The sequence below is a fragment of the Pseudomonas sp. 22082 genome (assembly GCF_052046055.1).
GTDB classification, from domain to species: Bacteria; Pseudomonadota; Gammaproteobacteria; order Pseudomonadales; family Pseudomonadaceae; genus Aquipseudomonas; species Aquipseudomonas pharyngis.
This window is the reverse complement of sequence record NZ_JBQEQB010000030.1, coordinates 1-56,284: the sequence shown is the minus strand read 5'-3', so window position 1 is coordinate 56,284 and position 56,284 is coordinate 1. Positions and strand designations below refer to the sequence as shown.

The 56,284-nt window shown below is 60.2% G+C and carries 52 protein-coding genes and 1 pseudogene (1 of these 53 cut by a window edge); 27 read left to right on the top strand and 26 right to left on the bottom strand.

Annotated features, from left to right (window positions below; all coding sequences use genetic code 11):
* From ACTJK9_RS26825 to ACTJK9_RS26810, 4 genes are all read right to left on the bottom strand, one after another.
* Window positions 1-58 carry the beginning of a cupin domain-containing protein gene (locus ACTJK9_RS26825; protein ID WP_440817370.1) on the bottom strand. 317 nt of this gene lie to the left of the window's left edge, so only the first 58 of its 375 coding nucleotides appear in the window; it begins with the start codon at window positions 56-58; the stop codon falls past the left edge of the window.
* Between the two features lie 34 nt (window positions 59-92).
* The gene (locus ACTJK9_RS26820; RefSeq protein WP_440817367.1) at window positions 93-1,265 is read right to left on the bottom strand and encodes an ATP-grasp domain-containing protein; all 1,173 of its coding nucleotides are present in this window, start codon (window positions 1,263-1,265) and stop codon (window positions 93-95) included.
* Between the two features lie 132 nt (window positions 1,266-1,397).
* A complete protein-coding gene (locus ACTJK9_RS26815) occupies window positions 1,398-2,570 on the bottom strand; it encodes an MFS transporter (RefSeq protein WP_221398723.1) in 1,173 nt (390 codons plus the stop codon).
* Window positions 2,567-3,865 carry a SidA/IucD/PvdA family monooxygenase gene (locus tag ACTJK9_RS26810; RefSeq protein ID WP_085611356.1) on the bottom strand — a complete coding sequence of 433 codons (1,299 nt, stop codon included), beginning with the start codon at window positions 3,863-3,865 and terminating at the stop codon, window positions 2,567-2,569. The genes ACTJK9_RS26815 and ACTJK9_RS26810 overlap by 4 nt, the downstream gene beginning before the upstream one ends.
* A gap of 316 nt (window positions 3,866-4,181) precedes the next feature.
* Between ACTJK9_RS26810 and ACTJK9_RS26805 the strand changes: the two genes are divergently transcribed.
* Window positions 4,182-5,096, top strand: coding sequence for a LysR family transcriptional regulator (locus ACTJK9_RS26805; RefSeq protein ID WP_178076457.1), 915 nt, complete (start codon window positions 4,182-4,184; stop codon window positions 5,094-5,096).
* A 67-nt stretch (window positions 5,097-5,163) separates the two neighbouring features.
* On the opposite strand, the gene ACTJK9_RS26800 is transcribed toward ACTJK9_RS26805, so the two are convergent.
* The 5 genes from ACTJK9_RS26800 to ACTJK9_RS26780 all read right to left on the bottom strand — a co-directional run bounded on the left by ACTJK9_RS26800 (window position 5,164) and on the right by ACTJK9_RS26780 (window position 7,820).
* Window positions 5,164-5,460 carry a DUF1244 domain-containing protein gene (locus ACTJK9_RS26800; RefSeq protein WP_085611358.1) on the bottom strand — a complete coding sequence of 99 codons (297 nt, stop codon included), beginning with the start codon at window positions 5,458-5,460 and terminating at the stop codon, window positions 5,164-5,166.
* Window positions 5,461-5,528: 68 nt separating this feature from the next.
* Entirely contained in the window at window positions 5,529-5,900 is a 372-nt protein-coding gene (gene folX, locus ACTJK9_RS26795) for a dihydroneopterin triphosphate 2'-epimerase (RefSeq protein ID WP_440817362.1), read from the bottom strand.
* Window positions 5,901-6,461, bottom strand: coding sequence for a GTP cyclohydrolase I FolE (gene folE / locus ACTJK9_RS26790; RefSeq protein WP_085611359.1), 561 nt, complete (start codon window positions 6,459-6,461; stop codon window positions 5,901-5,903). It lies immediately after the preceding gene.
* A gap of 22 nt (window positions 6,462-6,483) precedes the next feature.
* The gene (gene folM, locus ACTJK9_RS26785; RefSeq protein ID WP_221398725.1) at window positions 6,484-7,194 is read right to left on the bottom strand and encodes a dihydromonapterin reductase; all 711 of its coding nucleotides are present in this window, start codon (window positions 7,192-7,194) and stop codon (window positions 6,484-6,486) included.
* 56 nt (window positions 7,195-7,250) lie between these two features.
* The gene (locus ACTJK9_RS26780; protein ID WP_440817358.1) at window positions 7,251-7,820 is read right to left on the bottom strand and encodes an antibiotic biosynthesis monooxygenase; all 570 of its coding nucleotides are present in this window, start codon (window positions 7,818-7,820) and stop codon (window positions 7,251-7,253) included.
* A 211-nt stretch (window positions 7,821-8,031) separates the two neighbouring features.
* On the opposite strand from ACTJK9_RS26780, the gene ACTJK9_RS26775 reads away from it, so the two are divergent.
* Window positions 8,032-8,991, top strand: coding sequence for a MerR family transcriptional regulator (locus ACTJK9_RS26775; RefSeq protein WP_440817355.1), 960 nt, complete (start codon window positions 8,032-8,034; stop codon window positions 8,989-8,991).
* Between the two features lie 3 nt (window positions 8,992-8,994).
* Here the strand turns inward: ACTJK9_RS26775 and ACTJK9_RS26770 are convergent, their stop codons facing one another.
* Together ACTJK9_RS26770 and ACTJK9_RS26765 are read right to left on the bottom strand one after the other, a co-directional pair.
* On the bottom strand, window positions 8,995-9,600 hold the full coding sequence (locus ACTJK9_RS26770) for a hypothetical protein (RefSeq protein WP_085608095.1): 606 nt from the start codon (window positions 9,598-9,600) through the stop codon (window positions 8,995-8,997).
* Window positions 9,601-9,654: 54 nt separating this feature from the next.
* Window positions 9,655-10,131: a PAS domain-containing protein gene (locus ACTJK9_RS26765; RefSeq protein WP_221398728.1), complete on the bottom strand. Its 477-nt coding sequence runs from the start codon at window positions 10,129-10,131 to the stop codon at window positions 9,655-9,657.
* A gap of 153 nt (window positions 10,132-10,284) precedes the next feature.
* Here ACTJK9_RS26765 and ACTJK9_RS26760 point away from each other — a divergent pair, with 153 nt between their 5' ends.
* Window positions 10,285-10,740, top strand: a complete 456-nt coding sequence (locus tag ACTJK9_RS26760; protein WP_221398729.1) for a flavodoxin — start codon at window positions 10,285-10,287, stop codon at window positions 10,738-10,740.
* On the opposite strand, the gene ACTJK9_RS26755 is transcribed toward ACTJK9_RS26760, so the two are convergent.
* Window positions 10,730-11,617, bottom strand: a complete 888-nt coding sequence (locus ACTJK9_RS26755) for a LysR family transcriptional regulator (RefSeq protein WP_440817350.1) — start codon at window positions 11,615-11,617, stop codon at window positions 10,730-10,732. The two genes, ACTJK9_RS26760 and ACTJK9_RS26755, sit on opposite strands and share 11 nt — an antisense overlap.
* Window positions 11,618-11,712: 95 nt before the next feature.
* Between ACTJK9_RS26755 and ACTJK9_RS26750 the strand changes: the two genes are divergently transcribed.
* The 5 genes from ACTJK9_RS26750 to ACTJK9_RS26730 all read left to right on the top strand — a co-directional run bounded on the left by ACTJK9_RS26750 (window position 11,713) and on the right by ACTJK9_RS26730 (window position 15,655).
* Window positions 11,713-12,099, top strand: a complete 387-nt coding sequence (locus ACTJK9_RS26750; protein ID WP_085611365.1) for a CidA/LrgA family protein — start codon at window positions 11,713-11,715, stop codon at window positions 12,097-12,099.
* On the top strand, window positions 12,089-12,775 hold the full coding sequence (locus tag ACTJK9_RS26745) for an LrgB family protein (RefSeq protein WP_007957226.1): 687 nt from the start codon (window positions 12,089-12,091) through the stop codon (window positions 12,773-12,775). The genes ACTJK9_RS26750 and ACTJK9_RS26745 overlap by 11 nt, the downstream gene beginning before the upstream one ends.
* A gap of 132 nt (window positions 12,776-12,907) precedes the next feature.
* Entirely contained in the window at window positions 12,908-13,690 is a 783-nt protein-coding gene (locus tag ACTJK9_RS26740) for a class II aldolase/adducin family protein (RefSeq protein WP_039769359.1), read from the top strand.
* Window positions 13,690-14,592, top strand: coding sequence for an alpha/beta fold hydrolase (locus tag ACTJK9_RS26735; protein WP_085611366.1), 903 nt, complete (start codon window positions 13,690-13,692; stop codon window positions 14,590-14,592). The genes ACTJK9_RS26740 and ACTJK9_RS26735 overlap by 1 nt, the downstream gene beginning before the upstream one ends.
* A 151-nt stretch (window positions 14,593-14,743) precedes the next feature.
* Window positions 14,744-15,655 carry an SDR family oxidoreductase gene (locus ACTJK9_RS26730; RefSeq protein WP_440817345.1) on the top strand — a complete coding sequence of 304 codons (912 nt, stop codon included), beginning with the start codon at window positions 14,744-14,746 and terminating at the stop codon, window positions 15,653-15,655.
* 44 nt (window positions 15,656-15,699) lie between these two features.
* Here ACTJK9_RS26730 and ACTJK9_RS26725 read toward each other — a convergent pair whose 3' ends face one another.
* Both ACTJK9_RS26725 and ACTJK9_RS26720 read right to left on the bottom strand, forming a co-directional pair.
* Window positions 15,700-15,960 carry a hypothetical protein gene (locus tag ACTJK9_RS26725; RefSeq protein WP_179692609.1) on the bottom strand — a complete coding sequence of 87 codons (261 nt, stop codon included), beginning with the start codon at window positions 15,958-15,960 and terminating at the stop codon, window positions 15,700-15,702.
* A complete protein-coding gene (locus ACTJK9_RS26720; protein WP_440817342.1) occupies window positions 15,957-18,017 on the bottom strand; it encodes an S-type pyocin domain-containing protein in 2,061 nt (686 codons plus the stop codon). Before ACTJK9_RS26720 ends, ACTJK9_RS26725 begins: the two co-directional genes overlap by 4 nt.
* A 719-nt stretch (window positions 18,018-18,736) precedes the next feature.
* Between ACTJK9_RS26720 and ACTJK9_RS26715 the strand changes: the two genes are divergently transcribed.
* The 4 genes from ACTJK9_RS26715 (at window position 18,737) to ACTJK9_RS26700 (ending at window position 28,188) form a co-directional block, all read left to right on the top strand.
* Entirely contained in the window at window positions 18,737-20,530 is a 1,794-nt protein-coding gene (locus ACTJK9_RS26715) for a DUF1302 domain-containing protein (RefSeq protein WP_440817340.1), read from the top strand.
* 23 nt (window positions 20,531-20,553) lie between these two features.
* The gene (locus tag ACTJK9_RS26710; protein ID WP_085611371.1) at window positions 20,554-21,921 is read left to right on the top strand and encodes a DUF1329 domain-containing protein; all 1,368 of its coding nucleotides are present in this window, start codon (window positions 20,554-20,556) and stop codon (window positions 21,919-21,921) included.
* A gap of 139 nt (window positions 21,922-22,060) precedes the next feature.
* On the top strand, window positions 22,061-24,613 hold the full coding sequence (locus tag ACTJK9_RS26705; protein ID WP_440817336.1) for a LuxR C-terminal-related transcriptional regulator: 2,553 nt from the start codon (window positions 22,061-22,063) through the stop codon (window positions 24,611-24,613).
* A gap of 143 nt (window positions 24,614-24,756) precedes the next feature.
* The gene (locus ACTJK9_RS26700) at window positions 24,757-28,188 is read left to right on the top strand and encodes a dermonecrotic toxin domain-containing protein (protein ID WP_440817334.1); all 3,432 of its coding nucleotides are present in this window, start codon (window positions 24,757-24,759) and stop codon (window positions 28,186-28,188) included.
* A 15-nt stretch (window positions 28,189-28,203) separates the two neighbouring features.
* Here ACTJK9_RS26700 and ACTJK9_RS26695 read toward each other — a convergent pair whose 3' ends face one another.
* A complete protein-coding gene (locus ACTJK9_RS26695) occupies window positions 28,204-28,998 on the bottom strand; it encodes an IclR family transcriptional regulator (protein ID WP_440817332.1) in 795 nt (264 codons plus the stop codon).
* A gap of 163 nt (window positions 28,999-29,161) precedes the next feature.
* Here ACTJK9_RS26695 and hmgA point away from each other — a divergent pair, with 163 nt between their 5' ends.
* The 4 genes from hmgA (at window position 29,162) to ACTJK9_RS26675 (ending at window position 33,895) form a co-directional block, all read left to right on the top strand.
* Entirely contained in the window at window positions 29,162-30,457 is a 1,296-nt protein-coding gene (gene hmgA, locus ACTJK9_RS26690) for a homogentisate 1,2-dioxygenase (RefSeq protein ID WP_221398737.1), read from the top strand.
* Between the two features lie 3 nt (window positions 30,458-30,460).
* Window positions 30,461-31,765 (top strand): fumarylacetoacetase, encoded by a 1,305-nt coding sequence (gene fahA / locus ACTJK9_RS26685; protein WP_440817329.1) that lies wholly within the window; start codon window positions 30,461-30,463, stop codon window positions 31,763-31,765.
* A 12-nt stretch (window positions 31,766-31,777) separates the two neighbouring features.
* Window positions 31,778-32,416 carry a maleylacetoacetate isomerase gene (gene maiA, locus ACTJK9_RS26680; protein ID WP_440817327.1) on the top strand — a complete coding sequence of 213 codons (639 nt, stop codon included), beginning with the start codon at window positions 31,778-31,780 and terminating at the stop codon, window positions 32,414-32,416.
* An 81-nt stretch (window positions 32,417-32,497) separates the two neighbouring features.
* Window positions 32,498-33,895: an MFS transporter gene (locus ACTJK9_RS26675; protein WP_085647712.1), complete on the top strand. Its 1,398-nt coding sequence runs from the start codon at window positions 32,498-32,500 to the stop codon at window positions 33,893-33,895.
* On the opposite strand, the gene ACTJK9_RS26670 is transcribed toward ACTJK9_RS26675, so the two are convergent.
* Entirely contained in the window at window positions 33,819-34,622 is an 804-nt protein-coding gene (locus ACTJK9_RS26670; RefSeq protein WP_064593470.1) for a SirB1 family protein, read from the bottom strand. The genes ACTJK9_RS26675 and ACTJK9_RS26670 overlap by 77 nt on opposite strands.
* Window positions 34,623-34,806: 184 nt before the next feature.
* On the opposite strand from ACTJK9_RS26670, the gene ACTJK9_RS26665 reads away from it, so the two are divergent.
* Complete coding sequence (locus ACTJK9_RS26665) at window positions 34,807-35,826, top strand: Glu/Leu/Phe/Val dehydrogenase family protein (RefSeq protein WP_085611379.1); 1,020 nt, start codon at window positions 34,807-34,809, stop codon at window positions 35,824-35,826.
* Window positions 35,827-35,993: 167 nt separating this feature from the next.
* Here ACTJK9_RS26665 and ACTJK9_RS26660 read toward each other — a convergent pair.
* Window positions 35,994-36,251: pseudogene (locus ACTJK9_RS26660) on the bottom strand (YebG family protein); the annotation flags it as partial.
* A gap of 293 nt (window positions 36,252-36,544) precedes the next feature.
* On the opposite strand from ACTJK9_RS26660, the gene ACTJK9_RS26655 reads away from it, so the two are divergent.
* The gene (locus tag ACTJK9_RS26655; RefSeq protein WP_007957255.1) at window positions 36,545-37,045 is read left to right on the top strand and encodes a phosphate-starvation-inducible protein PsiE; all 501 of its coding nucleotides are present in this window, start codon (window positions 36,545-36,547) and stop codon (window positions 37,043-37,045) included.
* Here ACTJK9_RS26655 and ACTJK9_RS26650 read toward each other — a convergent pair.
* From ACTJK9_RS26650 to ACTJK9_RS26640, 3 genes are all read right to left on the bottom strand, one after another.
* Window positions 37,042-37,359, bottom strand: coding sequence for a DUF3509 domain-containing protein (locus ACTJK9_RS26650; protein WP_085611380.1), 318 nt, complete (start codon window positions 37,357-37,359; stop codon window positions 37,042-37,044). The two genes, ACTJK9_RS26655 and ACTJK9_RS26650, sit on opposite strands and share 4 nt — an antisense overlap.
* Before the next feature lie 199 nt (window positions 37,360-37,558).
* Complete coding sequence (locus ACTJK9_RS26645; RefSeq protein ID WP_085611381.1) at window positions 37,559-38,860, bottom strand: HAAAP family serine/threonine permease; 1,302 nt, start codon at window positions 38,858-38,860, stop codon at window positions 37,559-37,561.
* Between the two features lie 63 nt (window positions 38,861-38,923).
* A complete protein-coding gene (locus ACTJK9_RS26640) occupies window positions 38,924-40,300 on the bottom strand; it encodes an L-serine ammonia-lyase (RefSeq protein ID WP_440817321.1) in 1,377 nt (458 codons plus the stop codon).
* A gap of 135 nt (window positions 40,301-40,435) precedes the next feature.
* On the opposite strand from ACTJK9_RS26640, the gene ACTJK9_RS26635 reads away from it, so the two are divergent.
* A complete protein-coding gene (locus ACTJK9_RS26635) occupies window positions 40,436-41,383 on the top strand; it encodes a LysR substrate-binding domain-containing protein (protein WP_011332523.1) in 948 nt (315 codons plus the stop codon).
* 200 nt (window positions 41,384-41,583) lie between these two features.
* A complete protein-coding gene (locus ACTJK9_RS26630) occupies window positions 41,584-41,991 on the top strand; it encodes an HPF/RaiA family ribosome-associated protein (RefSeq protein ID WP_011332524.1) in 408 nt (135 codons plus the stop codon).
* A 71-nt stretch (window positions 41,992-42,062) separates the two neighbouring features.
* On the opposite strand, the gene fecA is transcribed toward ACTJK9_RS26630, so the two are convergent.
* The 3 genes from fecA to ACTJK9_RS26615 form a co-directional block, all read right to left on the bottom strand.
* The gene (fecA, locus tag ACTJK9_RS26625; RefSeq protein WP_440817318.1) at window positions 42,063-44,396 is read right to left on the bottom strand and encodes a TonB-dependent Fe(3+) dicitrate receptor FecA; all 2,334 of its coding nucleotides are present in this window, start codon (window positions 44,394-44,396) and stop codon (window positions 42,063-42,065) included.
* A 151-nt stretch (window positions 44,397-44,547) separates the two neighbouring features.
* On the bottom strand, window positions 44,548-45,477 hold the full coding sequence (locus ACTJK9_RS26620; protein ID WP_085611384.1) for a DUF4880 domain-containing protein: 930 nt from the start codon (window positions 45,475-45,477) through the stop codon (window positions 44,548-44,550).
* Complete coding sequence (locus tag ACTJK9_RS26615) at window positions 45,474-45,962, bottom strand: sigma-70 family RNA polymerase sigma factor (protein WP_085611464.1); 489 nt, start codon at window positions 45,960-45,962, stop codon at window positions 45,474-45,476. The genes ACTJK9_RS26620 and ACTJK9_RS26615 overlap by 4 nt, the downstream gene beginning before the upstream one ends.
* A 175-nt stretch (window positions 45,963-46,137) precedes the next feature.
* On the opposite strand from ACTJK9_RS26615, the gene ACTJK9_RS26610 reads away from it, so the two are divergent.
* From ACTJK9_RS26610 to ACTJK9_RS26585, 6 genes are all read left to right on the top strand, one after another.
* A complete protein-coding gene (locus ACTJK9_RS26610; RefSeq protein WP_039769401.1) occupies window positions 46,138-46,443 on the top strand; it encodes a DUF3649 domain-containing protein in 306 nt (101 codons plus the stop codon).
* On the top strand, window positions 46,440-48,029 hold the full coding sequence (locus ACTJK9_RS26605; RefSeq protein ID WP_440817316.1) for a PepSY-associated TM helix domain-containing protein: 1,590 nt from the start codon (window positions 46,440-46,442) through the stop codon (window positions 48,027-48,029). Before ACTJK9_RS26610 ends, ACTJK9_RS26605 begins: the two co-directional genes overlap by 4 nt.
* The gene (locus ACTJK9_RS26600; RefSeq protein WP_221398744.1) at window positions 48,030-48,356 is read left to right on the top strand and encodes a DUF3325 domain-containing protein; all 327 of its coding nucleotides are present in this window, start codon (window positions 48,030-48,032) and stop codon (window positions 48,354-48,356) included.
* A gap of 1 nt (window position 48,357) precedes the next feature.
* Complete coding sequence (locus tag ACTJK9_RS26595) at window positions 48,358-48,924, top strand: RNA polymerase sigma factor (RefSeq protein ID WP_085611387.1); 567 nt, start codon at window positions 48,358-48,360, stop codon at window positions 48,922-48,924.
* Window positions 48,921-49,910, top strand: a complete 990-nt coding sequence (locus tag ACTJK9_RS26590) for a FecR family protein (RefSeq protein WP_440817312.1) — start codon at window positions 48,921-48,923, stop codon at window positions 49,908-49,910. The genes ACTJK9_RS26595 and ACTJK9_RS26590 overlap by 4 nt, the downstream gene beginning before the upstream one ends.
* A 104-nt stretch (window positions 49,911-50,014) precedes the next feature.
* Window positions 50,015-52,444 carry a TonB-dependent siderophore receptor gene (locus tag ACTJK9_RS26585; protein ID WP_440817308.1) on the top strand — a complete coding sequence of 810 codons (2,430 nt, stop codon included), beginning with the start codon at window positions 50,015-50,017 and terminating at the stop codon, window positions 52,442-52,444.
* On the opposite strand, the gene ACTJK9_RS26580 is transcribed toward ACTJK9_RS26585, so the two are convergent.
* Window positions 52,445-53,320, bottom strand: a complete 876-nt coding sequence (locus ACTJK9_RS26580; protein ID WP_064593498.1) for a helix-turn-helix domain-containing protein — start codon at window positions 53,318-53,320, stop codon at window positions 52,445-52,447.
* Between the two features lie 139 nt (window positions 53,321-53,459).
* Here ACTJK9_RS26580 and ACTJK9_RS26575 point away from each other — a divergent pair, with 139 nt between their 5' ends.
* Window positions 53,460-54,362, top strand: coding sequence for a DMT family transporter (locus tag ACTJK9_RS26575; protein WP_064593500.1), 903 nt, complete (start codon window positions 53,460-53,462; stop codon window positions 54,360-54,362).
* 28 nt (window positions 54,363-54,390) lie between these two features.
* Here the strand turns inward: ACTJK9_RS26575 and ACTJK9_RS26570 are convergent, their stop codons facing one another.
* Window positions 54,391-54,900, bottom strand: coding sequence for a DUF2165 family protein (locus tag ACTJK9_RS26570; protein ID WP_082934356.1), 510 nt, complete (start codon window positions 54,898-54,900; stop codon window positions 54,391-54,393).
* A 152-nt stretch (window positions 54,901-55,052) separates the two neighbouring features.
* A complete protein-coding gene (locus ACTJK9_RS26565) occupies window positions 55,053-56,027 on the bottom strand; it encodes a 2-hydroxyacid dehydrogenase (RefSeq protein WP_085611390.1) in 975 nt (324 codons plus the stop codon).
* Window positions 56,028-56,284: the final 257 nt, after the last annotated feature.

The following is a 56,284-nucleotide window of genomic DNA, read 5'->3' as shown; positions in this document are numbered from 1 at the left end:
ACTCGATCAATTCCATGGCCGGATTGGCTAGCGAGCGAATGTGGCGATTGTCAAACATGCTTTTATCTCGCGAAGGCGTTGGCAGAGCCGGCTCAGTTTTGTTCGATTTCAAACAGGTCGGCTGAGAGCCTGGCGGTTTGAAACATGAAGTCGGGCGTGTCCTGATGCTCGATCGGCCAGAACCATTCCACATGCCCTTCCCGGGTTTCGAAGTTCTGTGCGTCCCGGTCGGAAAAATCTCCCACGCCTTTATAAAGGCTGAGTTCGTGCACACCCTCGGGCAGTGCAACGGGATTGATACGGGTGATTCTTCCAGGTGCCGCTTTCAGGAAAGCGACGGCCGCCGTTCCGCGATGCTTGATCAGGGGCATGTCGTCCCAGATATCGCAATAGCTCTTGGCATGCAGGGCATAAAGGTCGACACCCAGCGAGCGATAAACCAGGTCGATGATGCGGTCGCCTGCGGGCCGGGCACCGACCTCGATAATGAAAGGCACACCGTTGACGATCTTGATCTCGACGTGTGATACGCCACGTTCGATACCCAGCGCCCGACATGCCTTTTCGGCGGTTACGCACAAGGCGTGGTAGTCCGTCCCGGCATAGGGAACGATGTGACCCATTTCAGCAAAAAAAGGACGGGGCGACAGTTGCTTGTGGGTGACGGCCGCCGCCTTGCACTCTCCAGGTCTGCAATAAACTTCGACGGAGACTTCAAGCTCGCTGTCGAGAAAGGCTTCCAGATGAATCCGCTCAGGATCGATGTAAAGAATGTCCTTGTACTTGTGCAACAACTTCGCAGCGTCATCAATCGCCACCTGCAACTCCTGCGAGTTGCTCACCAGACGCACGCCGCCACTGCCACCAAAGACACTGGGTTTGAAAATGACCTTTTCCTGATCTTTGAAGATGTAACTGGCGACACTCTCATTGACGGCCAGGGTCGGCGCGACGTTCAGCCCGGCCCCGCTCAGCTCAGTCTTCATCAGTAACTTGTCGCGGCAGCGCAGAATGACCTCGTCACTGTGGAACGGTATTGCGTATTGTCTTGCTATCGCAGCGCCAGCCTCCAGAACGAAATCATTGACCGGAATGACCGCTGCCGGTGTGAGGCCGGTCTTGCGTTCGTAGTCTTTGACCGCCTCAAGCGCGCGCACCGGATCCAGCAGGTACGGGCTGACGATGTAGTCATCGGCCAGGCTGGCTGCCGGCCTGCGCCGCTGGGCCAGGACCTCGCCTGGATAGGCCAGCACCACAACGGCCATACCCAGCGCACGCGCGGTACACAACACGGCCCGCTCCCTCATGGGTAAGTCGGCGCCGATCAACAAGGCGTAGCGATTGGATAAGGTCATATCGAATCCTCAAACTTTTACGTAGTTAGGGTGCGGCCTTTATCAGGCGCTGGCAGATGCAGTGTTCGCTTGCCCTTTGGCGAAACGAGTCGCTGAGGTCTGCAGCAGGAGCGCGATGGACAACGTGATCATCAGGAACGGCACAAACCAGGCCGTTTCGATCATTGCCAGTTGCAGGCTAAGAATCAGCAACAACACCGGCGTAGCCAGCGCATTCGCTCTGCTGACACAAAGGCCGACGGCGGCCTCGCTGTAGCGATAGGCGATCGCAGCGCGGATATGCACCCGGGCGCCGCCAAACGCCATGCCTAGAATCAGCAGACTCAGGGCCTTGAGCACAAGTGTGTCAGGCACCAGGAACCACACCAGAGCGGCGGTGATGGCAAGTGCAATCAGGCCGGACAGGAAGACCAAGAGGTTACGGCCGGTATTGCCCAGAATGATCAGCACACCGATTAACGCCATGCCCATGCCGAATACGGCGTCCAGCACACCTAACTCAAACAGCGCCCAGCCATGGCTCGACACGTACACCGGAAGCATGAAATTGAATGCTCCGAGGATGGGCCAGATCAACACCATTGGAATGAACAGGGTCAGTGGAAGCTTCGCCGGCGCTGCCAGGGCACTGCCTTCCCGGGCTTCAATCACGGCGGCGCCGTTTCGGGTGTAGCAGACCACTGCGACGAGCAAGAAGCTGACGCCCAGAAGAATGGAAAACCCCATGCCGGTCAGAATCGGCATCAGTCCGGCCGCCAGCAACGGTCCAATCATCAGCGCCGCCTGGCTGGTGGCGGTGGTCGCACCGCTGATGCGTCTGACTGTCGCTACATCCATACCGCGCTGAACCTGGGTAAACCACATATCCAGGCTGGCCTCCAGCAACATGAATATCAGCCACACAAACAGATTGGTGATCAACAGCCCGACCGTGATATCACGGCACACCCCGGCGACCAGGCTCAGACCTGCGAGACAGACCAGGAACCAACTGCTCATCTGGCGTCCGTTCATTCGGGTCGACAGGCGTTTGATCATCATCGGCGTAACAAACGCCGGAATGAAGGAGCAGAAAATCGCGAGTGCCAGCGGCAAGTAGCCGCCTTCATCCTGATTGAGAATGGTCCATGTCAGGGAAACCAGCAGTGCACCGGAAAACAACCGGTAAACCGTGGAACAGATTAAAAAAACGATCAGCTCTCTGCGTGTTTTCATGTCGTCAATGCTCCCTGCAAGACTTCGTTATTCAGAGTGTTGACGATCTCCCCACCCACTTCATGGGACCGCCGTGAAATAACCGAAAGCAATGTATCGCTCAGGCCATGCGTATGTTCCGACATGCCCTGGATAAAAATGTTGGGTTTGAAGTTGTCATTCATCTGCAACGCGTAATGACGGCTCAAACGCGGCATGTGTGCAGGCTCTGCCCAATAAGACTTGAGGGAGTCCAGCAGCGCCAGGTTGTTCCGACGGCTGTAGCCGGTTGCGCAGATGACGACGTCCACTTCAAGTTCCTGATGCTCGCCGTCTAGCGTCGAGACCAATGTGACGGACAACGCATTATTGCGCTCGACTACCTCGGTGAGTCGTTTGAACTTGAGCATTCCGAAGCGATCGACGTTCTCGCCAATCGTGGCTTCGTATTCTTCGCGATAAAGGCTTTGAATAATTGCCAGATCGGCCACCGAATAGTTGGTGTCGAAGTGTTTTCGAATCAGTGCCTGGCGATTGTCCGGATCCAGATAATAAATCCGGTCGATCATTTCGTTATCAAATACTTCATTTACATATTCACTGTCATCGGCTTGCTTGAACCCGATACCACTGCTGGCCACTCGAACATCTGCATGACGATAATGGCCTATCAGGTGCTGATAGATCTCCGCCGCGCTCTGTCCGGAGCCCACGACCAGAAAACGATAGCGTTTGTTCTCGTCGTATTCAGGCAGTTTTTCCAGCAACTGCGAAGAGTGGAAGACATGGGGACTGGCGCACGCCACAGGCATTGCCGGTTCACCGCCAATTGCGATGGCGAGGTTTTGTGTCCTGACGACCTGTGTGTTGCCCGTCAGCGTGTCATTGACGGTTACATCAAGAGCTACGACTTGATCACCTTCTTTAACCGGTAAAACAGATTGAACCCATGATGAGTAACGCGTTACATGATTGAAGTGACCGGCGACCCAGCGCAGGTAATCATCAAATTCCTTGCGACTGGGATTGAAGTCTCGCAGGTTGGCGAAAGAACCCAGTCGGCGATGTTCATGCAAGTAGTTCACAAATGTGAAATGACTTTTTGGATTGCGCAAGAAACAAAGATCTTTCATGAAAGAAATTTGCATTTTGGCACTGGGTAGCATCATCGGATGGTGCCAGCCATGTTTGTTCTTGGCTTCAAAGAACATGATTTTTTTGCCTTCAGTCTCTTCTTTGTAATCTTCATAAAGCGAGACTGCCAAGCCAATATGCGAAGGACCAAAACCAACGCCAACCAAATCATGCATGTCCATAAGTTGACCCCTCACCTGGGTCGATTCCGGTTAATCCGTTGGTAAACCTGATCCGCCTCTTGCTCGCACGCGCCGGCTTCCGATGATCATGTCGGCACCGCTGAATAACGGGCAGTTGATCTCGGATCTGAAGGGCGCAGTGGCAGAGGTTTATTTTGTCGGGCCATTGTAGTTATATGGCCACTACATTCAAAATATCATTTCTTCTGAGGGGGCTTTCATTTCTGATATGCCCTGAGCAAGCTTCAAACAGCCACGCTTGTTATGCTCGCTGGCGCTTTTCAATGAATTCAGGCGGTATCTGTCTGGGGGTAGAGTGAGATTCAGTTTCAGGCAAGTCGAAATATTCTGGGCGGTCATGACCACCGGCAGCGTGACCAAGGCGGCGGCGTTGCTCAAAACCTCACAGCCGACCGTCAGCCGTGAAATCGCACGGTTCGAGCATGTCCTGGGGCTCAAACTGTTTGAACGAACACAAGCGCGCTTGCAGCCGACTACTCAGGGACTGAGTTTGTTCGAGGAGGTAAAAACCTCCTATTACGGGCTCGAACGCATCCACAATGCGGCGCAGTCGATCAAGAATTTCCAGAGCAGTCTCACGATCGCATGCCTGCCTGCTTTTTCGCAGAGCCTGTTGCCTTATGTGTGTGGTCGGTTCATCAACGCGTTCCCGGAGGTGAACATCAACATCACCCCGCAGGAATCCCCGTTGCTTGAGGAATGGATGACAGCCCAGCGGTATGATCTGGGACTGACTGAAAACAGTGAAACGCCGCCAGGTACTCGGTGTGAAAACATCTTTACCGGCGATGAAGTGTGCGTGCTGCCACTCAGTCATCCGCTGTGCGACAAAAAGGTGATTACGCCTTTGGATATGGCCGGTATCAACATGGTCAGCCTATCGGGTCAGGACCCCTACCGGATCATCTTCGACAAGATACTTGCCGACGCCCAGGTCAAGACGCGCACGGTCATAGAAACCCACAGCGCAGCAGCCGTCTGCTTCTTCGTTCAGCAAAACGTAGGGGTCGGTATCATCAATCCGCTGACGGCCTTGAGTTTTGCCGATCAGGGTGTGTGCTTGCGGCGGTTTTCGATCTCGATACCGTTTTCCGTCAACCTCATCCGACCGCTGTACCGGCCACAGACGCCAGTTGCTAACGCCTTCATTGATGAGATGAAGTTGAGATCCGGTGAGTTGCACCAACAGCTTCACACTTTGCTGGGGTAGCAACGAAGTGGAAGCTGTCTGATTCCCTGTTCGTCAGGCATGCCTGTTTTTGATACCTGGCAAGCGCCTAACCGTTGGGTCTTCCCTTGGCGAACGCCGCTTGTTGTTCGGCGCTGGCTTCTTGCTGATATTGGGCTTTCCACTCGGCGTACGGCATGCCGTAAACCACTTCACGGGCATCGTCGAGGCTGATCTCGATCTGGCGTTGGTCGGCTTCCGCCTTGTACCACTTGGACAGGCAGTTGCGGCAGAACCCGGCGAGGTTCATCAGGTCGATGTTCTGCACGTCCTTGCGGCTGTCCAGGTGGGCGACCAGCCGGCGGAAGGCGGCGGCTTCGAGTTCGAGGCGTTGTTGCTCGGTCATGATGGGCTCTGTGCAGTCAAATCGTGGCGCGGATGATAAAAGTCTGACGCCCGGAGCGCCAGACACGTTCAGCGGCTGGCGGCGAGGGTGATCGACACCGACTCGGCAAAACGCAAGGCATGCGGTTTGTCGACTTCGACTTCCGCGTACAGCACCGATTCGTTGGCCATCACCAGATCCAGCAGCTCCTGGGTCAGGCGTTCGAGCAGCGCGAAGCGGTTGCCTTCCACGTGGGCGATGATCGTCTTGGTGATGGTGCGGTAGTTCAGCGCGTGGTCGATGTCGTTGTCACGCACCGCTTCCTGCGCGGCGTACAGGATGGTCAGGTTGATCAGCACATCCTGCTTGTTGAGGATTTCGTCCTCGTTGATCCCGATAAAGGTGCGCAGGCGCAGATCCTTGACCCGGATGCGCGCCATTCCCGGTTGAAGTTGTGGCATTTATTTGCTCCGTCCAATCAATTGCAGGAACTCCTGGCGGGTGTTGCTCGACTCGCGGAAGGCGCCGAGCATGACCGAGGTGTTCATGGTCGAATTCTGTTTCTCGACACCGCGCATCATCATGCACATGTGCCGGGCTTCGATGACCACCGCGACACCGGCGGCATCGGTGACTTGCTGGACCGCCTCGGCGATCTGGCGGGTGAGGTTTTCCTGGATCTGCAGGCGGCGGGCGAACATGTCCACCAGTCGCGCGATCTTCGACAGCCCCAGCACCTTGCCCGTCGGAATATAAGCCACATGGGCCTTGCCGATGAAGGGCAGCAGGTGATGTTCGCACAACGAATAGAGCTCGATGTCGGCGACGATGATCATCTCGTCGGTGTCGGAGGCAAACAACGCGCCATTGACGATCTCTTCAACGCTCTGTTCGTAGCCGTGACACAGATACTGCATGGCCTTGGCCGCCCGCGCCGGTGTGTCGAGCAGTCCTTCGCGGTCAGGGTTTTCACCGAGGCCGATCAGGATCTCGCGGTAATTCTCGGGCAGGGAACGGGTCATGGAGCATCCTCGCGGGGGCGTATTACTTGACGTGCCGCCCGCCGTTGACGGTCAGGGTCGTGCCGGTGACATACGGGTTGTCGAGCAGGTAACGCAGGCTCTGATAGATCACTTCGCTGCCGGGTTCGATTCCCAGCGCGGACTTGGCCAGCGCCTTGGCGCGGTACGCCGCGTCGTCGTCGGGATTGAACAATAGCAGGGCTGGCGCGATGCCGTTGACCTTGATTGACGGCGCGTAGCGCGCGGCGAAGGACAGCGTGAGACTGTCGAGCCCGGCCTTGCTGGCGCAATAGCCGATGTGTTTGCTGCTGCCCTTGCGCGTGACGTCATCGCTGATGTGGATGATGTCGGCAGGGCTCGAACGTTGCAGCAGTTCGGCGCAATGCAGGTTGATCAGGTAGGGCGCCAGCATGTGGATGTTGAACATGCGGGTGAAGGCTTCAGTTTCGCCGTCACCGGTTTCCGCCAGCCATTCCGAGGCGTTGTGGACGATGGCGCGCAGGCTGTCGGTGCGGGACTTCAGTTCGGTGATGAACGCGAGGATCGAGGCTTCGCTGGAAAAATCCGCATGCAACCCGATGGCACCAAGATCTCGAAGCACCTTCACCCCCGGCCGATCGCTGCGATAGGTGAAGATCACCCGATGGCCATCTTCCAGCAGACGCTGCGCACAATGCAGGCCGACCCGCTGGCCGGCGCCGGTGATAAGGATGGGAGCGGTGGGAGAAGTCATGTACGGCTCGCGTCGAAGTCAGAGCAAAAACTATAACAGCGACGCGAGCGACGGCTTCAGCGATTTTGTGTGGAGGGTGCGGCAGGCAGCGGGCGTGCAGACGACGGGTTGAGCCAGCCGGCCAGCAGTCGGGTTGACAGCGGAATGAAGAAGTAAACCATCAACGGGGTCAGGCACAGCGTGCTGATGAAGACTCTCGGCAACAGGCTCATTTCAGCGAGCAGCGGGCCCAGCACGAAGTTGAACAGCAGCGACACCGGGAAGAACGCCAGCCAGATCGCCACGGCCTGTTTCCAGCGCGGCGGGCGATGACCGGCAGCACCGAACCAGCCTTCGATCCCGCTGACCCGATGTTCCGTCGGGTGGGCAAACAGATCGCTGCCACGGGCCAGCCATGCGGTGCGCGAAGCCGAGTGTTCCCAGGCGTGCAGGGTCTGTTCGTCGACGAAGCGGAAAATGATCTGGAATTCATCGTCGCCGGGAGGCGGGGCCAGTACGCCGGAGCCGAGATAACCGGGGAAGTCGGTGGCCAGTTGTTCGCCTTCTCGCAACCAGGCGATCAGGTCCTGATAACGACCATTGGCGACACGACGCGCGACCATCAGCGTGACGGGGGAAGTAGACATTGTGTATCTCCGTATTGCAGGTGCGTCGCTCCGGGTAGGAGTTTCGCCTGACGCAGCGCCGGGGTAGAGGGCTGCGTTTTTTGACAAGCAAGGATTATTCCTCATTTTCGTGTCGAACCAGAGACTTTCGTCCCATTTGATTGCTTGAACCCTCATAGGGCATCAGGAGTAGAATGGATCCAACTTTGCCAACAAGGACGTGTCCGCACAAATGCCTGTGATCACAGACGTTCGCCCTGCTTTGCAGGCGCCTGTTGCGCTGGAGCGCGAGGAGTTGTTCCCGATCCGCGAAGTGGCGCGTCTGACCGGCGTGAACCCGGTCACGCTGCGCGCGTGGGAGCGCCGCTATGGTTTGATCCAGCCGACACGCACCGAAAGTGGGCATCGTCTGTATTCGATGACCGATATCGAGCGCGTTCGCAGCATCGTCGACTGGATCGATCGGGGCGTTTCGGTGAGCAAGGTCGGCAAGATCCTGGCCAAGACCGAGCCAATGAAAATGCTGGCTCACTTCATTCCCGATGATCTGGTGCAGGCGGACTACCTCCAGTGGCAGGAACAGGTCCGGCAGGCAGTCAGTTCGTTCGACGATCAGTTGCTTGATCGGGTCTACGGTCAGATTTTCTCCACCTATGCCTTGCCTGTGGTGTTTCAAGACATCCTGATGCCACTGTGGCTGCAAATGCTCCAGCGTCAGGATGCGTTCGGACAAACCAGCGAGTGGCTGTTCTTCGATGGTTTTCTGCGAGCGAAAGTGCTGCAGCGCATCGTCGCGCTGCGGGGCTCGCAACCGCGCAAGGTGATCGTCAGCGCGCTGGCCGGTCAGTGTCGCGAGCTTGAGTTGTTGGTGGCAGCGCTGTTTCTCAGCGGCAATGACGCGGGGGTTCGTGTGCTCACCACCGGTCAACCGTTCGATGAGCTGACACTGGTGTGCGAGAAGATCAAGCCCGAGGCGCTGGTGCTGTTTTCCAATCACGCCCCGGCACCCGAGCTGCCACGTCGACTGAATCGTCTGGCGCTGAGTCTTGATTGTCAGTTGATGCTGGCGGGGGATGCGGCCGATCTGGCACAGGACAGCCTGGCGGGATCATCGGTCGGCTGTCTGGGCAATGAAGGTTCGACCATGCGCCAGCGCATGAATCAGTTCCTCGCAGGGACGCTGGATACCTGAGAATCAGGTGTGCAGGGCAGGGTGGGTCAGACGATGCTGTTGCAGGATGAACTGGCGCAGGCGCTCGGTTTCGTCGGCATCGCTCTGGCTTAACTCGTAAGCATAAAAGCCGTTTTCGGTTTCCCGCTCGAACGTGCCGCGCAGGGAAATCCGCTCATAGCCCGATGGGCTGAACCACAACGCAAAGTGCTTCGGCGGTTTGGTTTTGTTGCGCACTTCCAGCAACACACCCTTGTGCGAAACCTCGTGAACCCACAACGTTCCCGGCTGGCCCTTGGCATTTTCCAGTGCCACCGGCTCTTCCAGGGTCAGGCGCCATGGGCGCACCATCGGCCCGTCTTCATAAATGCTCGGTACGCCCAGGCGCAGGTGCAGAGCGTGGAACTCGTCTTCCACCAGATGCAGCGGGAAAGTCATCTGCTGATTTTCGAAGTTGGCCTGGATGGTGACTTGCTCATGGGCCGCCAGACGCGTGAGCAAATCACGGATCTGTGAACCACCATTGACCAGCAGGCTCGACGTCGCATCCCGCACATTGAGTTGCGGGTTGTGTTGCATGGTCTGGATGAAATCCAGCTCATCCTGGGTCAGGAGGGCGTCACGCTGCATGGCTAACTCGAAATGAATAATTACAAAGTCTTTGGTGATTGTAGTTAATGACAATTAGTTCGCTGTTTTGTTTGCGCCGTTCGTCGCTTTCAAGGCAGCAATTTCTGCTTCCAGTGCCGCAACCTGGGCTTCCAGTTGCGCCACCCGCTGCTGCGCCTTGACCTGAACCGTAACGTCCTTTTGCACCCCTACGAAGTAGGTCTGCCCGTCGTCGGCATTTTTTACCGTCGAAAGAGACAGTTCGTTCCAGAAGGGCGTGCCGTCCTTGCGATAGTTGCGCAGGATTTCCCGGCATGAACCACCGTTTTTCAAAACATCGCGAATCAGTTCCAGACTGGCCTGGTCGCGATCCCCGGCCTGCAGAAAACGGCAGTCCTGATAGAGAATTTCTTCGCTGGTGTAGCCGGTCAGTTTTTCGAAAGCCGGATTCACGTAGATCAGGATGTTGTCCTGATCGCCTTCTTTTTCTGCTACCACGATCCCGTCGTTCGACGCGTTGATCACCATTTTCAGCAGGCTGGCATTGATCATCTTTGAGTCCTTTCAAGGTTGTCAGTGGCTGGCATTCTAAAAGATCGTCCAGCGCTGTCTACTGGCCACCAGCCCTTATCGAGAGCCAATCGCAACAGGGCGCCGCTGGCTGTTACTATCGCCGCTCTTTTTTTCAGTTTCAGGATCAGATTGATGAAAGTCGCCATCCTCTCCGGCTCGGTGTACGGCACGGCCGAAGAAGTCGCTCGCCACGCTCAGAGCCTGTTGAACGCCGCCGGTTTTGAAACCTTCTACAACTCGCGCGCCAGCCTCGCCGATCTCCAGGCGTTTGGCCCTGAAGCCTTGCTGGGCGTGACCTCGACCACCGGCATGGGCGAGCTGCCGGACAACCTGCAACCTTTGTATTCGGCCATTCGCGATCAACTGCCGGCAGCCTGGCGTGGTTTGCCCGGCGGGGTGATCGCACTGGGTGACGCCAGCTACGGCGACACCTTCTGCGGCGGCGGCGAGCAACTGCGCGAATTGTTCGGCGAGTTGGGCGTGCGCGAAGTGCAGGACATGCTGCGCATCGACGCCAGCGAAAGCGTTACCCCGGAAACCGACGCCGAGCCTTGGCTGGAACAGTTGATCGCCATCCTCAAGGGTTGATCCCGCGCTCACGCAACAGCGCCAGCCAGGCCTGTGCAGCCTTCGACAGATAGGCGCCCCGGCGCCAGATGAAGGCGATGTCCCAGCGCAAGTAGTCTGGCGCATTCAGGGTCAGGCGCACCACGCCTGGCCGCACCAGACCGCGCGCCACCACGCTGGGCAGCAGCACCACGCCTTGTCCGGCGGCGACCAGCGCCGCGAGAAAATCCGCCTGCCCACTGCGTCCGCCTTCCTTCGGGGTAAAACCCATCTGCTGGCACGCCTGAAGCAAACGATCATTGAGCACAAAACTGCGCTGATACAACAGGAACGGCGTATCGGCCAGTTCTTCCAGACCAATTTCACCTCTCGCCGCCAGTGGGTGATCCACCGGTAACAGCGCATCCAGCGGTTCATCGCAGAATGGCTGAAAGTCGAATTGCGGATCCTTCGGCAGCAGACTGCCACCCAACTCCAGCTCCCCGCTGAGCACCGCCTGTTCGATATTGCGACTGCCACCCTCAAGCAACTGAACGCTGATGTTCGGATAGCGCCGTCGGTATTCGGCAAACAGCCCGGCAAACAATGCATCGCTGCCTAGCAATGGCAGTCCGAGACGTAACTCGCCGCGTGCCAATTGGCTGAGGTCATCCAGTTCGCTGAGCAATTCATTGCGCAACCGCAGCATGCCTTCGGCCCGATGCAGCACCACGCTGCCGGCGGCGGTCAGGCGTATCTGCGAGCCCAACCGTTCGAGCAACGGGGTGCCGAGGCTCTGTTCGAGCTGGGCGATCTGCTTGCTCACGGCGGACTGACTGATGTGCAGGGTTTTTGCAGCTTGGGTGAAACCGCCCTGATGCATGACTTCGACGAAACTTCTGAGTTGTTTGAATTCCATGGCGTGATTCCAGATTGGAATGGCTTTGAGTCTAACAATTCGCTTCGGAGATGGCAGCCGGGTTCGTAAGATAGCCACCTGAAAGGAGCCCATCGATGAAAGCCTCGACCCTCAAATACCTCTCTCGCCTGCTGGCCGAACTGGCCGTGCTGCTCGCTCTTTACCTGCTCGGCTGCCAGATCGCAGCGTGGCTGGCCTGGCCGATTCCCGGCGGCGTGGTCGGCATGGCGCTGTTGCTGCTGGGTTTTGCGTTCGGCTGGGTCAAACCGGCGGCGCTGCAAATGGGCGCAGGCTTGTTGATGGCCGAGATGCTGCTGTTCTTCATTCCGGCGCTGATGAGCCTGCTGGATTACGGCGCGTTGCTGCGCGACGACGGCTGGCGGATCTTGTTGGTGATCGCAGCCAGTACGCTGATGGTGATGCTGGTGACCGCGTTCACCGTGGAGCTGGCCGTGCGCCTGAGGCGGTCCCATGAAGCTTGAGCTGATGCCGATGTTTTGGCTGGCGTTCACCTTGCTGGCCTATTTGTTCAGTCGCTGGCTGTATCGGCGGACCGGACGTTACGTGCTGTCGCCACTGATTCTGGTTCCCGCGTTGCTGCTCGCGCTTGCCGTGCCGTTGCACACCGCTTACGCCGAGTATTCGAGCAACACCCATTGGCTGATGCTGGTACTCGGGCCGGTCACCGTGGCGTTTGCGGTGCCGATCTGGCAACAGCGGCGATTGCTGGTGCGGCATTGGTCGGCGTTGCTGCTGGGCATGCTGGCCGGCAGTGCGGCATCGATTGCCACGTCGTTCGGCCTCGCGAAAGCGCTGGCGCTGGACAGTTCGGTGACGCTGTCGCTGGTGCCGCGCTCGATCACCACACCGTTCGCCATGCCGCTGGCGCAGGACCTCGGTGGCGTGCCTGAGCTGACAGCGGTGTTCGTGATGTTCACCGGGGTGTTCGGCGCGATGCTCGGCGGTGTGTTGCTCAAGTGGCTGCCGTTGCGCAGCGCCCTGGCGCGCGGTGCATTGTTCGGCGTGGGTGCTCATGGTGCGGGCGTCAGCCGCGCCCATGAAGTGGGCGGCGAAGAGGGCTCGGTCGCGGGGCTGGTGATGGTGCTCACCGGGTTGCTCAATCTGTTCGCCGCGCCTTTGTTGGCGTCGTTGCTTTGACATGGATCCAAGCAGATTGCGTCGCTGACTCGTTCAGTCATCAAGCTGGCTGCCAATGCAACTACGCGACCGTCCGAGGCTGACTAGACTGCTGACACACGCAAAAACAATAAGAACGCAGAGGTGCATACAGTGAGCGTAGCCCCCGTCCCTTCGTCCGTGAACGTCAAAGATCAGGTCAGTGCCGCGGAATGGCAGACCCGGGTCGATCTGGCCGCCTGTTATCGTCTGGTCGCCCTGCATGGCTGGGACGATCTGATCTTCACTCACATTTCCGCCAAGGTGCCCGGCACCGAAGATTTCCTGATCAACCCGTTCGGCCTGATGTTCCATGAGATCACCGCGTCCAGTCTGGTGAAGGTCGACCAGGCCGGCAACAAGCTCATGGACAGCCCCTACGAAATCAATCCCGCCGGCTACACCATCCACAGTGCCGTGCACGAAGTGCGGCACGACGTGGCCTGCGTGCTGCACACCCACACCGCTTCCGGTGTTGCGGTATCGGCGCAGAAGCAGGGCGTGTTGCCGATCAGCCAGCAATCGCTGTTCGTGCTGTCGAGCCTGGCCTTTCACGCCTACGAAGGTGTGGCGCTCAACCATGAAGAGAAAGCGCGGTTGCAGGCGGATCTGGGCGACAACAATTTCCTGATGCTGCACAACCACGGTCTGCTGACCTGTGGCGGCACCATCGCCGACACGTTCCTGATGATGTTCACCTTCCAGCGCGCCTGCGACATCCAGGTCATGGCGCAGACCGGCGGTGCCGAACTGATCGCCATCGAACCGCAGATTCTGGCAGGCGCCAAGGCAATGATTGCCGGCGTCACCAAAAGTGCCCAAGGCATGGGGGGCGCGCTGGCCTGGCCGGCGCTGCTGCGCAAACTCGATAAACAAGACCCGGGGTATAGACTCTAATGCCTCTCGCCGAGATCCCTCTGAGTGTCTGGCGCAAACGCGGCCAGACGTTTGTCTTCCGTGGTCAGCCGATCCGCTACTGGACAGCCGGGCAGGGCGAACCGCTGCTGTTGATCCATGGCTTTCCGACGGCCAGTTGGGACTGGCATTACCTGTGGCAGCCGCTGTCCCAGCGCTACCGGGTGATTGCCTGCGACATGCTCGGCTTCGGCGACTCGGCAAAGCCGCTGAATCACATTTACAGCCTGCTGGAGCAGGCCGATCTGCAACAGGCCTTGCTGGCGCATCTGTCGGTCGAACAACCGGTGCACATTCTGGCCCACGACTACGGCGACAGTGTTGCTCAGGAGTTGCTGGCCCGGCATTACGAAGATCTGATCGAGGTCGCCAGTTGCGTGTTTCTCAACGGTGGTCTGTTCCCGGAAACCCATCGACCGCTGCTGGCGCAAAAACTGCTGCTCAGCCCATTGGGCTGGATGATCGGCCGGGCCTTCACCCGTGATGCGCTGGTCAAGAGCTTCCAGCAGATTTTCGGCCCGGACACCCGGCCCAGCGAAAGCGAAATGGATGATTTCTGGAGCCTGATCGAATGCAATCGCGGGCAACGCGTCATGCACAAGCTGATTCACTACATTCCCGAGCGCCGGGTTCAGCGTGATCGCTGGGTCGCGGCGATGCAGCGCGGCGAGGTGCCGCTGCGGGTGATCGATGGCGAAGTCGATCCGATTTCCGGGGCGCACATGGTCGAGCGTTATCGCGAGCTGATCCCCGACGCCGACACCGTGCTGTTGCCAGGCATCGGCCATTACCCGCAAAGCGAAGCGCCAGTGCAGGTGCTCAAGCACTACCTCGAATTTCGCGATCACTTCGTGTTGCCGCCGCGCAAGGTGGCGTGCTCCTGACTTAGTGCCCGAGGCGCCTGACGCCTCGGCACGTTTCATCATCCCCCAGCCTTATCGCGCACCATTCAGCCTCAGCCGTGTTCGTTGTGACCGCACGCCCTGTGCCTGACACTCAGGGACACTGTCCCTCAGGTCTGCTGGAGTTGCCCCGATGAATGATTCTGTGCGTTTCGAAGATAAAGTCGTGATCGTCACCGGTGCCGGTGGTGGCCTGGGACGCGCTCACGCTTTGCTGTTCGCCAAACAGGGCGCCAAAGTGCTGGTCAACGACCTCGGCGGCTCGACCCAGGGTGAAGGCGCCAACGCTTCAGCCGCCGATCGTGTGGTGGCGGAAATCCGCGAGGCCGGCGGCATCGCCGAAGCCAACCATGACTCGGTCACCGACGGCGACAAACTGGTGCAGAACGCGCTCGATGTGTTCGGCCGAGTCGATGTGGTGGTCAACAACGCCGGGATCCTGCGCGACAAGACCTTCCACAAAATGGAAGACGCCGACTGGGATCTGGTCTACCGCGTCCACGTCGAAGGCGCCTACAAGGTGACTCGCGCCGCGTGGCCGCACATGCGTGAACAAAGCTATGGCCGGGTGATTTTCACCGCATCGACCTCGGGCATTTACGGCAACTTCGGCCAGTCCAACTACGGCATGGCCAAACTCGGTCTCTACGGCCTGACCCGCACCCTGGCTATCGAAGGTCGCAAGAACAACATCCTGGTCAACGCCATTGCCCCCACCGGCGGTACGCGCATGACCGAAGGCCTGATCCCGCCGCAAGTGTTCGAACAACTCAAACCGGAACTGGTCAGCCCGTTGGTTGTGTACCTGGCCAGCGAGCAGTGCCAGGAAACCTCGGGCCTGTTCGAAGTCGGTGGCGGCTGGATGGGCAAGGTGCGCTGGGAGCGCAGCCTGGGTGCCGGGTTCGATCCTCGTGTCGGGTTTTCCCCGGAAGACGTTGCGGCGCACTGGCAGCAGATCTGTGATTTCGAAGGCGCGGCGCATCCGAAGGACAACATCGAGGCGCTGAAGGAGATGATGGGGAATTTGCAGAAGTATTCGTTGTAACCCGAAGTGGCCACCAGGTGAGAGCCTGGTGGCCGATTTGCCGATCAGGTGTATCTGTTTTCGATCATGAATTTTGGAGGGGACCAGTTCGGGCCTTTGATCGCCAGACCACTCTCATCAATAGCCAGTACACCGGCGGCGAAGAGTCGAGAGTAAGCGTTTTCCAACGCACCGTACCCTTTGAGAATCTCCGGGTTGTAACGCCTGATCATCATGTCCAGAAGCGGATTTGGCCTGGTCAATGCGAACACAGTAACGATGTCATCCAGCGATTCGTTTTTGACAATCTGTTCAACCACGCTCATTTCCACATCTCCTTTAACAGCCGCTGGTAATCGCGCTCATCCTGTTCTGCGTCTGCGGCCAGTGCTTCCGGTGTGTAAAGCAGTGAAGCATCATCCGCCAGTTGAAAGTCTTCCAATGTTGCCGTGTGCACATTGTTCCACACCGGTGACTCCGGATCAGGTCGCTCGGTATCGCCGTAGCCCAAGGCTCTGAATCTTTCGAACTCTCTCAGCTCATGAGTGTAGAAGCGCTTGTCTGTATCCGTTGCTTCAAGTTCGCCACGAACAATTCTCTCCAGGCGATCAAGCATTACTTTATTGGCGGCTGATGCCGAGAACCTGGAAATATGCAGTTTCACGATAATTTCCCCTTCTGATGTAGCCGTCGCTGTCGCCCAACCCAGTTCCTGAATCGGGCCACCCGTTTCATTCGGGTTGAATGCTCGGCCGCTGTGTTCGCCGTCTTCACTCCCTCCCTCATACGGACTGCTGATCACCACATACAGCGGCGCAACCCCCGAGTCCTCCGGAAAGATAATGACGAAGCGCTCCCATTCCTCCTCCAGGCTCGGGTGGAGGTCGAGCCTTCCCTCGATCGGCATGATCGGCGCGCCGCTGTATGTCTGCGGATCGGTATCGGCACTCGGGAGCAGCGTGGAGCTGTCGCCCGGGCTGATGACCGGGGTCCAGGTCAGAATGTCGTTGGGCAAATCGGGCAGGACGGTCTCGTAAACCCCGTTGAGCGAATCGAAGGTCGCACGCAGCACCGGAACATCGCTGCGTACCTGAAAGTCGTCAGCGCTGACCACGAAGACTTCGGCGCCGGCGCCCATCCTTCTTGTCCCCAGTCCGACCGGTATCTGCAATGTGCCCTGGCGCTGCGCGATCTCGCGTAATGCCTGCGGCATGGCAGAAGACAACTCGACCAGCGGCACGCTGACGCTGAAACGCTCACCGTTGCCCAGACGTGAAGGCGCCAGCAAAGCCGCGAACCCGACCGCAACCGGTGCCAGCAGCGAGGCGCCCAAGGCGTTGATGCCGACGACCGCCGAGCGCAGGACCGTGAGGATCGCTGTGGCTGTTGACGGGTTCAGGCGCGCTGCGTTCGAGGCGAATGCGATCACCGGCCCGGCGCTGGCCGCCGCGGCAGACGCTGGATAAACCCGCTGGCCTGCATCCGCTCGTGCCTGGTCACGGGCCTGGCGTGCAGCCTCTGTCTGGCGCTGCAGATCGGCAAGGGCCTTCAGGCGCGCCTGTTCAACCGCAAGCTGGCGTGCAGCGGCTTCGGCGGCAATCCGCGCCTGTTCCGCAGCCTTGCGTTGCGCCTCGGCCAGCGCCGCCAACCGCGCTTGCTCGCGGGCCTGGACTTCTTGCTGTTCCTGTTGGCGCCGCGCCGTCTCCGCCAAGGCTTTCTGGCGTTGCTGTTCTGCGGCGATCCGCGCCTGTTCGGCGGCGCGGCGTGCGGTTTCTGCGGCCTGGGCCTGCGCGGCGTCATTGGCCTGTACCGCCGCCAGCCAGTTGTGCACGTTGACGTGTTGTTGATGCAGCGTCGCCAGCGTCTGGGTCAGCAATCTGACTTCCATTGCCGCGCGATAGGATTGCTTCCACAGGTTCATCCCCGGTCCGTTGGGACTCAGCACCTTGTCCACGGCGTAGGCCCGGGACAGGAACTGGTAGACCGTCTTGTCGGTGGGATCGCTGCCGTAGAAACCATGGGACAGTTGGGTCTGCTGTTGCAGTTGCATGTTCTTGCGCTGGATCAGCCGGTTGCGCACGCCCAGCTCTCGGCTGATCGCGGCAGCGGGCGGCAGCGGCTGGGTCGACTCTTCCAGGCGGGTCGCGGCCAGATCGACTTCAATGGCTTGCGGGATTTGTGCAGCCTTCGCCTGGTATTCCTGAGTCAGCGGGGTAATGAAGTTCTGCAACACCTGCTGATAACGGGCAGGGCTGCGCGGCGTGCCGAACGGACCGTTATAACGATTGTGATCAACAGTGGAAATGCCGGGGTTGAAATGCGGCGGTGCTTCAGCGGTTGTCCACACAGGCTCCGTCAATTCAAATGGAGGTGGTCTTTGCATATTCATATCCTTTTGAATGTGCATTGGTTTTTCAGCACATAAACATCCGAATCATTAATGGGTCTTTGCCTAATAAAGTTACAGGAGAGTTTGTGCGGAGGTGTCCGAGAAGGGTGTAGCTTATAACTTGCGTTTAAGTATGAGTTTTCGTTGCTTATACAAAGACTCAGGAAACTTCTTACGTATTAAAAGAAGTTTCCTGCGCTGAAAGGGGAAAGGCACTTCAAAACAGCGCGAGCACCACTCGATCATTTATCGGGGGGCAAAAAGCGCCCATAAAAAAGGCCGCTGCAAACGCAGCGGCCAAGGTAAGACGTTGGATCAAGGAGCTACAAATCAACGTCAGTGAACACCGGGGCGATGGATCGAAAAACGCTTCGCGCCATCAGAAATCGGTTGCCGACGACTCGGTCGCGGACTTCGTGCTTTCTCGCGGTCTGCGGTGAAAGCCCGCACAGAATAAGGGCTGGCGCGTCAGGGAAAAATAGCGATTCCGGACATGCACTGTTACGGGGCATGTAACAGTGGCGCGCACTGGCCTGGTCATTATCCGTTGTGTTGATAGTGGTTCATCCAGCCTGTTCATGGCGGGCGCAAAGCCTTGCCGCAGGCGGGGATTCATCCTTTCGAGCGACAGCGCGAATACCTCCTTGGTGCGCTTATCCTCGCCGTGGCGCGGCAGTAGGGTGGGGCCTTCTGTCACTCACCGGGGAAGACGCATGACAAAAACAACAATGCGCGCCATCTTCACGCCGCAAGCGCTCGCCGCTGCGGTGGCCTTGGGTTGCTGTGCCCAGGCGCACGCGGTCGCTTTCAATATCGGGGAAATCGAAGGCACGTTCGACTCGTCGCTGTCGGTCGGGGCGAGCTGGGGCATGCGCGATGCCGACAAGTCGCTGGTGGGTACGGTCAACGGCGGCACGGGCCAGTCTTCCACCGGTGATGACGGGCGGTTGAACTTCAAGAAGGGCGAGACCTTTTCCAAGATTTTCAAAGGCATCCACGACCTCGAACTGAAATACGGCGACACCGGTGTGTTCGTGCGCGGCAAGTACTGGTACGACTTCGAACTCAAGGACGAAGACCGCGAGTTCAAACAGATCAGCGACAAGGGCCGCAAGGAGGGCGCGAAGTCGTCGGGCGCGCAGATTCTCGATGCGTTCGTCTATCACAACTATTCCATCGCTGATCTGCCGGGCACCGTGCGCGCCGGCAAACAGGTGGTGAGCTGGGGCGAAAGCACCTTCATCGGCAACTCGATCAACAGCATCAACCCGATCGACGTCTCGGCGTTCCGGCGGCCGGGTGCGGAGATCAAGGAGGGGCTGATTCCGGTGAACATGCTGTTCGCCTCTCAGGGGCTCACCGACCAACTGACGGTCGAGGGCTTCTATCAACTGGAATGGGATCAGACCGTCCTCGACAACTGCGGGACCTTTTTCGGGGTCGACGTGGCGGCGGACGGCTGCAACAACGGCTACACCGTCGGCAGCCCGGCGATCGCCCCGTTGGCGCCGCTGGCGGCAGCCTTCGGCCAGCCGATCCAGGTGACCCGCGAAGGTGTGATCGTGCCCCGTGGCGGTGATCGCGATGCGCGGGATTCCGGGCAGTGGGGTACGGCGCTGCGCTGGCTCGGCGACGACACCGAGTACGGCCTTTACTTCATGAACTACCACAGCCGCACGCCGACCGTCGGCACCAGTACCGCCGGTCTGTCGACCCTCGCGGCGCTGCCGGGCATGGTCGGGATCGCCAATCGGCTGGCCCCCGGCAGCGGTTCGGGACTGGCGCAAAGCGTGATGCTCGGGCGCGGCCAGTACTACCTCGAATACCCGGAAGACATTCGCCTGTACGGCGCGAGTTTCTCCACCACGTTGCCGACCGGCACCGCCTGGACCGGCGAGATCAGCTATCGCCCTAATGCGCCGGTGCAGGTCAACACCAACGACCTGACCCTGGCGCTGGTCAATCCGATTGCCGGCGGTACGGCGTCGCCGCTGGTTACCTCGCCGGGGGCCGACAACAAGGGCTACCGACGCAAGGAAGTGACGCAGATCCAGAGCACGCTGACGCACTTTTTCGATCAGGTCTGGGGCGCTGAGCGCCTGACCCTGGTGGGCGAGGCCGCCGTGGTGCGGGTCGGCGGACTGGAGTCGCGCAGCAAGCTGCGTTACGGCCGCGACTCGGTGTACGGCCAGTACGGTTTCGGCGGCGACACCGACGGTTTCGTCACCTCCACCTCCTGGGGCTATCGCGCCCGGGCGATCCTCGACTACGCCAACGTGATCGGCGGGATCAACCTCAAGCCCAACCTGTCCTGGTCCCACGACGTCGCCGGTTATGGCCCCAACGGTCTGTTCAACGAAGGCGCCAAGGCTGTCAGCGTCGGAGTCGATGCCGACTATCGCAACACCTATACCGCGAGCCTCAGTTACACCGACTTTTTCGGCGGTGACTACAACACCCTCGAAGACCGTGACTTCGTGGCCCTGAGCTTCGGTGTGAACTTCTGATCTGCCCGAGAAGGATGAATGCAATGCGCAAGATGATTCTGCAATGCGGTGTCCTGGCCCTGAGCCTGCTGGCCGCCAACGTGATCGCGGCGGTGTCGCCGGACGAAGCCAACAAGCTCGGCACCAGCCTGACGCCGCTGGGCGCCGAAAAGGCCGGCAACGCCGACGGCTCGATTCCGGCCTGGACCGGCGGTATCCCGAAAAACGCCGGGGCAGTCGACAGCAAGGGCTTTCTGGCTGACCCGTTCGCCAGCGAAAAACCGCTGTTCACCATCACCGCCGCCAACGTCGACAAGTACAAGGACAAGCTGTCCGACGGTCAGGTGGCGATGTTTAAACGCTACCCCGAAACCTACAGAATCCCGGTCTACCCGACCCATCGCACCGTGGCCGCACCGCCGGAAATCTACGAGTCGGCCAAACGCAGCGCACTCAACGTCACCAGCATCAACGACGGCAACGGCCTGGCCAATTTCACCGGTAACCGCTACTACGCGTTCCCCATTCCCAAAAATGGCGTCGAGGTGTTGTGGAACCACATCACCCGTTATCACGGCGGCAACCTGCGGCGGATCATCACGCAGGTGACGCCGCAGACCAATGGCAGTTACACGCCGATCCGCTTCGAAGAAGAGATCGCCGTGCCGCAATTGATGAAGGATCTCGATCCGGAAAAAGCCGCCAACGTGCTGACCTTCTTCAAGCAGTCGGTGACGGCTCCGGCGCGTCTGGCCGGTAACGTGCTGCTGGTGCACGAGACCCTCGATCAGGTGAAGGAACCGCGTCTGGCGTGGATCTACAACGCCGGTCAGCGTCGGGTCCGTCGTGCACCGCAAGTCGCCTATGACGGGCCGGGCACCGCCGCCGACGGCCTGCGCACCTCGGACAACTTCGACATGTTCTCCGGCGCACCGGACCGCTACGACTGGAAACTGATCGGCAAGAAGGAAATGTACATTCCGTACAACAGCTACAAGCTCGATTCGCCGAGCCTCAAGTACGACGACATCGTCAAGGCCGGGCACATCAACCAGGACCTGACGCGTTATGAGCTGCATCGGGTGTGGGAAGTGGTCGGCACGGTGAAACCGAACGAGCGGCACATCTACGCCAAGCGCCACATGTACATCGACGAGGACAGTTGGCAAGTGGCGCTGGCCGATCACTACGACGGTCGCGGGCAGTTGTGGCGAGTGGCTGAAGGACACGCGCAGTACTACTACGATCACCAGGCCCAGGCCTATACCCTCGAAGCGCTCTACGACATCATCGCCGGCCGCTACATTGCCCTGGGGATGAAGAACGAAGAGAAGCACAGCTTCGAATTCGGCTTCGAAGCCAAGGCTGCCGACTATACCCCGTCGGCCTTGCGCGCCGAGGGCGTACGGTAAGGGTTTCGATACATTGGCAAGGCAAAAGGCGACCGCACGGTCGCCTTTTTTATGGGCGCCAATCAGCGTACTGAATACTCGTCAACAAGCAGCAGGGAGAGGACTAGGGTGAGCGCACAACGATAAAAAGGCGTACCCGATGACCGCCATGACCCACGCTCCGGATCGAGCGGATTTTCTCCCGAGACTGTCTTCCCATCACCTTGCGCGGCCTCGCCTTTGCGCGGCTCTGCTCGAGTCCGCGGCGCGGGTCAAACTGATCTGCGCGCCAGCCGGCAGCGGCAAGACCGCGCTGCTCACCGAATGCCTGCTGCAGGCGCCGGTCAATTGCACCGTGTGCTGGTTGCCGCTGGCAGGTGTGTCCCTTGGCACTGGCGAGTTTTGCGAGCGGATTGCACACGCTATGGGGCTGGCCGCATCGGACGAGGCGTCACTGCTGCATGAACTGTCGCGACGGACTTCGTCGACCTGGGTGTTGCTCGACGATTACTGCCGATACCCGGAGCCTGCGCTGGATGCATTTCTCGACCGAATGCTGGCGGTCAGCAGCCCGGCCCTGACGTGGTGGATCGGTACTCGGCGGCGTCCGCCCTGCAACTGGCCGCGCCTGTTGCTCGATGATGCGTTGTACGAATGTGAAGCCGCGGCGTTGGCGCTGACCCGTGACGAGATCGCACAGGTGTTGCGCCACTTGTCCCCGGCCCAGGCCGATAGCGTGGCCGGACGCATCTTTCGGCGCAGCGGCGGTTGGTGCGCCGGGGTGCGGATGTTGTTGATGCAAAAATGCGACTGGTCGCAAAAGACCTTGCCGCAGCAACGCATGGACACCTTGCTGGACTACCTGCAACACGAACTGTTCAGCGGTCTGAGTCCGGAACTGGCCGAGGCCTGGAGAGTGCTGGCGCATTTGCCGCGGTTCAATGCCAGCCTGTGCGACCACTTGTTCGGCGCCGGCGAAGGGGCGCAATGGATGCGCGATCTGCAAACGCTGGGATGCTTTATCGAACCCTGGCGGGCCTCGTCTGAATGGTTGCAAGTCTGTTCCCCGCTGTCGCGCCTGATGCGCAGCGAGCCGTGGCCTGCCGGGCGTTCCTGGCATCGCCGGGCGTGTCAGTGGTTCACCGCCGGACGCCATTGGAAATGCGCCTTTGAACAGGCGCTGCTGGCTGAAGAGTACGAAGTCGCGGTGAGCCTGTTGCAGCACTTCAGTTTCGAGCAACTGTTCGAGGAGCAGACGGTCGTGCTGTTGTTGCGTCTTTACGAGCAACGCGGCGAGGAACTGTTAGTGGGGTCTGCGCAACTGGTCGGGTTGATCACGGCGGCGCTGCTGTTCGCCGGGCGTTTCGAACAGGCCGGTGAGTGCATCGCGCAACTGTCCCGCTTCCTGCCGCCACGCTCGGCGGATGAGCAGCGCCAGTTGATCGCCCGATGGCAGGCCCAGCAAGGGTGGTTGTTGCACTTGCAAGGATGGATGGATGCGGCACGCGAGCATTTTGAGCAAGCGTTGCAGGATCTGGCTCCGGACGCCTGGACCGTGCGGCTTCTGTGTCTGTCGGGGCGCACACAACAGGCGCTGTTGCTCGGTGAGCTGGAACTGGCCCACTCGATCAATCGCGAGGCGCTGTGCCTGGCCCGTGCACACAATTCACTGTTGTTCGAAGGCTTGCTGGAACTCGACCACGCCCAACTGCTGGAACAGCGCGGTGCACCGGCCCGCGCCGAAGCGGTGCTGGCCGGTTTCTTTGAGATGCTGGATCCGTCAGCCGAACGGCCGACGCCGTTGCTCGGCCGGATCGCTCTGCGCCGTGGGCGGCTGGCGCTGAGCATGGGGCAGCAGGCGCAGGCTGCCGGTTTCTTTCAGCAAGGGCTCGACGATTGTCTGCGCAGTTTTGATAAACGTGTGCTCTTTGGCTTTCTCGGACAGGCACAGCTGGCTGCCGATCAAGGTGATTTCCCACAGGCATTCATGCGTTTGCGCGATGCCGAACGGTTGATGCAGCAGCGACAGATTCCGGACACGGTTTATCGCGGGGCCTTGCTGCAGGCCAGCAGCGAATTCTGGCTACAACAAGGGCGGCCGGAACTGGCTCGCGAGGCATTGAGTCGCGTGCTCAGGCACTTTCGTGGACCGCGTGCGCGACAGGCGCCACCGGCGACACTGGAGCTGATTCCACGCATCGAGTGTTTGCTGGTTTTGGCCGAAGTCCGCTTGGGGCACGCCCAACAGCCGCTGGTCCGGCTGCTTGCACTGCTGGAGTCGGCGCAGGCACGCGGGATGGTCAGGCTGGAGGCCGAGTTGCTGATGACGCTGAGCGAGGCGGCGCTGATCCTTGCAGAGCCGGATCAGGCCAGGAAGTTCTTCGAACAGGGCATTCAGATCATTCAACGCTGCAACCTGCAGCAACTGCTGACCGGGCTATATGGCCGGTGCGCGGAGATTCCCTTGCACTGGCGCGTCGCAGGAACGGCGGAGCAGGCGGACGAACAATGCATGTCGCTCAATCCACTCAGCCAGCGAGAACTCAAAGTCCTGGAGCTGATTGCCTTTGGCGATTCCAATCAACAGATAGCCGAGAAGTTGTTCATCTCATTGCATACAGTAAAAACGCATGTTCGACGTATACATGGAAAGTTGGGCGTCGAGCGCCGAACTCAGGCGGTTGCAAAGGCAAAGTTGCTGAATTTATGTTGAGCTGTTTGATTCTGGATATTGCGTTTTGTATATATTGAAATAGGTGGTGGCTTTCGTTTTTTAATTGGATGGGTGATCTTCGCTCCTGTTGTGAAAGTGGCATCAAGTTACTTTCTATTTTATAAAGCAACGGAGTGTTTTAAATGGGTGCGATCGCTAAGAATTTATTTGTTGATCCGGTCTTGAGAAATCCGGATGGTCAAGTGGCATTGGATAATGCCAGGCATGCCGGGGATAAGCTGAGGGAGCTTCTGGAAACTTCTCCTTCCTTGAGGGAAATTGTACGAGCCCATCTCTCGGAACAGTTCAGCTGGCTCGGCACGTCTCTTGATGTGGAGAAGTTATATATCAATGCCGGCAACATTCAGGATGGGATCGAGAGCCGGCCGTCGGGTTCGATACTCGATGTGTTTATGCAGTGTCTGGAGCGCGGAGTTGACCTGAATTATATTCAGGGAAATGACTTTGTTTATTTCAGTCCGGGGACGACTGATGCACGATTGAGAGTCGAATCCATCAAGATCACGCAAGTCGAGACCGTTCTGTTGCACGCTTTGCAGCAATTGGCAAGTTATCAGGCGAATGCACTTCGAGAGTATTGGAACAGCCCGGTTCACAGCCAGTCCGAAGCGTCGACATCTCGAAAGATATCGCTGGAGACGGCGTTTGCCGAAGCCTTGCAGGCCGAGTTGGCCTTGACCCAAGTTGCCGGTTCGCTCCGGGACTACCAGGCGCTGCGCGCCGCCGAGTTGCTGAAGGCCCGGCCACCCGGTGCATTCAAGATCAGTATCCGTTCGACGTCCGGACGTGCGCAGGATCTGGTCTCTGGCTTCGTCATGTCCTATTCCGCCATCGCGTCTTCCGAGATCAAGCTGTCCAGCGACGCTTATGGCTGGTTTCTTTATACGCCGGACAACGGTTTTGAGTATTTCTCCAGCAGTTCCGATCTGCATGCCGCAGTCTGCGGCCGACTGGCCGTGGCGCCTGATGCGATTACGTATCCTGCATTGTCGGTGAGCGTGTCCTCGCACTGTGTGGACAGCCGGCTGAAGGATCAGGAAGCGCAGTTTGCCGCGCGCCTCAGATCCAGTGAACAGCGCGAAGAGGGATTTGTCCGCGAACTGGAAAATATTCAACAGGTTTTTGCGATGCATGCCGATCTGTTCCGGCGGATCAGCGCGTTGCGAATACTGGTTAAGCGCCAGGAGTGGCCAGACTGGGTGAAGTCGGCCAGCGAAACGGTACGCCATACCTACGAAGCTCTCGAGGTTTCGAAGGCGGGATATGAGTTCGAGTATGCCCAAGTATTCAATGGGCTGTTTTCGCTACGTGATTTCGCCGTGAACAGTTTTGCCGGCTGGTGTGAAAGCGCATTGGGCATGCGTCTCGATCCGGATGCGATCAACGTCCACAGTCTGTACCGGATCAACGTCGGCGGACGCACGATCGAGCAGGAGGATACTCGCACGTTGACCGAGTTTATCGTCATCGGCCTGCATGATCCCGCCAACCGTTCGACCTTGCGTATCGAAGGCGCTCCGGCGGACAGCGGGTTGACCGTCGCCAGACTTGAAGGCTGGCTGTCCAACCGGGATCTGCGCGTGGAGTTCAGCAGGTCCCTGCCCCGCGATACCCCGCAGGCGTTTCGCGAGGCCTACTATAACTACTTGCACAGTCAGGCGGAGTTCGCGCTCTACTTCGCCCGACACTCTGCACGTTTCAATGAAGCCGACGTTGAGTTGATCACGCGCACCTTGCAGGGTGATCCTGCGGTGGAAATTCGCGGAGTAAAACTGAAATACCGGCCTTCGATTTTGCAGAACGTGCTGCTGTTCGTGCCGCGCACAGCGAGGACCCGTTACGCACTGATAAAAATGCCTCACGGCCAGTTTGAATGGGTGAAGTTCGCCGACATCTACCAGTTCATACGCTGGCTGGAATCCATGTTGTCTGATAATCGTGCCTATGCCGAATCGTTGATAGCGCCGGACGAGCTGGTTGCTGCCGGCCAGTTGATGGGGGGCGGGAAAACACCCCTGTACTACATGTATGAACTGGATCCGGTGCCGGGACTCATTGGACTGCATGCCAGTGAGCCATTATTCAGTCATGGTGAAGTGGCGTACGCGAGTGAGGCCGCCCGTGTTCGAGCGTTGGCGCCGGCGGCCTATACATATGCCGGACCGCAGGCGTGGCAAACTTATGCTCGCCTCAGCACTGAACTCCGGGCATTGTCGATGGTGGATTCCCGGGAGAACGGCTATCCGACTTTCGAACAGTTTTCCCGTGATCTGATCAAGGGGCGGATTGAAGAGGTGCTGCTGTCGCGTGGTCAGAAGGTTCAAGTCGATCCTGACAAAATCATGATCCAGACCGACGACTTTCATCTGGATCTGACCACTGTCCTGATCGAGGAGCGCCACTTTGAAGTCCCCGCCACACCTGGCCGAACGATTGATGAAAACCCCAGGTTCTATGTGACCGGTGGTCATCCTTCGATTGAAAAACTGGATATAAGGGATCTTTCGAGCTGGTCGAAAACCTTGCGTCCCGGCGACCATTACACCCGGTTTCTGAAAAGCGATTACCTGGATCGCAAGCATCCGGGCTATGAGTTCAAGCGAGCCGTGCATGCCAGAAAAATACGTTGCGAGATGCGATACGACACCTGTCACCAGCATTACTCAGGTCAACTTTCTCTGGAGGTTTTCAGGGGGATTCAACGCCTGCTCGACAACCTCGTGGAGACCGCGGGTAATGAGAGTTCTCCGTTTCCGTCGAATATTAAAGAGGGGATCTACAAGTTCTGCTTGCCGAACCGGCGAGTCGTTGAAGGTGTTTATATTTTCCGGATCTCGATTTATGGGAAATTCCATGACTACCTTTACACACCCAATGCGCCGGACAGTTTGGCTGTGCGCTCGATCGACGAGTTCGTCGGCTCCATTCGTTTGCGCTACGGGCCAATGCGGGATTACTACGCGGCACGGGTGAAGATTGACGATCGGAAGGTGGTGAACGATTACTTCGACAATCTGGTTGCCACCGTCAACGCCGTCGCACCGCCCGAGCCGGAGGGCGCGATGCGGTTGTTGGGCCTGAATATGCTCCATGACGACCGTATCTATCGCGTTCTGAGCGACATCGACGCACAGACCACGAGCCTGAACGAGGTCATTGCTGGCCTGGTGTACGACAACGTGATTTTTGCCGCCAATCTCATCAGTCTGGTAATTCCCCCGGTCGGGGTGGTCGTGACCGCCGTGGAAGTGTTCAAGAGTCTTTACGACGGTGCCAGAGCCTATGAGCTGGGCGATTACTCGGCGGCCCTTGGACATGGTAAATCCGCACTGATTGGATTGGTGAGTCTCGGTAAGGCAGCCGCAGCCGGCAAAGCGGTCAAGGTCACGTCTGCTCAAAAGACCTTGTTTGACCTGGGCAAGGACGCCCGGACCGTGGTGGGCTGGATGTCTCAGGCCACCGGACAGAAGCTGGGAGAAAAGCGCCTGATCGAAATCATCGATCAATTGATGAAAGATCATCAGAGCCGCAAGAGTCAGACCACCGTCCTGTGACAGGCGGATCGAGCCTCAAGCGTTTAGTGCTTGAGGCTCATGACCCATCCGCCAACTCACGGCCCGCGTCGCAGCCAATAACCGCTGCGCCGCCGGGCCGTTTTCGTCGGCGTGGAACAACGATGTCGGGCCGACGATGGTCAATACCGCCGCGACCTGCCCGAGGGCGTTGAACACCGGTGCCGACAGGGCATCGACGCCTGGCATCAGCAAGCCGTGGACATGATGCAGACCGCGTTCGCGGATCTGTTCGCACAATGCCTCATAAGCTTTTTCGTCCGCCAGCGGATGGCCGCCGACGGCGATTTCCTGTTCGCGCAATTCATCGGTTTCCCGATGCGGCAGGTAGGCGCCGAACACCAGACCGGTGGAGGAACTGAGCAACGGCAATACCGAGCCCAGTTGCGTCACCACCGTCACCGCGCGCACCGCCGGTTCGATGTGCACCACGGTTGCGCCCTGATTACCCCACACCGCCAGGAAACAGGTTTCGTTGAGTTCGTCGCGCAGCTCGGCCAGCGGCAGGGCAGCGACTTTCAGCACGTCCATACTGTTGAGTGCGGCCAGGCCCACGCGCAGCGCTTCGCGGCCGAGGCCGTAGTGGTTGGTGGCGGTGTTCTGTTCGGCGAAACCGCTGGCGATCAAGGCCTGCAGATAACGGTGAACCTTGCTCGCCGGCATCTGCACATGTTCGGCCAGGCGCGACAGCGAAGTGGACGGTGACAACTCGGCCAGGGCCTTGAGGATGTCGGTGCCGACTTCGGCGGAGCGGACTTTCTGTTTGCCGTTGCTGTCGCTGGTTTTTTCCATGGTGCTGCCGTGTCCCGGAACGAATGGGCGTCTTTATAGCTTGACGCTCGATAGCGAGCAAATTACGTTATGCGTAATTGAATTACGATAAAAACAACCCCGGCGTGCCAAGACCTCCGATCCAGAGCGTCCGGCCATGCCGACTCCCTGTTCAGGAGGCTCCATGAACCTCGATTCAGCCCTGGCTTACCAGTCCGGTTTCGGCAACGAATTCAGCTCCGAAGCGTTGCCCGGCGCACTGCCCGTCGGCCAGAACTCCCCGCAGAAAGCCCCGTACGGTCTGTACACCGAACTGTTCTCCGGCACCGCATTCACCATGACCCGCAGCGAAGCGCGGCGCACCTGGATGTACCGGATCCAGCCGTCGGCCAATCACCCGGCATTCGTCAAGCTGGAGCGGCAACTGGCGGGCGGCCCCTTGGGTGAAGTGACTCCCAATCGCCTGCGCTGGAACCCGCTGGACCTCCCGACCGAGCCGACCGATTTCATTGATGGTCTGGTGAGCATGGCGGCCAATTCCGCCGCCGAAAAACCGGCCGGCATCAGCATCTATCACTATTGCGCCAACCGCTCGATGGAGCGCGTGTTCTTCAACGCCGACGGCGAGCTGCTGCTGGTGCCGCAACTCGGGCGCCTGCGCATCGCCACCGAACTGGGTGTGCTGGAAGTGGCGCCGCTGGAAATCGCCGTGTTGCCACGGGGCCTGAAATTCCGTGTCGAACTGCTCGATCCGCAAGCACGCGGTTACGTCGCCGAGAACCATGGCGCGCCACTGCGCCTGCCGGATCTGGGGCCGATCGGCAGCAACGGCCTGGCCAATCCACGGGACTTCCTGACCCCGGTCGCCGCCTACGAAAACCTGCAACAGCCGACCACCCTGGTGCAGAAATTCCTCGGCCAGTTGTGGGGCACTGAACTCAATCACTCGCCGCTGAACGTGGTCGCCTGGCACGGCAACAACGTGCCGTACAAATATGACCTGCGCCGCTTCAACACCATCGGCACCGTCAGTTTCGATCACCCGGATCCGTCGATCTTCACCGTGCTGACCTCGCCGACCAGCGTCCACGGTCTGGCCAACCTCGACTTCGTGATCTTCCCGCCGCGCTGGATGGTGGCCGAGAACACCTTCCGTCCGCCGTGGTTCCACCGCAACCTGATGAACGAATTCATGGGCCTGATCCAGGGCGAGTACGACGCCAAGGCCGAAGGTTTCGTGCCCGGCGGTGCGTCCCTGCATAGCTGCATGAGCGCTCACGGCCCGGACGGCGAGACTTGCACCAAAGCCATCAACGCGGACCTCAAACCGGCGAAGATCGACAACACCATGGCCTTCATGTTCGAGACCAGCCAGGTGCTGCGCCCCAGCCGCTTCGCCCTCGACTGCCCGCAACTGCAATCCACTTACGACGCCTGCTGGGCCACGCTGCCCGCCACGTTCGACCCGACCCGGAGATAACCCATGACTCAGAATTCCATCACCCGCAGCTGGGTCGCCTCGGCCAACGGTCACGCGGATTTTCCGTTGCAGAACCTGCCGCTGGGCGTGTTCAGCAACGACGGTTCGGCACCGCGCGCCGGCGTGGCGCTTGGTGAACACATCTTCGATCTGCAAGTGGCGTTGGAGGCCGGGCTGTTCGACGGCGCCGCGCGCAGTGCTGTCGAAGCCATGCGCGGCGGCCAGTTGAACGCCTTCTTCGAGCTCGGCCGCGACGCCCGCGTTGCCCTGCGCGAGCGTCTGCTGGAACTGTTCAGCGAAGGCAGTACCCATCGCGGCAACATTGAAGCCCAGGGCGCAAAACTGCTGCCACTGGCCGCCGATTGCCAATTGCACCTGCCGGCACGCATCAGCGACTACACCGACTTCTACGTCGGCATCGAGCACGCGCAGAACGTTGGCAAACTGTTCCGCCCGGACAACCCGCTGCTGCCGAACTACAAACACGTGCCGATCGGCTACCACGGTCGTGCGTCCACGGTGCGCGCCTCCGGTGCCGACGTGCGCCGTCCGAAAGGCCAGACCCTGCCAGCCGGCGCGACGGAGCCGACCTTCGGCCCGTGCGCACGGCTGGACTATGAGTTGGAACTGGGGATCTGGATCGGTCAGGGCAACGAGATGGGCGAGCCGATCGCCATTGGTGACGCCGCTGAACACATCGCCGGTTTCTGCCTGCTCAACGACTGGTCGGCCCGTGACATCCAGGCCTGGGAATACCAGCCGCTCGGCCCGTTCCTGTCCAAGAGCTTCATCACCAGCGTCTCGCCATGGGTGGTGACTGCCGAAGCGCTGGCGCCATTCCGTACCGCGCAACCGGCGCGTCCGCAAGGCGATCCGCAGCCGCTGCCATACCTGCTCGACAAGCGCGATCAGGATGGCGGTGCCTTCGACATCGAGCTGGAAGTGCTGCTGCTCACCGAAAAAATGCGCGAGCAGAACCTGCCGGCCCATCGCCTGACCCTGAGCAATACCCGCTACATGTACTGGACCGTTGCGCAAATGGTCGCGCACCACAGTGTCAACGGCTGCCAGTTGCAGGCCGGTGACCTGTTCGGTTCGGGCACCTTGTCCGGCCCTGAAAACGGTCAGTTCGGCAGCCTGCTGGAAATCACCGAGGGCGGTAAAAAGCCGATCGAGCTGGCCTCCGGTGAGGTGCGCAAATTCCTTGAAGACGGCGACGAAATCATCCTGCGCGCCCGCTGCGCCCGCGAAGGTTTTGCCTCGATCGGCTTCGGCGAATGCCGTGGCACCGTGCTGGCGGCACGCTGACAGGAGCGGCTCATGGATCTCTACACCTATTACCGTTCCACCTCGTCGTACCGGGTGCGGATCGCGCTGGCACTCAAGGGCCTCGACTATCAGGCGTTGCCGGTCAACCTGATCGCACCGCCCGGCGGCGAGCATCGGCAACCGGCGTACCTGGCGATCAATCCCCAGGGCCGGGTGCCGGCGCTGCGTACTGACGAAGGCAAGTTGCTGATTCAGTCACCGGCGATCATCGAGTATCTGGAAGAACGTTATCCACAGGTGCCGCTGCTGCCCGAAGACCTCGCTGCCCGCGCCCAGGTGCGTGGTGTGGCGGCGGTGATCGGCTGCGACGTGCATCCGCTGCACAATGTCAGCGTGCTCAATCGCCTGCGTGGGTTGGGGCATGACGAGCCACAGGTGAACGAGTGGATCGGCCACTGGATCAGTCAGGGGCTGGCGACGGTCGAGCAGTTGATCGGCGACAGCGGCTTCTGTTTCGGCGAGTGGCCGTGCGTGGCGGACGTTTACCTGATTCCGCAGTTGTACGCGGCCGAGCGGTTCAACGTATCGCTGGAGGCGTATCCACGGATTCGTCGGGTGGCCGCATTGGCCGCTGAGCATCCGGCGTTCATTGCAGCGCATCCGGCGAATCAGCCGGACACGCCGAAGTAGCATTTGATGGCTCCCGTGCAGCGCACGGGAGCCATTCCGGTTACCCGCAAAAAATCATAAAAACAAAACAGGTACCTTGCGATGCACAACCAGATTGCCAGCTTCCGGGCGGCACTCGACGCCCGTCCTGTGTCCCGCTTTCAGTGGTTGCTCCTGATGCTTCTCGCCTTGCTGCTGGTTACCGACGGCTATGACGCCCAGGTGCTCGGTTACGTGGTGCCGGCGCTGGCGCAGGACTGGGGCCTGGAAAAATCCGCATTCGGCCCGGTGTTCAGCGCCAACCTGCTGGGGCTGACCCTCGGCTCCCTTGCTGTGACGCCGCTGGCCGACCGCTTCGGCGTTCGACGGATTTTGCTCGCCTGTGTGCTGATCTATGCCAGTCTCACCGTGCTGATGGTGTTCGCCGATTCCCTGAATACCCTGATGATCGCGCGCTTCATCTGCGGCATCGGCATGGGCGGTGCGATGCCCAGCGCCATGGCGTTGATGTCGGAATATTCGCCGCCACGCCTGCGCACGCTGATGGTGACGCTGGCGGCCTGCGGTTTTTCCTTCGGCGGGGCGGCGGGTGGTTTTGTCGCGGCGGGTTTTATCGACCGCTTCGGCTGGCAAGCGGTGTTCCTTGCCGGTGGTGTCACGCCGCTGCTGTTGTTTCCGTTTCTCTGGTGGATGCTGCCGGAATCCTTGCCTCGGCTGCTGCGTGACGCTCCACCGTATGCGCGCCTGCGCAAGGTCACTGCGCGGATGCTGCCGGACTGGCAACCGCCCGCCGCATCGGTTGAGCAGAACGAGCGCGAGCAGGGCAGCAAACTGACCGTGGTGGAGTTGTTCCGCAACGGTTACGCCCGCCCGACCTTGCTGATCTGGGCCACGTTTTTCGTCAGTCTGATCCTGCTGTATTTCATGATCAGCTGGCTGCCGTCGCTGCTGCTGGAAAGTGGCCTGAAGCTCAACGAAGCGAACCTGGTGACGTCGATGTTCCTGTTCGCCGGCACACTCGGCGCAATCTGCATGGCGTGGTTCGCCGACCGATTGAAAAGCAAGGTGCGACTGCTGTCCGGCGTGTTGGCCGGCGCGGCGCTGTGCACGATCCTGCTGGGCCTGAATCACGACAACCCGCGCTATCTGGTGGCCTGTGTGTTCGCGGCAGGGTTCTGCATCATCGGCGGGCAACTGACGCTCAATGCGTTCGCCAGCAATTTCTATCCGGCCCACGTGCGCGCCACCGGCACCGGTTGGGCGCTGGGGGTAGGGCGCTTCGGCTCGATTCTCGGGCCGCTGTTCGGCAGCCTGTTGCTGGCAATGCACATTCCGGTGGAGCAGATTTTCTTCTTCTGCGCGATCCCGGCGGTGATTGCGGCGTTGCTGATTATTCAGGTGCGTTCGCCAGCCACTGCCCTGCTCAGTGGACGACTGAGTTCGGCGGCAGATGCCCCAGCCGTTCCGTCAGGCGAAGTCGCTGAATCGGGTCGTCACTGAGCAATAGCGCGTGCTCCAGATCGAAACGCTCGGCGTTCGGGCAATCGAGGCGCTGGTACAGACTGGCCCGGGCCAGATAGTCGGCGGCGCTGGCGTTACCCAGTTCGAGCACGCGCTCGGCATCGATCAACGCGGCGATGAAGTCGTCGTGGGTCAGGTGCAACTGGCGCAGGTTGCGTGACAGGCGCTGAAGCATCTGCACCGGTTCGGCAGTCAGCAGATGGTCGGCGCTGAGTTTCATCTGGTGGCCGTACTGACGGTGCAGCAGTTCACGGCAGTCGTTCGGATACAGACGCCGTCCGCCGCAGGGATCGAGCAGGTGGTCGGCCCCGGGAACCTTAAGCAGGAAATGCCCGGGGAAGTTCACCCCGACCAGCGGAATCTCCAGGCCACGGGCCAGTTCCAGAGCGATCAGTGCCAGCGCCAGCGGCTGGCCGCGTCGGGTCTGCATGACTTTGTGCACCATCGCGGCCTGTGGGCGCAGCGGTATGAAATCATCTTGCGCGAAGCCCAGATCGGTCATCCGCCGCAACAACGGTTGCGCCAGTTCGCTGACTGGCAGCAACGGCAAGCCATAGCTGACCCGCTGTTGCAGCTCCTTGAAGTCCTGCAGCAGTGCTTCGGGATCGACTTGTTTGTCGTGTTCGGCGGCCATCCACAACGCGGCTTCGAACAGCGCGGGCGGTGAACGGTGCAGACATTCGAAAAAACGTTGGCGCGGACTCATCTCAATCTCCGGGGCATGCCTCGTTTTAGCCCCGTCTTTGCCATTCGTCCAGTGCCGGGCCGCTCTGCCATCGGGTTATGCCACAAGCCTCCGATCAGTGGCGGCGCTTATTCCGGCGCGCTTCAGCAATTTTCAGGCGCAAGCCTATACTGGCGTCTACCAGAAGTGATTCGGGAGCCTGCCGATGTTCGCTCTCATGCAAAGCACTCGCCTGGAATCGCTGCACCTTAGCGTTGATCCGGTGTCCGGATTGAAGGCGGTCATTGCCATTCATAACAGTCGCCTTGGGCCTGCCCTGGGCGGGTGTCGTTATCTTGCCTACCCGAACGACGAATCCGCAGTCGAGGACGCCATACGCCTGGCCCAGGGCATGAGCTACAAGGCTGCGCTGGCCGGGCTCGCTCAGGGTGGCGGGGTGGCCGTGATCGTGCGGCCGGCCCATGTGGAAAACCGCGCTGCATTGTTCGAAGCCTTCGGACGTTGCATCGATCAGCTCGACGGGCGCTACATCACCGCCATCGACAGCGGCACTTCGGTGGCGGACATGGATTGCATCGCCCAGCAGACCCAGCATGTCACCAGCACCACCTCCGCCGGCGACCCGGCGCCGCATGCGGCGATGGGCGTGTTCACCGGAATTCGCGCCACGGCCATGGCGCGGCTGGGCAGCGACAACCTAGAAGGCTTGCGCGTGGCGATTCAGGGGCTGGGTAATGTCGGGTTTGCGCTCGCCGAGCAGCTGCACGCAGCGGGGGCCGAACTGCTGGTCAGCGACATCGACCACGGCAAGGTGCAACTGGCGATGGAGCAGCTCAACGCTCATCCGATTGCCAACGACGCTTTGCTCAGTACGCCGTGCGACATCCTCGCGCCGTGCGGCCTCGGCGGGGTGCTCAACAGCCACACGGTCACCCAGTTGCGCTGCTCGGCGGTGGCGGGCTCGGCCAACAATCAGCTGACGCACTTGGACGTCGCCGATCAACTGGAGCGGCGGGGCATCCTGTATGCGCCGGATTACGTGATCAATGCCGGCGGGCTGATCTACGTTTCCCTCAAGCATCGCGGCGAAGAACTGACGACCATCACCGCGCACCTGTCGAAGATCAGTTCGCGCCTGACCGAAGTCTTCGCCCACGCCCAGGCGGAAAAACGTTCACCCGCGCGGGTGGCGGACGAGCTGGCGGAAAAGGTGTTGTACCGCTGAGGTTTGTCCGGACATGAAAAAGCCCCTGAGTCTTTCAACTCAGGGGCTATTCAATTCAGAGGCTTCGATTCAGATGCCGATTACTTCGCAGCCTTCGCCGCTTTTGCAGGTTTGGCTGGCGCTTCTGCCGGTTCGGCCACTTCGGCCGTTTCGGTCGCCACAACCGGTGCCGCCGGTGCGTTGATCAGCTCCGACAGGGCATCAGGTTGGCTCTTGAACGCCCGGGCGAACACATCGCGGTTCTTCGCCATGAAGATCCCGACTTCTTCCACTTGCTGCTCGCTCAACGAAGGAACGGCTTTTTCCAGCACTTCGGCCAACAGTTCGGCCAGTTCGAGCATTTTGTCATGACGGTCAGCTTCGGCTTTATCCATGAACAAGCGCTCCAGATCTCGGCTGCTGCGGTATACCACTTCGACGGCCATTCACCACCTCACATGCCTTCACATTAAGTTGTCTTTGCGACTACTGTATCTATATACAGCGAAAAGGATAAGCGAATCCCTGCGCTTTGGGTAGTGGCTTTTCAATGTAGACCGGATTCGGATTTTGTCAGCCCGACGCCTGCGCACAGGTGCGACCAAACGCCACGGCGCAGGTTTCGCGGCGGCTCGCCATGATGGCGTGGCCTCTTTTCTGCATGCATCTGCGTACGTGCGCAATAACCGTCACGTCCAGCAAGCAACATCCGCTCGAACCGGGCTAAGGAACCTTCATCGTGAAAATCAACTGGGCCGAGAAACTGCGGCAAAACGTGCATCAACTGGCCGAGTCCCTGGGCAACCTGTTCGTCGAGACCTTCCACTATCTGGCGCTGTTCGCCATTGGTGCGGTAACCGCATGGGCGGCGGTGATGGAGTTTCTCGGAATGCTCGAGGAAGGGCACATCAAGATCGATGACATTCTGTTGCTGTTCATCTATCTGGAACTGGGGGCGATGGTCGGGATTTACTTCAAGACCAACCACATGCCGGTGCGCTTCCTGATCTACGTGGCGATCACGGCACTGACGCGCCTGCTGATCTCCAACGTCTCGCACCACAATCCGCCGGACATGGGGATCATTTACCTGTGCGGCGGGATTCTGCTGCTGGCGTTCTCGATCCTGGTGGTGCGTTACGCCTCGTCGCAATTCCCTTCGGTGAAAATCGAGAATCCGCACCGCAAGATCGGCACGGGTTCCAGTGAACATCCGGAAGTGGAGAAGGGCGAACTCTAAAGGCCGGCCGTTGGCCGGGGCTGATGTTTGGCCTGACGCGGTGGCGGAGCGATTCCGTCGCCGCGTGTCATGGCGTCGAGTACCGCCATGGCGCTGTGGCCCTGTTCGATGGCAATGCCGAACTGAATGCTTTGCACCAGGCGTTTGAGGCGCTTGGGGTCATTGCGCTGTTCGGCGCTGATCATCCGCTTGGCGACGATCCGTCCGCTTTTGGAGAGGGTCAGCATGATGCTGCCGTCGAGGCCCTGAATGCTCAGATTGATCTGATAGTCCGGCGCGAAGGCATCGGTAATGATCTGAAAAGGATTGTCCATGATGCGTCACCGCCTGATTGAACGTGCAGTTGTTGACCGGCCTTGATCGGGTTGGTTCGCCAAACCTGACCATCGGCCTTTCCGTGGTCCTGTCTCCTTCAGTGATGTAGCAAGGGACATGCCGGGAATATTGTCGAACAATGAAACCGGCCAAAAAGAAGGCGAGCCCCTGGCTCGCCTTCTTCGTTTGCGGCCCGTTTCAGGGCAGAACCGAGTAGATGATCGCAGACAGTGCAATCAGGCCGATCAACACAACGAACACGTTGGACGCCTGGCCCGAATACTGGCGCAAAGCTGGCACGCGGCGGATGGCGTACATCGGCATCAGGAACAGCAGGCAGGCAATCACCGGCCCACCGAGGGTTTCGATCATGCCGAGGATGCTCGGGTTGAAGGTCGCCACGGCCCAGCAACTGAGGATCATGAACAGTGCGGTCGCACGGTTCAGCCAGCTCGCCGACATCACCCGGCCACGACTGCGCAGGCTTTTGACGATCATGCCCTGGAAGCCTTCGCTGGCGCCGATGTAATGGCCGAGGAAGGACTTGGTGATCGCCACCAACGCAATCAGCGGCGCAGCGTAAGCGATGACCGGGGTCTGGAAGTGGTTGGCCAGGTACGACAGGATCGAGATGTTCTGCGCCTTGGCCGCTGCCAGATCCGCCGGCGACAGCGCCAGCACGCAGCTGAAGCAGAAGAACATCACCGTCACCACCATCATGCCGTGAGCCATGGCGAGGATGCCGCTGCTCTTGCGTTCGGACTGCTCGCCGTAGCGCTGTTTCTGCTCGACGGCGAACGCGGAAATGATCGGCGAATGGTTGAACGAGAACACCATCACCGGGATCGCCAGCCACAGGGTCTTGAGGAACACCGACAGTTCCATCGGTTCTTGAGCACTGGCGAAGAACGCGCCGTTCCAGTTCGGAATCAGGCTGATGCCGAGCAACAGCAGCGCGGCGACGAACGGATAGACCAGCACGCTCATGGCTTTGACGATCACGCTCTGACCGCAGCGGACGATGGCCATCAGACCGAGGATCAACGCCAGCGACAGTACCGCTCGCGGTGGCGGGGCGATGTGCAATTGATGTTCGAGGAAGCTGCTGAGGGTGTTGGTCAGCGCCACGCTGTACACCAGCAGGATCGGGAAGATCGCGAAGAAATACAGCAGCGTGATCAGTTTGCCGGCGCCGATGCCGAAGTGTTCTTCCACCACTTCGGTGATGTCACCGGAGCGGCCCGACAGCACGAAGCGGGTCAGGCCCCGGTGCGCGAAGAAGGTCATCGGGAACGCCAGCAACGCCAGGATCAGCAACGGCCAGAAGCCGCCGACACCGGCGTTGATCGGCAGAAACAAGGTGCCGGCACCGATGGCGGTGCCGTACAGGCCGAGCATCCAGGTGGTGTCGAATTTGCTCCAGCCCTTGTGGGCGGTTTCGGTATTGCGTGTGCGGTCTACAGCGGGATTTTCGGCAGCGGGTGTGCGTACATCGGTCATCGTTTTTGCCTCGTTATTATTCTTGCTCGGGCTCACGTGTTACGGGCGGTCAGGGAGTGCTCCTCAGCACTCCACCCAGCTCACGGCCAGGCCGCCCCGTGAAGTCTCTTTGTATTTGTCATGCATGTCGGCGCCGGTATCGCGCATGGTGCGGATCACCCGGTCGAGAGAAATGAAGTGTTTGCCGTCGCCGCGCAGGGCCATTTGTGTAGCGTTGATCGCCTTCACCGCAGCGATGGCATTGCGCTCGATGCACGGCACTTGCACGAGGCCGCCGACCGGGTCGCAGGTCAGACCGAGGTTGTGTTCCAGGCCGATTTCGGCGGCGTTTTCCAGTTGCTCCGGAGTAGCGCCGAGCACATCGGCCAGACCCGCAGCGGCCATGGCACATGCAGAGCCGACTTCGCCCTGACAGCCGACTTCGGCGCCGGAGATCGAAGCGTTTTTCTTGCACAGGATGCCGACCGCTGCCGCGCCCAGAAAGAACGCGACCACGTCGTCGTCCGACGCGTCCGGATTGAATTTCATGTAGTAGTGCAGAACGGCCGGGATGATCCCGGCAGCGCCATTGGTCGGCGCGGTGACCATGCGCCCGCCGGCGGCGTTCTCTTCGTTGACGGCGAGGGCGAACAGGTTGACCCACTCCATCGCTGACAGGGTCGAACTGATGACGTTCGGCTTGCCGATTTCCAGCAGGCTGCGGTGCAATTTCGCCGCACGACGCGGCACATTCAGACCGCCGGGCAGGATGCCCTCGTGGCGCAAGCCTTGCTCGACGCATTCGCGCATCACCGACCAGATGTGCAGCAGGCCCTGGCGGATCTCGGCGTCGCTGCGCCAGGCCCGTTCGTTGGCCATCATCAGTTCGGACACCCGCAGGTTGTGCTGCTTGCACAGCGCCAGCAGTTCGACGGCGCTGGAGAATTCGTAAGGCAACTCGACGTCGCCGGCCGGCGCTACACCGGATTCGGCTTCGGCCGCTTCGATGATGAAACCGCCGCCGACCGAGTAGTACGTTTGCTCGAACAATTGGCCGGATGCACCGAAGGCTGTCAGCGACATGGCGTTGGGGTGGTAGGGCAGGCTCTCGTCCAGCAGCAGGAGATCGTGCTGCCAGTTGAAGGTGATCGAGCGTTTACCGGCCAGAGAGAGTTGGCCGGTCTCGCGCACTTGCTGGATGCGCGGCTCGATGGTCGACGGATCGATGCTGTCCGGCCATTCGCCCATCAAGCCCATGACCGTTGCGCGGTCGGTGGCATGGCCGACGCCGGTGGCCGAAAGCGAGCCATATAAGCGGATTTCCACCCGCTGCACATCGTTCAGCAAATGCTGGTCGATCAGGGCCTGGGCGAAGGTCGCGGCGGCGCGCATCGGGCCGACGGTGTGGGAACTGGACGGACCGATGCCGACTTTGAATAGATCGAAAACACTGATAGCCATGCTAAACCCTTACAAGCAATGGAGTAGGAATCGCTGCCATTTTTTGTAGGACAAGCGCAATGTCGGCGATACTGCCTACCTCGCTTCAACGTGACTAACGAAACTTCCTAAGTAAGCCTTTAGCAGGACTAAACCATGAGTCGTCAATTGCATGCCCAGACTTACGTCTGGCTGCAGGTGTTTTCCTGTGCCGCGCGGCACCTGTCATTCACCCGCTGTGCCGAGGAACTGCACATCACGCCGGGGGCTGTGAGTCAGCAAATCCGACAGCTGGAAGAGCGACTGGGGTTTCGCCTGTTTCATCGCCGTGCGCGGGGCGTGGAGTTGAGCGCGGAAGGGCAGCGACTGGCGATCACGGTCAACGAGGCTTACGGCAGCATCGACGCGGAATTGCGTCGCCTCGACGCGGGGATGATCAGCGGGATTCTGCGAGTGCGCTCGATTCCGTCGTTCCTCAGCAAATGGCTGACCCCGCGCTTGCCACGCCTGCAACAGCGTTACCCGGACATCCAGTTGCGGCTGGTGGCCGAGGACAGCAGCGTGCCGTTGCATGAAGGGGATTTCGACCTGGCCATCGACCTGAACGACGGCAGCTATCCGGGATTGTTATCCACAGCCTTGCTCGATGAGCAGATTTTTCCGGTGTGCGCACCGGGCCTGTTGCGCGGACGGCCGCCGCTGCACGGGCCGGCGGATCTGGTGCATTTTCCGCTGCTGCACGACATCACCGCCTGGCGCGGCAGCTATGAATACGCGGAGTGGGAGTTTTATCTCAATGCCATCGGTTTCGAGGGCGCGGATGTGCGGCGCGGGCACACGTTCAATCGCAACCACCTGACCATCGAAGCGGCGATTGCCGGCATGGGCGTGGCGATTGCCCGGCGCACGCTGCTCAACGACGAGCTGGAGCGGGGGACGTTGATCGTGCCGTTCGGGATTTCGGTGCCCAATCACAAGCGCTATGTATTGCTTTATGCGCCGGGGGCCCTGAGCCATCCGGGCGTGCGGGCGGTGCATGACTGGCTGGTGGAAGAGGCGGGGATTTTTCGCAGCCTGCACCCGTTGGGTGATGGCCAATTGTGAGCAGATTTTTCGGGGTGGTGGGGCGACCCAACTCCCGACCTTACCAGCGCTTTACTCGGTTGTCCGGCTTTTTTTGCGAATGAATATTTATCTTTTTTAAGGGGTTGAAATGTTCGTCCGGCGGGCCGATTGTTGTAATCAAGAGGTCACGAAATCCTGTTCCAGGCCTCTTGCGAGCTAGCTGAAATAAGGGATGAACTATGCAAATCCAAGTCAACAGCGACAACCATATTCAAAGCAGCAAACGACTGGAGGAGTGGGTACGAACCACAATTGAGAGCACGCTCGACCGTTATGAGGAAGACCTGACCCGTGTCGAAGTCCATCTGAGCGACGAGAACGGTGACAAACCAGGTCCTCATGATTTGCGCTGCCAACTGGAAGCGCGGCCAAAAGGCCATCAACCGATTTCCGTCACCCACAAAGCCGATTCGCTGGAACAGGCGATCGATGGTGCAGCCGAAAAACTGGAGCACGCGCTGGAGCACCTGTTTGGCAAACTGCGCGGCAAACCGCGAGCCGCAGTGGTGCCATTCACAAGCAAAGCTAATGACAAGCTGTTGGCGGAAGAGTTTGACGAGAACGAACAGGCAGCGATCAACAGTTGATGCGCTGATTTTCCAAGCCACCCAATGAGAAAGGGCCTGCAATTGCAGGCCCTTTCTGTTTTCAGCAGGGATCAGAAAGCAACGGAGGTCTGCACGTACACCGTGCGCGGTTCACCCACATACTTGCCCTTGTTGTTGTCATCGAACGAGCGGGTGAAGTACTGGGTGTTGAAGATGTTCTTCACCCCCACCGCTACGTTCAGGTCCGACAGCTGCGGCCCGAAGTCATAACCGGCGCGGCTGCTGAACAGCATGTAGCCCGGGATCTTGCCGGTGCTGCCGTCGGCGCTTTCTTTCGAGGTGTTGGCGTTGTCGGCGAACTGGTCGCTCTGGAAGCTGCTGTCCAGGTTCAGTTTCCACGGCCCTTCGGTGTAACCGACGCCGATCGTGCCTTTGTGCTTGGACGAGAACGGCACACGATTGCCCTTGTTCGGCCCATCTTCGCGGATGGTTGCGTCGACATAGGCGTAAGTGGCGTAGACGTCGAAGCCGGCCAGCGCCGGGCTCAAGTCGTCGAGAGCGTAATTGACGCTGGTTTCGATGCCCTGATGCCGGGTTTCGCCACGGGCGATCACCGAATCGTTGGTCTGGTTGCTTTCGTACTGGTTGTCGAAGTTGATCAGGAATGCGCCGATCTCCGCTCGCAGCGCGCCGTTGTCGTAGCGGGTGCCGACTTCCCAGGTGCGGGCCTTCTCCGGTTTCACTTCGCCGCTGCTGACGCGGTTGGGCATCTGGCTGTATTGCACGCTACCGAACGAACCTTCGGTGTTGGCGTACAGGTTCCAGCTGTCGGACAGGTGATACAGCACGTTCAGCGCCGGCAGCGCGGTGTTGTAGTCACCCTTGTATTTGACGTTGGTCAGATTGTTTGTCTGCTGCGACTCGATCATCTCGTAGCGCACGCCCGGGGTAATGGTCCACTTGCCGATGTCGATCCGGTCATCGACGAAAAATGCATTGGCTTCGGTGCCGCCACGGGTGTCGCGGTCATTGCGGCTGTTGGTGGTCGGGTATTCGTTGCTGCTGATCGGCGTGCGATAGCGCAGTTCGTGGCCGGCTTCGTTTATGTAGCGATAGCCGACGCCGACTTCATGGCTGGTGGCGCCAAGGTCAAAGCCCTGGGCGAAGCGGGTTTCCAGACCGCGCACCCAATACTCGCGCGGCGACAGCGACAGGAACGTGCCCTGATCCAGGTAACCGCTGCGCAGGGTCTTGGTGAAGAAGGTATTGGCGGTGAACTCGCGGCGATCTTCCTGATAGCGATAGCCGAAATTGAACATCGTGCGACGGCCCCAGAACTGGTCTTTTGGCCGGGTCGACTGGTACGGATCGGCATCGTAATCGGCGACATTCAGACCGCCGGGCATGTCCACCTTGCCTTCGTAATACTGGGCCATGGCGTTGAAACTGTTGGCCTCGTCGAGCTGGTATTTGCCCTTGAGGATCAGGTCGTCGATTTCTGTATCGCTGTGCTCACGCCAGTCGCCACCGCGAGTGCCGGAGTACAACAGCGCGCCGCCCAGACCGTTGGCATTGGTGCCGCCGGCCAGCAGGTTGGCGCTGGTCTTGAAGCCGTCATGGCTGGACGATGGGCTGGTTTCGGTCTGGAAACCGCCTTTCACGGTCGGCTCGTCCGGAATCGCCCGGGTCACGAAGTTGACCACGCCGCCGACGTTCTGCGGGCCGTAACGCACGGCGCCGCCACCGCGCACCACGTCCACCGCATCCATGTTGCCCATGCTGATCGGCGCGAACGACAACTGCGGCTGGCCATAAGGGGCGAACGGTACCGGGACGCCATCCATCAACACCGTCGAGCGTGCGGCCAGGCGCGGGTTGAGGCCGCGAATGCCGAAGTTCAGCGCCATGTCGTGGCTGCCGGTGCCGTTGTTTTCCGGGGCGTTCACGCCGGGAATGCGGTTGAGCACGTCACGTGCCTGGGTCGCGCCCTGGCGTTCGAATTCTTCGCGGCGGATCACGTCACGGGCGCCGGGATGTTCGAAGACGTTGACCTGCGCAGCCTCACCCAGCCAGTCGCCGACCACTTTCGAGGTGTCCAGCTCCAGGGCGTTGTCGTTCGACGGTTGCAGGCTGAAGGCGTTGCCACCCTCGGCGCGGGCTTGCAGGCCGGTGCCTTCGAGCAGCGCATTCAGACCTTGTTCCGCTGTGTAGTTGCCTTCCAGACCACGGCTTTGCACACCGCTGGTGACTTGCGAGCCGAACGAGATCAGCACGCCGGCTTCACGGCCGAACTGGTTGAGGGCGTTTTCCAGCGTCGACGGGGCGATGTGATAAGCCTTGGTATCGGCGGCTTGCGCAAGGGGCAGGGCGCTGAAGCTCAGGCTGGCGCCGAGAACGAGGTTGCGCAGGGTTCGGGCCAGCGGCGTGACGTGGGTGGGGTGCATGGAGGACGGTCCTGAGAAGGTTGAATCAAGGGGGCTTTCCTTCTCTGTCACGCCAGATCTGAAAAACGGCTCATTTATTTTTGCAGGGGACGCGGAGCGTCCCGGGGCTGCATTCCCACGCGGACGGTTCGACGCCTCGACGTGGGAACGATCAGGCTTTAGCTTCGACCGTCACCCAGTAACGGGTAAAGCGCCTCACTTTTACCGGCAGGCTGATTTCCAGCAGGTCGAGAATCCGCTCGCTGTCGTCCAGTGGATAAGTCCCGGAAATCAGCAGGTCAGCCACTTTCGCATCGCAATGGAGCTGCCCGCGACGGTAGCGACCGAGTTCATCGAGGAAGTCGCCCAGACGCATGTGCGCGGCCACCAGCATGCCGTCGGCCCAGGCGCCGCTGTTGGCGTCCAGCGGTTTTGCCACGCTGACGCCGGTGGTGCTGAAACTCAGTTGTCGGGCGACCGGCAGCAGCATCGGCGCGCGACCTTGTGCGTTCAATTCGACCCGACCTTCAAACAGTGCAATCTGCGTGCGGTCGGCAAACTGCCGTACGTTTATTCGCGCGCCCTGGGTTTTCAGCACGCCTTGGGCGGTTTGCACGTCGAAGGATTGCGTGGCGGTCAGCAGCATCTCGCCTTCGAGCAGACGGATCAAACCATCGCCCCGGACATCCGCCGCGCTGGCGGTGTTGAGTTGCAACTGGCCGTCGGCGCCGAGCGAGATCTTGCGCCGCTGACCAATCGGGCTGCGGTAATCGGCCAGCAGCGATGGCAACGGATTGTGCTCGCGCATGCCCCAGGTGACCGCCGAACCGGCGCCGAGAATCAGCAACAACTTCAGCGCCTGACGACGGCTGCCGGACTTCGGCGCATTCAGTGCGGCGTGGGCCAGTGGCGACGACAACCCGCGCAACCGCGAATTGACCCGCTGAATGTGCTCCCACGCGCGGCGGTGTTCGCTGTGGGCATCGATCCATTGCTGCCAGGCTTGTTGCTGGCGCGGGTTCAACGGGCCTTGCTGCATTTCCAGCAACCAGTGCACCGCCTGTTCGGCGACCTGCGCGGAAAAATCCATCGACGGGTTCACAGGGCGAAGTAGCAGCGCATCGCTGCCTTGTTCAGATGACGTTTGACCGTGGCCACGGAAATGCCCAGTTCGGCGGCGATCTGCGGATAAGTCAGGCCATCGACCTGCGCCAGCAGAAATGCGCGTTTGACGACGCGCGGCAGGCCATCAAGCAACTGATCGAGCTCCATCAGGGTTTGCAGGATGATGGCTTTCTCTTCTTCCGAAGGCGCGACCATCTCCGGCATCTGCGCGAGGGTGTCGAGGTAGGCGCGCTCCAGGTCCTGGCGGCGGTAATGGTTGAACAGCACGCGCTTGGCCAGGGTGGTGAGGAATGCGCGCGGTTCGATAATCACTGGCGGCTCGCGGGCGGTCAGCACCCGGATGAAGGTGTCCTGAGCCAGATCGGCGGCGCTGTCCGGGCAGCCGAGTTTGCGCCGCAGCCAGCCGATGAGCCAACTGTGGTGGGCCTGATAGAGCGATTCGACAGGATGGGCGGACGGCAACGGCATCACTCCGGGCGCATGCAGGATGCGTTAGAGAACAAGAATGGTTCGCATTGTAGGGCTGTCAGGGATGCCCGGCAATCAGACTCTTTTGCGTATGAGAATATTTATCATTAATATTGCTCGCCTGTCGTTCGGCGTCTTGGTCGGACGTTAATCGTTTCAGGGTCGAAACATGAAAGCCAAACTCGCCACACTTCCCCTGTCCTATCGTCTGGCCGTCACTTCGCGGGTGCTCGCGGCGGTGTTCGGCGGCTATTTGGTCGCGGCATTGGCCAGCGTTACGCTGACGTTGTGGCTGCCGCTGAACCGCGCCGAGGCGGTGGTGACCGGCATGACGGTTTCGTTCCTGGTCTATCTGGTGGCGGTGCTCTGGTGTTTCGCCTGTCGCACGGCGTGGTCGGCGTGGGTTGGTCTGCTGGTGCCAAGCGTGATCCTGGCGACCGTTTCCGGGGCAGCGCGCGGTTTGGGTCTGGCATGAAAGAGGGCTTCCGGCAGGCGATGGCCTGGCTGCACACCTGGACCGGGCTGGTTTTCGGCTGGCTGTTGTTTGCGATTTTTTTGACCGGAACCCTGGCCTATTTCAAAGACGAAATCAGTCACTGGATGCAGCCGGAGATCACGGCCCATCCATTGAATGCCGAAAAAAGCCTGACGCTGGCCCAGCACTATCTGCAACAAAACGCCCCCGACGCTTCGCGCTGGATCATTGGCCAGCCCGACGCCCGAGATCCCGGTCTGAGCGTGGGCTGGCAGCAGACGCCAGCCAAGCCCGGCGAACGCGGCGCATTCACCCGCAAGACGCTCGACGCGCAGACCGGGGTCGAAGTGCAGGCCCGGGAAAGCATGGGCGGCGAGTTTTTCTACCGCTTCCACTTCCAGCTGCAAATGCCTTATCCGTGGGGTCGCTGGCTCTCGACCATCGCCGCGATGGTGATGTTCGTCGCGCTGATCACCGGGATCATCACCCACAAGAAAATCTTCAAGGACTTCTTCACCTTCCGCCCGCGCAAGGGCCAGCGCTCGTGGCTCGACGGACACAACGCGGTGGGTGTGCTGGTGTTGCCGTTTCATCTGATGATCACCTACAGCAGTCTGGTGATCTTCATGTCGATGGTGATGCCGGCGAGCATTCTGGCTTCGTACGGCAACAACGTTCGAGCGTTTTACGACGAGGTTTTTCCCGAATCCAGCATTCCTGAACGGGCCAATCAACCGGCGACACTGGCACCGCTGGCGCCCCTGTTGCTGGTGGCCAGCGAGCAATGGTCGGGTGGACAAGTCGGGCGTATCAGCGTGAACAATCCGGGCGACTCCAACGCCGCAGTGGTGATGTCCCGTGCGGGCTCCGACCGTGTGGTAAATGATTCCGGTAGCGCCGTGACCTTCAGCGGTGTCAGCGGACAAGTCATCGGCACAACGCCCGATCAGCCGATGGCGATGGCGGTTGCCGGCAGTTTCTACGGTTTGCACATGGGCCACTTTGCCGGGCCGGTGTTGCGTTGGCTGTATTTCATCTGCGGTCTGGCAGGCACGGCGATGATCGGCACCGGGCTGGTGATCTGGCTCGGCAAGCGTCAGCTCAAACATGCCAAGACCGGAGTGATGCCTTACGAGTTGCGGCTGGTGGAAGTGCTGAACATTGCCAGCATGGCAGGGCTGGTGGCAGCGGTCGCGGTGTTCTTCTGGGCCAATCGTCTGCTGCCGGTGAGTCTGGCCGGGCGTGCCGATTGGGAAGTGAACGCGTTTTTCATCGCCTGGGGCTTGAGCGTGGTGCACGCGATGTTGCGGCCGGGACGCAAGGCCTGGGTCGAACAGCTGTCGCTGGGGGCTGCACTGTTTATCGCGGTTCCGCTTCTTAACGGTTTGACCTCCCCTTACCACCTCGGCGTGACAGTGCCTGAAGGCGACTGGGCCTTGGCCGGTTTCGACCTGACGTGTCTGGGCAGTGGCCTCTTTCTCGCCTGGGCCGCGCGGAAAATGCAGCGCGCTGGACACACCGTCAGCGTGCAAAAGCCAGCCCGCGAAACGGCCCGGCCGATCACCCTTGAGCATGGGACGAACTGAATGCTGCTGCCGCTGTTGCTCTGTTATTGCGCTTTCACGGCGCTGTGCCTGGCGATGCCTCGGCATCATGAAGAACTGCTGGGCCACAAATCTTCGACTCGCCGTCGGCAAGGTTTGAAACTCGTGGGCTGGCTGTTGCTGGGGCTATCGCTGTGGGCAGCGGTTTCCATGAAGGGCTGGAGTTTTGGCCTGGTCGACTGGTGCGCGGTGCTGATGCTCAGCGCGCTGACTCTGGTGCTTTTGTTGCCCTATCGCCCACGCCTGGCCTTGACCATGGCCGGACTTAGCCTGCTCGCCAGCCCGGTCGCTGCATGGGCCTTGAACTGACATGCTGATCGGCCATCCTCCCGAGCACCGCGACGACGAACCCCATGGCGCCCGCGCGCATTTTCTTCAAGTGTTCCTGTCCCAGCGTTCGCAGATGGAAGCGCTGGTGAGCCGGCGCGTCGGTTGCCGGGCAACGGCAGCGGATCTGGTGCAGGATCTGTTTCTGCGTTTCTGGCGTCGGCCGCTGGTGCAGGTCGAAGAGCTCAGCACTTATCTGTTGCGCTGCGCCGGCAATATCGCCATCGATCATTTGCGCAGCGAAGGCGCGCGGGTGCGGGTCAACGAAGGCTGGCAACCGGATGAGCCGGACAGCAGCGCCAGCGAACCGCAGGCGGCGCTCGAAGCGGGCAACGATTTGCGCCATGTCGAAGCGGCGTTGCGCGCGCTGCCCGAGCGCACGCGGCAGATCTTTTTGCTCAATCGCATCCACGGGCGCAAGTACGCCGAGATCGCCAAGGCCATGGGCCTGTCCCAAAGCGCTGTGGAAAAACATATGATGCGCGCCCTCGAGGCCTGCAAGGCCAGCCTGCGCGAACCCGCGCCACGCACGCCAGGGAAAGCACCGTGAACAACTCCGACCGCGTCATCCCGACGCCCGCGCAGGAACAGGCCGCTTTTGCCTGGTTGAGCCTGTTGCACGACCGCCCCAGCACCGGCGATCAACTGACCTTCAGTCAATGGCTGCATGCCGATCCGGCTCACGCCGAGGCCTACGCCCAGGCGCAGGTGGTTTGGGAATTGAGCGAAGGGCCGGCGCGCACCTTGGCCGACGAAGACGCGCTGGCGTTGCAGGGTTTGCTCAATGCGATGGACCGACCGCGCCGTCCGCAGGTCCGGCGTTGGGCCGGCGCGCTGGCCATGGCGGCCTGTCTACTGCTGATGATCAGCCTCGGCAGCGGTTGGCAGCCGCAGCGCTGGATCGATGATCTGGGCGCCGATTACGTGTCGGCACCGGGCGAGATCCGCACCGTGACTCTGGCCGATCAATCGCAGGTGACGCTGGATGCCGACAGTGCCATCGCCGTGGATTTCAGTCATGGCGAGCGGCATGTGCAATTGCGCCGAGGGGCCGGATTTTTCAGCGTGACTCACACGGGGGATCCCTTTGTGGTCGAGGCTGAAAAGGGCCAGGCGCGGGTGCTCGGCACTCAGTTCGAAGTGCGCCTGCAACCTCAAGGCGCCCAGGTGACGGTGCTGTCCGGACGCGTCGGCGTGACGGCGTCCCGTGACGGCCAACAGCAGATTCTCACCGCCGGTCAGCAAGTGGCATACGGCGCAGGCACCGCAGAAAAACTGCACGCCGTGGACAGCGAAGCGCAACTGGCGTGGCGCCAGGGCTGGCTGACTTACTACAAGTCGACACTGGCCGATGTGGTGCAGGATCTGCGGCGTTATTACCCCGGACGGATCGTGTTGCTCAATGACGAACTGGGCGCGCGCAAGGTCAGCGGCAGCTTTCCGAGCAAGGACCCGCAAGCCGTGCTGAATTCGCTGCAAGGGGTTCTGGGATTCGAGCAGCATCAAGTGTTGGGCAAGCTGATCATCCTGCGCTGAAAATATTTTCAACTTTGTGGTGAGGTAAACCCGGACGCCATCCGTGTAGTGACTGAAACTGCGAGTCATTCGCATCCGTTGCGGTTCTACACAGGTCATGAGCAATGAAGTCCAAGGCAAAATCGGGTTCGGTCAAACAGTGGTTGGGCGTTTCAGCCTTGAGTTTTTCGGCATTGGCCCTGTTGCCGCTGAGCGTGGCGCTGGCCGCTGAATCCGTCAGCAGCCAGCCGCAAAAGCAATTCAGTTTTTCCCTGGCTGCCAAGCCGTTGCCTCAGGCCCTGAGTGATTTCAGTCGTGTCACCGGGCAGAGCGTGGTCTATACCGATGAAGCGCCATATGGTCTGACCGCTCCGGCGATCAACGGCCAGATGAGTGCCGAACAGGCGCTGCAACGTCTGCTCACCGGCTCCGGCCTGGCCTTCCGCCGCACCGACAGCCATACCCTGGCGCTCGAACCGCAACCGACCGCAGGCGCGTTGAACCTCGGCGCGACGAACATCACCTCGGTGGTCGACCAGCCGATGAGCTACCAGCCACCGGAAACCAGTTCGGTGATGCGCTCTTCCGCTTCGCTTCAGGAAATCCCGCAGACCGTCAACGTGATTGCGGCCCAGGTCATTCGTGATCAGGCACCGCGCAATCTCGATGATGCACTGGCCAACGTCAGCGGCATCACCCAGGGCAACACCTTGGGCAGCACCCAGGATTCGGTGATGACCCGCGGTTTCGGCGACAACCGCAACGGCTCGATCATGCGCGACGGCATGCCGGTGGTGCAGGGCCGTGGCATGAACGCCACCGTGGATCGCGTCGAGGTGCTCAAGGGCCCGGCCTCGCTGCTCTACGGGATTCAGGACCCGGGCGGCGTGGTCAACATGGTCAGCAAGAAGCCCGAACTGACCCAGTACAACGCGCTGACCCTGCGCGGCTCGACCTACGGCGACGGCAAGAATGGCAGCGGCGGTTCCTTCGACAGCACCGGTGCGCTGGGGGATTCCGGCCTCGCGTATCGCATGGTGCTGGATCACGAAGACGAAGATTACTGGCGCAATTTCGGCACCCACCGCGAAACCCTGATCGCACCGTCGCTGGCCTGGTACGGCGAGCGCACCAAGCTGTTGTTCGCTTACGAGCACCGTGAATTCCTGACCCCGTTTGATCGTGGAACCCTGATCGATCCACGCACCAACCATCCGCTGGACATCTCGCGCAACGAGCGGCTCGACGAGAAATTCAACGACATGGAAGGGCGCTCGGATCTCTATCACTTCGAGGCCGATCACGAACTCAACGACGACTGGAAAGCCCATTTCGGCTACAGCTGGAACCGCGAAACCTACGACGCCAGCCAGGTCCGCGTAACCGCGATCGACACCAAAAAAGGCACCCTGACCCGCAGCATGGACGGCACCCAGGGCGCGATCAGCACCGACCGCTTCACCACGGCCAGCCTCGAAGGCAAGGTCAATGTGCTGGGCATGCAGCATGATCTGGTGTTCGGCGTCGACGACGAGTACCGCAAGATCTACCGCGCCGACCTGATCCGCCAGAAAAGCCTGAGCACCTTCAGTTACGTCAACCCGGTCTACGGCCGCGAAGTTGAAGGCACCACCGTCAGCCCGGCGGACAGTGCGCAAACCGATCTGCTGCGCAGCGACTCGGTGTTCCTGCAGGACTCCATCCACCTCAACGACCAGTGGATTCTGGTGGCCGGCGGGCGCTTCCAGGAGTACGACCAGTACGCCGGCAAAGGCGTGCCGTTCAAGGCCAACACCGACAGCAACGGCCAGAAGTGGGTGCCGCGCGCGGGTCTGGTGTATCGCTATACCGACGCGTTGTCGTTCTACGGCAGCTACACCGAATCGTTCAAACCCAACTCGACCATCGCGCCGCTGAGCGGCAGCAGCACCGTGCTCGACGGCAGCATTGCGCCGGAAGAGGCCAAGTCCTGGGAGCTGGGCGCACGTCTGGATATGCCGGGGCGCATCACCGGCAACATCGCCTTGTTCGACATCAAGAAACGCAACGTACTGGTGGCTAACTCCGAAGGCCCGACGACGATTTACAGCGCCGCCGGCGAAGTGCGTTCCCGGGGCCTGGAAGTGGACCTGACCGGCCAGCTCAGCGACCGCTGGAGCATGATCGGCAGCTACGCCTATACCGACGCCGAGGTTACGGAAGATCCGGACTACAAAGGCAACAGGCTGCAGAACGTGGCGAAAAATACCGGCTCGCTGTCGGCGGTCTACGACTTCGGCAGCGTGATCGGTGGTGATCAACTTCGGGTCGGCGCCGGCGCGCGCTATGTCGGTGAACGAGCGGGTAACGCGGTCAACGATTTCGATCTGCCGAGCTACACCGTGGCCGATGCGTTCGCCACGTACGACACCCGGGTCGAGGGGCAGAAGGTCAAGTTCCAGCTCAACGTGAAGAACCTGTTCGATCGCACCTACTACACCTCGGCGGCGAGCCGTTTCTTCGTGTCGATGGGCGATTCGCGGCAGATTTCGTTGTCGAGTACGCTGGAGTTCTGATCAGCGCAAAAACGCCTGGCGATACTCGCCGGGCGTTCCACCCAGCACCTGGCGAAAGCGGTTGGTGAAGTGGCTGGCACTGGCAAATCCGCACGCCAGGGCAATCTCCCCCAGCGGCAACGCCGTGCCCCGCAACAACTCCCGCGCCCGACTCAAACGCCGCGCCAGCACATACTGATGTGGCGGCAGTCCGAAGCTCACCCGGAACATCCGCGCGAAGTGGTATTCCGACAACGCACACAACCCCGCCAGTTGCCCGAGACTGATCGGCTCGGCCAGTTGGCTGTCGATGAACTCCACCAGTTGCCGGCGTTGATGCGGCGCCAGCCCGCCCTTGAGGCGCAAGCCGTGGCGTACGCCGACCTGGCTCAACAAGGTTTGGCTGATCAGTTCGTGGGCCAGGCTGCTGGTCAGCAGACGCTCGCCAGGCTCGTCCCAATTGAGAGTGAGTAACTGGCGAAACCGTCGGGCCTGTTGCGGATCTTCCAGAAAAGTCTGTTCGCGCAGCTGCATTTCCCGGGGCTCGCGATCCAGCAGCGTGACGCAACCCAAGGCAAATTGTTCGGCGCTGAAATACAGGTGGGCCAGGCGAATGTCGCCATTGATCACCCACCCCGACTCGTGGTCGGCTGGCAGGATGCACAACTTGTCCGGACTGCCTTTGTTTCCGGGGGCGCCACGGCGGAACGTGCCGGTGCCGCCAGCGATGTAGCAGGAGAGCGTGTGATGGCTCGGCGCGTCATAGTCGCGGGCGTCGTGGTGGTTGGTCCACAAGGCTGCGGACAGGCCGTCCCCCAGCTCGGCGCTGCGCACAAGGCATGCGTTGGGCGAGCTGTTCAAGGCTTGAAAGACTTGCAGGGTATCGATGGCGGCCATGGTCGGTTCTCTTCAACGCCTTGCATCCTACTCCGTAGATGTTGCGCTGCCAGCCTGCACGCCGACAAAAGCGCAAGTTTATGCAAGCGAGGGGTGAAGGCGCAGGCGGACACTGAAACCCAATCGAGGAGTGTCTGCCATGAACCTGTCGTTGTATTTGTTGACCGTGCTGATCTGGGGCACCACGTGGATAGCCTTGAAGTGGCAACTGGGCGTGGTGGCGATTCCGGTGTCGATCGTCTATCGCTTCGGTCTCGCGGCGCTGGTGTTGTTTGCGCTGTTGCTGCTCAGCCGTCGCCTGCAACCGATGAACCGGCGCGGGCATCTGATCTGTGTGGCGCAGGGCTTGTGCCTGTTCTGTGTCAATTTCATGTGTTTCCTGACCGCCAGCCAATGGATTCCCAGCGGTCTGGTGGCGGTGGTGTTTTCCACGGCAACGTTGTGGAACGCGCTGAATGCACGGGTGTTCTTCGGCCAGCGGATCGCGCGCAATGTATTGATGGGCGGGGCGCTGGGGCTGTCGGGCCTGGGCCTGTTGTTCTGGCCGGAGCTGGCCGGGCATCACGCCAGTCCGCAAACCCTGCTCGGCCTTGGCCTGGCGCTCTGCGGCACGTTGTGTTTCTCGGCGGGCAACATGCTCTCGAGCCTGCAACAGAAGGCCGGTCTCAAGCCGCTGACCACCAATGCCTGGGGCATGGCCTACGGTGCGGCGATGCTCTCGGTGTGGTGCTTGGTCAAGGGCATTCCATTCGAGATGGAGTGGACGTCGCGCTACATTGGCGCGCTTCTATATCTGGTTATTCCGGGATCGGTGATCGGCTTCACCGCCTACTTGACGTTGGTCGGCCGCATGGGCCCGGAGCGCGCCGCCTACTGCACGGTGCTGTTCCCGGTGGTGGCGCTGAATGTCTCGGCCTTCGCCGAAGGCTATCAATGGACGGCACCGGCATTGGCGGGGCTGGTATTGGTGATGCTGGGGAATGTGCTGGTGTTTCGTAAACCCGAAGTTGCGGTTGTGGCGAAGCATGGAAAGTTGGCCTGAGATTGATTGAATCTTGAGCGTTGATTATTCAACGCTCGTTTTTCAATGTTATGAAAATCAGTACCGGCAACATGAAATCGACAATGTGCCGCGCCCAGTCTTTCGCATTCCATACTTGTGAAGTGTCCATGTCGAACCATTCAACACCGATGGTTTGCAGGCAAACATAATAGGTGAAGATCGCAATCAGCAAGCCAATGATCGAGAACCTTTTTGCCTCGTGAAAGACAGCCGCGGACTCGTTGACTTTGCGGTAGAGATAATAAGTACCGAGCAGGCAATAAGCGGTGTAGATCGCTTCCGTGGTGATGATGAACCAATAGATCCGGTGGTGCATCATCGGCGATTCAATCGCCCTGTAACGTATGTTCTCGTTGATCTGTGTTGTATCCATGCTCAGGATGTGTCCGACGTACTCATAGTTTGCCGAGTAGTCGGTCACGTTTCCGTACATCACCAGTAGTCCAAAGAAGCTGATGTAAGCCATTAGGCAGACTTTGCTGTAACGGATTAATTGATCGGTATTGGAAATTCTCACGGTTACTATTCTCCGGTGTGTTTATCTTTGTATTGGATAAAGCCGGGAAAGTTTATAGCGGGATGGTTTATTTCGTTGGCGTGTTGATTTGCAAAGTATGTATTGGCTGAAAGTTGAACGGGCAAGCACTTTACAGTACTTGCCCGATTTGTTTATCCGCGCCAGACCTGCGGGTTCACCAGATCCTGCGGACGCTCGCCGAGCAGGGCACTGCGCAGGTTGGCCAAGGCACGATTGGCCATGGCTTCGCGGGTTTCGTGAGTGGCCGAGCCGATGTGCGGCAGGGTCACGGCGTTTTTCAGCTGAAACAGCGGTGATTCGGCCAGCGGTTCCTTCTCGTAAACGTCCAGACCGGCACCGCGAATCCAGTTGTTCTGCAATGCCTCGATCAATGCCGGCTCGTCGACGACCGGGCCACGGGAGATGTTCACCAGAATCGCATCCGGCTTCATCAGCGCCAGTTCGCGATGGCTGATCAGGTGGCGGGTCTTGTCGCTGAGCGGCACCACCAGACAAACGAAGTCGGCCTCGGCCAGCAGTTGGTCAAGGCTGCGAAATTGTGCACCGAGTTGCTGTTCGAGTTCGGTCTTGCGGCTGTTGCCGCTGTAGAGGATCGGCATGTTGAAGCCGAAGCGGCCGCGACGGGCGACGGCAGCGCCGATGTTGCCCATGCCGACGATGCCCAGGGTCTTGCCGTGCACGTCGCAACCGAACAGCGGTGCGCCGACGCTGGCCTGCCATTGGCCGGCCTTGGTCCAGGCGTCGAGTTCGGCGACGCGGCGGGCGCTGCTCATGATCAGCGCGAAGGCCAGGTCGGCGGTGCTTTCGGTGAGCACGTCAGGGGTGTTGGTGAGCATGATCCCGCGTTCGTTGAAATAGGCGAGGTCGTAGTTGTCGTAGCCGACGGAGACGCTGGAGACCACCTCGAGTTTGGCGGCGTTTTCCAGTTGGGCCTTGCCGAGTTTGCGACCGACGCCGATCAGGCCGTGGGCGTGGGGCAGGGCTTCGTTGAACTGGGCGTTGATGTCGCCGTTTTTCGGGTTGGGGACGATGACGTCGAACTCCTGTTGCAGGCGTTCGATCATGGGGGGCGTGATGCGGCTGAAGGCCAGGACTGTTTTTTTCATTGGCATTGGGCTCGGCTGTTCTGGGTTGCCAAGCAAGCTAACATTCTTCGCCAGGTTTGGCTTGTCCTTGGCGGCCTCTGGGCCGACCAGGTTCTTGGGGTTTTGGGTGAATATCCGTTGCTTAGGGGGTTGCTGCTGGCGGTTCCGCTCTTACAGCGGCTCACTTTTTCAAACGCCAAAAAGTAAGCAAAAGGCTTGGCCCCGGCGTTCGGCACCTCGCTTTGGCTCGGTGTTCCTTCGTTCCGGGATTCATCCGG

Excerpts from the sequence above, each read along its gene's own strand:
- ACTJK9_RS26820 (WP_440817367.1), bottom strand. The coding sequence starts at position 1,265 with ATGGCCGTTGTGGTGCTGGCCTATCCAGGCGAGGTCCTGGCCCAGCGG.
- ACTJK9_RS26815 (WP_221398723.1), bottom strand. The coding sequence starts at position 2,570 with ATGAAAACACGCAGAGAGCTGATCGTTTTTTTAATCTGTTCCACGGTT.
- ACTJK9_RS26810 (WP_085611356.1), bottom strand. The coding sequence starts at position 3,865 with ATGGACATGCATGATTTGGTTGGCGTTGGTTTTGGTCCTTCGCATATT.
- ACTJK9_RS26800 (WP_085611358.1), bottom strand. The coding sequence starts at position 5,460 with ATGACCGAGCAACAACGCCTCGAACTCGAAGCCGCCGCCTTCCGCCGG.
- folX (WP_440817362.1), bottom strand. The coding sequence starts at position 5,900 with ATGCCACAACTTCAACCGGGAATGGCGCGCATCCGGGTCAAGGATCTG.
- folE (WP_085611359.1), bottom strand. The coding sequence starts at position 6,461 with ATGACCCGTTCCCTGCCCGAGAATTACCGCGAGATCCTGATCGGCCTC.
- folM (WP_221398725.1), bottom strand. The coding sequence starts at position 7,194 with ATGACTTCTCCCACCGCTCCCATCCTTATCACCGGCGCCGGCCAGCGG.
- ACTJK9_RS26780 (WP_440817358.1), bottom strand. The coding sequence starts at position 7,820 with ATGTCTACTTCCCCCGTCACGCTGATGGTCGCGCGTCGTGTCGCCAAT.
- ACTJK9_RS26775 (WP_440817355.1), top strand. The coding sequence starts at position 8,032 with ATGCCTGTGATCACAGACGTTCGCCCTGCTTTGCAGGCGCCTGTTGCG.
- ACTJK9_RS26770 (WP_085608095.1), bottom strand. The coding sequence starts at position 9,600 with ATGCAGCGTGACGCCCTCCTGACCCAGGATGAGCTGGATTTCATCCAG.
- ACTJK9_RS26765 (WP_221398728.1), bottom strand. The coding sequence starts at position 10,131 with ATGATCAATGCCAGCCTGCTGAAAATGGTGATCAACGCGTCGAACGAC.
- ACTJK9_RS26760 (WP_221398729.1), top strand. The coding sequence starts at position 10,285 with ATGAAAGTCGCCATCCTCTCCGGCTCGGTGTACGGCACGGCCGAAGAA.
- ACTJK9_RS26755 (WP_440817350.1), bottom strand. The coding sequence starts at position 11,617 with ATGGAATTCAAACAACTCAGAAGTTTCGTCGAAGTCATGCATCAGGGC.
- ACTJK9_RS26750 (WP_085611365.1), top strand. The coding sequence starts at position 11,713 with ATGAAAGCCTCGACCCTCAAATACCTCTCTCGCCTGCTGGCCGAACTG.
- ACTJK9_RS26745 (WP_007957226.1), top strand. The coding sequence starts at position 12,089 with ATGAAGCTTGAGCTGATGCCGATGTTTTGGCTGGCGTTCACCTTGCTG.
- ACTJK9_RS26735 (WP_085611366.1), top strand. The coding sequence starts at position 13,690 with ATGCCTCTCGCCGAGATCCCTCTGAGTGTCTGGCGCAAACGCGGCCAG.
- ACTJK9_RS26730 (WP_440817345.1), top strand. The coding sequence starts at position 14,744 with ATGAATGATTCTGTGCGTTTCGAAGATAAAGTCGTGATCGTCACCGGT.
- ACTJK9_RS26725 (WP_179692609.1), bottom strand. The coding sequence starts at position 15,960 with ATGAGCGTGGTTGAACAGATTGTCAAAAACGAATCGCTGGATGACATC.
- ACTJK9_RS26720 (WP_440817342.1), bottom strand. The coding sequence starts at position 18,017 with ATGCAAAGACCACCTCCATTTGAATTGACGGAGCCTGTGTGGACAACC.
- ACTJK9_RS26715 (WP_440817340.1), top strand. The coding sequence starts at position 18,737 with ATGACAAAAACAACAATGCGCGCCATCTTCACGCCGCAAGCGCTCGCC.
- ACTJK9_RS26710 (WP_085611371.1), top strand. The coding sequence starts at position 20,554 with ATGCGCAAGATGATTCTGCAATGCGGTGTCCTGGCCCTGAGCCTGCTG.
- ACTJK9_RS26705 (WP_440817336.1), top strand. The coding sequence starts at position 22,061 with ATGACCGCCATGACCCACGCTCCGGATCGAGCGGATTTTCTCCCGAGA.
- ACTJK9_RS26700 (WP_440817334.1), top strand. The coding sequence starts at position 24,757 with ATGGGTGCGATCGCTAAGAATTTATTTGTTGATCCGGTCTTGAGAAAT.
- ACTJK9_RS26695 (WP_440817332.1), bottom strand. The coding sequence starts at position 28,998 with ATGGAAAAAACCAGCGACAGCAACGGCAAACAGAAAGTCCGCTCCGCC.
- hmgA (WP_221398737.1), top strand. The coding sequence starts at position 29,162 with ATGAACCTCGATTCAGCCCTGGCTTACCAGTCCGGTTTCGGCAACGAA.
- fahA (WP_440817329.1), top strand. The coding sequence starts at position 30,461 with ATGACTCAGAATTCCATCACCCGCAGCTGGGTCGCCTCGGCCAACGGT.
- maiA (WP_440817327.1), top strand. The coding sequence starts at position 31,778 with ATGGATCTCTACACCTATTACCGTTCCACCTCGTCGTACCGGGTGCGG.
- ACTJK9_RS26675 (WP_085647712.1), top strand. The coding sequence starts at position 32,498 with ATGCACAACCAGATTGCCAGCTTCCGGGCGGCACTCGACGCCCGTCCT.
- ACTJK9_RS26670 (WP_064593470.1), bottom strand. The coding sequence starts at position 34,622 with ATGAGTCCGCGCCAACGTTTTTTCGAATGTCTGCACCGTTCACCGCCC.
- ACTJK9_RS26665 (WP_085611379.1), top strand. The coding sequence starts at position 34,807 with ATGTTCGCTCTCATGCAAAGCACTCGCCTGGAATCGCTGCACCTTAGC.
- ACTJK9_RS26650 (WP_085611380.1), bottom strand. The coding sequence starts at position 37,359 with ATGGACAATCCTTTTCAGATCATTACCGATGCCTTCGCGCCGGACTAT.
- ACTJK9_RS26645 (WP_085611381.1), bottom strand. The coding sequence starts at position 38,860 with ATGACCGATGTACGCACACCCGCTGCCGAAAATCCCGCTGTAGACCGC.
- ACTJK9_RS26640 (WP_440817321.1), bottom strand. The coding sequence starts at position 40,300 with ATGGCTATCAGTGTTTTCGATCTATTCAAAGTCGGCATCGGTCCGTCC.
- ACTJK9_RS26635 (WP_011332523.1), top strand. The coding sequence starts at position 40,436 with ATGAGTCGTCAATTGCATGCCCAGACTTACGTCTGGCTGCAGGTGTTT.
- ACTJK9_RS26630 (WP_011332524.1), top strand. The coding sequence starts at position 41,584 with ATGCAAATCCAAGTCAACAGCGACAACCATATTCAAAGCAGCAAACGA.
- fecA (WP_440817318.1), bottom strand. The coding sequence starts at position 44,396 with ATGCACCCCACCCACGTCACGCCGCTGGCCCGAACCCTGCGCAACCTC.
- ACTJK9_RS26610 (WP_039769401.1), top strand. The coding sequence starts at position 46,138 with ATGAAAGCCAAACTCGCCACACTTCCCCTGTCCTATCGTCTGGCCGTC.
- ACTJK9_RS26605 (WP_440817316.1), top strand. The coding sequence starts at position 46,440 with ATGAAAGAGGGCTTCCGGCAGGCGATGGCCTGGCTGCACACCTGGACC.
- ACTJK9_RS26600 (WP_221398744.1), top strand. The coding sequence starts at position 48,030 with ATGCTGCTGCCGCTGTTGCTCTGTTATTGCGCTTTCACGGCGCTGTGC.
- ACTJK9_RS26595 (WP_085611387.1), top strand. The coding sequence starts at position 48,358 with ATGCTGATCGGCCATCCTCCCGAGCACCGCGACGACGAACCCCATGGC.
- ACTJK9_RS26585 (WP_440817308.1), top strand. The coding sequence starts at position 50,015 with ATGAAGTCCAAGGCAAAATCGGGTTCGGTCAAACAGTGGTTGGGCGTT.
- ACTJK9_RS26580 (WP_064593498.1), bottom strand. The coding sequence starts at position 53,320 with ATGGCCGCCATCGATACCCTGCAAGTCTTTCAAGCCTTGAACAGCTCG.
- ACTJK9_RS26575 (WP_064593500.1), top strand. The coding sequence starts at position 53,460 with ATGAACCTGTCGTTGTATTTGTTGACCGTGCTGATCTGGGGCACCACG.
- ACTJK9_RS26565 (WP_085611390.1), bottom strand. The coding sequence starts at position 56,027 with ATGAAAAAAACAGTCCTGGCCTTCAGCCGCATCACGCCCCCCATGATC.